Source organism: Bacillus sp. FJAT-50079, assembly GCF_018343515.1.
In the GTDB taxonomy this organism is placed as follows: domain Bacteria; phylum Bacillota; class Bacilli; order Bacillales; family Bacillaceae_C; genus Lederbergia.
The window spans coordinates 1-57671 of the sequence record NZ_JAGYPD010000011.1 but is presented as its reverse complement, the minus strand read 5'-3'; the positions used below and the strand labels follow the sequence as shown (position 1 = coordinate 57671).

The 57671-nt window shown below is 40.2% G+C and carries 56 protein-coding genes, 1 tRNA gene, 2 rRNA genes, 1 other RNA gene and 1 other annotated feature (1 of these 61 running past the window's edge); of the genes, 4 read left to right on the top strand and 56 right to left on the bottom strand.

Going from position 1 to position 57671, the window contains the following annotated elements:
* The 28 genes from KHA95_RS22440 to metG all read right to left on the bottom strand — a co-directional run.
* Window positions 1-566, bottom strand: partial view of a VWA domain-containing protein gene (locus KHA95_RS22440; protein WP_213139800.1) — the 5' portion only. The gene continues 172 nt to the left of window position 1, outside the view; the window shows 566 of its 738 coding nt (coding positions 1-566); it begins with the start codon at window positions 564-566; the stop codon falls past the left edge of the window.
* 107 nt (window positions 567-673) lie between these two features.
* Window positions 674-3154 (bottom strand): stage II sporulation protein E, encoded by a 2481-nt coding sequence (gene spoIIE / locus KHA95_RS22435; protein WP_213139799.1) that lies wholly within the window; start codon window positions 3152-3154, stop codon window positions 674-676.
* Window positions 3155-3479: 325 nt separating this feature from the next.
* Window positions 3480-3902 carry a S1 domain-containing RNA-binding protein gene (locus tag KHA95_RS22430; protein WP_213139798.1) on the bottom strand — a complete coding sequence of 141 codons (423 nt, stop codon included), beginning with the start codon at window positions 3900-3902 and terminating at the stop codon, window positions 3480-3482.
* A 72-nt stretch (window positions 3903-3974) separates the two neighbouring features.
* The gene (locus KHA95_RS22425; protein WP_213139797.1) at window positions 3975-4379 is read right to left on the bottom strand and encodes an FtsB family cell division protein; all 405 of its coding nucleotides are present in this window, start codon (window positions 4377-4379) and stop codon (window positions 3975-3977) included.
* Window positions 4380-4397: 18 nt separating this feature from the next.
* Window positions 4398-5033 carry a spore cortex biosynthesis protein YabQ gene (gene yabQ / locus KHA95_RS22420; protein WP_213139796.1) on the bottom strand — a complete coding sequence of 212 codons (636 nt, stop codon included), beginning with the start codon at window positions 5031-5033 and terminating at the stop codon, window positions 4398-4400.
* The gene (yabP, locus tag KHA95_RS22415) at window positions 5030-5335 is read right to left on the bottom strand and encodes a sporulation protein YabP (protein WP_213139795.1); all 306 of its coding nucleotides are present in this window, start codon (window positions 5333-5335) and stop codon (window positions 5030-5032) included. The genes yabQ and yabP overlap by 4 nt, the downstream gene beginning before the upstream one ends.
* Window positions 5336-5450: 115 nt before the next feature.
* Window positions 5451-5720, bottom strand: coding sequence for an RNA-binding S4 domain-containing protein (locus KHA95_RS22410; protein WP_213139818.1), 270 nt, complete (start codon window positions 5718-5720; stop codon window positions 5451-5453).
* Entirely contained in the window at window positions 5707-7206 is a 1500-nt protein-coding gene (gene yabN, locus KHA95_RS22405) for a bifunctional methyltransferase/pyrophosphohydrolase YabN (RefSeq protein ID WP_213139794.1), read from the bottom strand. The genes KHA95_RS22410 and yabN overlap by 14 nt, the downstream gene beginning before the upstream one ends.
* On the bottom strand, window positions 7199-8794 hold the full coding sequence (locus tag KHA95_RS22400) for a putative polysaccharide biosynthesis protein (protein ID WP_213139793.1): 1596 nt from the start codon (window positions 8792-8794) through the stop codon (window positions 7199-7201). The genes yabN and KHA95_RS22400 overlap by 8 nt, the downstream gene beginning before the upstream one ends.
* A 731-nt stretch (window positions 8795-9525) precedes the next feature.
* Window positions 9526-10062 (bottom strand): stage V sporulation protein T, encoded by a 537-nt coding sequence (gene spoVT, locus KHA95_RS22395; protein WP_213139792.1) that lies wholly within the window; start codon window positions 10060-10062, stop codon window positions 9526-9528.
* 197 nt (window positions 10063-10259) lie between these two features.
* Window positions 10260-13772: a transcription-repair coupling factor gene (gene mfd, locus KHA95_RS22390; RefSeq protein WP_213139791.1), complete on the bottom strand. Its 3513-nt coding sequence runs from the start codon at window positions 13770-13772 to the stop codon at window positions 10260-10262.
* Window positions 13773-14046: 274 nt separating this feature from the next.
* Window positions 14047-14274 (bottom strand): anti-sigma-F factor Fin, encoded by a 228-nt coding sequence (gene fin, locus KHA95_RS22385; RefSeq protein WP_213139790.1) that lies wholly within the window; start codon window positions 14272-14274, stop codon window positions 14047-14049.
* Window positions 14275-14338: 64 nt separating this feature from the next.
* Window positions 14339-14902 (bottom strand): aminoacyl-tRNA hydrolase, encoded by a 564-nt coding sequence (gene pth, locus KHA95_RS22380; protein WP_213139789.1) that lies wholly within the window; start codon window positions 14900-14902, stop codon window positions 14339-14341.
* Between the two features lie 164 nt (window positions 14903-15066).
* Window positions 15067-15666, bottom strand: a complete 600-nt coding sequence (locus tag KHA95_RS22375) for a 50S ribosomal protein L25/general stress protein Ctc (protein ID WP_213139788.1) — start codon at window positions 15664-15666, stop codon at window positions 15067-15069.
* Window positions 15667-15771: 105 nt separating this feature from the next.
* On the bottom strand, window positions 15772-16731 hold the full coding sequence (locus tag KHA95_RS22370) for a ribose-phosphate diphosphokinase (RefSeq protein WP_213139787.1): 960 nt from the start codon (window positions 16729-16731) through the stop codon (window positions 15772-15774).
* Between the two features lie 13 nt (window positions 16732-16744).
* Window positions 16745-18118, bottom strand: a complete 1374-nt coding sequence (gene glmU, locus KHA95_RS22365) for a bifunctional UDP-N-acetylglucosamine diphosphorylase/glucosamine-1-phosphate N-acetyltransferase GlmU (RefSeq protein WP_213139786.1) — start codon at window positions 18116-18118, stop codon at window positions 16745-16747.
* A 176-nt stretch (window positions 18119-18294) separates the two neighbouring features.
* Window positions 18295-18588 carry a septation regulator SpoVG gene (spoVG, locus tag KHA95_RS22360; RefSeq protein ID WP_213139785.1) on the bottom strand — a complete coding sequence of 98 codons (294 nt, stop codon included), beginning with the start codon at window positions 18586-18588 and terminating at the stop codon, window positions 18295-18297.
* 340 nt (window positions 18589-18928) lie between these two features.
* On the bottom strand, window positions 18929-19303 hold the full coding sequence (locus KHA95_RS22355; protein ID WP_213139784.1) for a RidA family protein: 375 nt from the start codon (window positions 19301-19303) through the stop codon (window positions 18929-18931).
* A 26-nt stretch (window positions 19304-19329) separates the two neighbouring features.
* Entirely contained in the window at window positions 19330-20166 is an 837-nt protein-coding gene (gene purR / locus KHA95_RS22350) for a pur operon repressor (RefSeq protein ID WP_213139783.1), read from the bottom strand.
* A gap of 87 nt (window positions 20167-20253) precedes the next feature.
* The gene (gene ispE / locus KHA95_RS22345) at window positions 20254-21117 is read right to left on the bottom strand and encodes a 4-(cytidine 5'-diphospho)-2-C-methyl-D-erythritol kinase (RefSeq protein WP_213139782.1); all 864 of its coding nucleotides are present in this window, start codon (window positions 21115-21117) and stop codon (window positions 20254-20256) included.
* Window positions 21118-21304: 187 nt separating this feature from the next.
* Window positions 21305-21493, bottom strand: coding sequence for a small, acid-soluble spore protein, alpha/beta type (locus KHA95_RS22340; protein WP_213139781.1), 189 nt, complete (start codon window positions 21491-21493; stop codon window positions 21305-21307).
* 197 nt (window positions 21494-21690) lie between these two features.
* Window positions 21691-21960: a biofilm formation stimulator Veg gene (gene veg, locus KHA95_RS22335; RefSeq protein WP_213139780.1), complete on the bottom strand. Its 270-nt coding sequence runs from the start codon at window positions 21958-21960 to the stop codon at window positions 21691-21693.
* A 225-nt stretch (window positions 21961-22185) separates the two neighbouring features.
* Complete coding sequence (gene yabG / locus KHA95_RS22330) at window positions 22186-23061, bottom strand: sporulation peptidase YabG (protein WP_213139779.1); 876 nt, start codon at window positions 23059-23061, stop codon at window positions 22186-22188.
* Between the two features lie 148 nt (window positions 23062-23209).
* Complete coding sequence (gene rsmA, locus KHA95_RS22325) at window positions 23210-24106, bottom strand: 16S rRNA (adenine(1518)-N(6)/adenine(1519)-N(6))-dimethyltransferase RsmA (RefSeq protein WP_213139817.1); 897 nt, start codon at window positions 24104-24106, stop codon at window positions 23210-23212.
* The gene (rnmV, locus tag KHA95_RS22320; protein ID WP_213139778.1) at window positions 24103-24663 is read right to left on the bottom strand and encodes a ribonuclease M5; all 561 of its coding nucleotides are present in this window, start codon (window positions 24661-24663) and stop codon (window positions 24103-24105) included. Before rnmV ends, rsmA begins: the two co-directional genes overlap by 4 nt.
* Window positions 24664-24819: 156 nt before the next feature.
* Window positions 24820-26055: a ubiquitin-like domain-containing protein gene (locus KHA95_RS22315; RefSeq protein ID WP_349305516.1), complete on the bottom strand. Its 1236-nt coding sequence runs from the start codon at window positions 26053-26055 to the stop codon at window positions 24820-24822.
* Window positions 26056-26279: 224 nt separating this feature from the next.
* Window positions 26280-27047 (bottom strand): TatD family hydrolase, encoded by a 768-nt coding sequence (locus tag KHA95_RS22310; RefSeq protein ID WP_213139777.1) that lies wholly within the window; start codon window positions 27045-27047, stop codon window positions 26280-26282.
* 175 nt (window positions 27048-27222) lie between these two features.
* Window positions 27223-29229 carry a methionine--tRNA ligase gene (metG, locus tag KHA95_RS22305; protein WP_213139776.1) on the bottom strand — a complete coding sequence of 669 codons (2007 nt, stop codon included), beginning with the start codon at window positions 29227-29229 and terminating at the stop codon, window positions 27223-27225.
* Window positions 29230-29463: 234 nt separating this feature from the next.
* Between metG and KHA95_RS22300 the strand changes: the two genes are divergently transcribed.
* Both KHA95_RS22300 and KHA95_RS22295 read left to right on the top strand, forming a co-directional pair.
* On the top strand, window positions 29464-29748 hold the full coding sequence (locus KHA95_RS22300; protein WP_213139775.1) for an AbrB/MazE/SpoVT family DNA-binding domain-containing protein: 285 nt from the start codon (window positions 29464-29466) through the stop codon (window positions 29746-29748).
* 127 nt (window positions 29749-29875) lie between these two features.
* Complete coding sequence (locus KHA95_RS22295) at window positions 29876-30322, top strand: GNAT family N-acetyltransferase (protein ID WP_249317219.1); 447 nt, start codon at window positions 29876-29878, stop codon at window positions 30320-30322.
* A gap of 88 nt (window positions 30323-30410) precedes the next feature.
* Here the strand turns inward: KHA95_RS22295 and KHA95_RS22290 are convergent, their stop codons facing one another.
* The 20 genes from KHA95_RS22290 to tadA form a co-directional block, all read right to left on the bottom strand.
* Window positions 30411-31541: a bifunctional cystathionine gamma-lyase/homocysteine desulfhydrase gene (locus KHA95_RS22290; protein ID WP_213139774.1), complete on the bottom strand. Its 1131-nt coding sequence runs from the start codon at window positions 31539-31541 to the stop codon at window positions 30411-30413.
* The gene (locus tag KHA95_RS22285) at window positions 31541-32467 is read right to left on the bottom strand and encodes a PLP-dependent cysteine synthase family protein (RefSeq protein ID WP_213139773.1); all 927 of its coding nucleotides are present in this window, start codon (window positions 32465-32467) and stop codon (window positions 31541-31543) included. Before KHA95_RS22285 ends, KHA95_RS22290 begins: the two co-directional genes overlap by 1 nt.
* A 36-nt stretch (window positions 32468-32503) precedes the next feature.
* Window positions 32504-33142 carry a class I SAM-dependent DNA methyltransferase gene (locus KHA95_RS22280; RefSeq protein ID WP_213139772.1) on the bottom strand — a complete coding sequence of 213 codons (639 nt, stop codon included), beginning with the start codon at window positions 33140-33142 and terminating at the stop codon, window positions 32504-32506.
* A 334-nt stretch (window positions 33143-33476) separates the two neighbouring features.
* Entirely contained in the window at window positions 33477-34361 is an 885-nt protein-coding gene (gene rsmI / locus KHA95_RS22275) for a 16S rRNA (cytidine(1402)-2'-O)-methyltransferase (RefSeq protein WP_213139771.1), read from the bottom strand.
* A complete protein-coding gene (locus tag KHA95_RS22270) occupies window positions 34339-34626 on the bottom strand; it encodes a GIY-YIG nuclease family protein (RefSeq protein WP_213139770.1) in 288 nt (95 codons plus the stop codon). Before KHA95_RS22270 ends, rsmI begins: the two co-directional genes overlap by 23 nt.
* Window positions 34610-35359 carry a tRNA1(Val) (adenine(37)-N6)-methyltransferase gene (locus KHA95_RS22265; protein WP_213139769.1) on the bottom strand — a complete coding sequence of 250 codons (750 nt, stop codon included), beginning with the start codon at window positions 35357-35359 and terminating at the stop codon, window positions 34610-34612. Before KHA95_RS22265 ends, KHA95_RS22270 begins: the two co-directional genes overlap by 17 nt.
* Window positions 35360-35507: 148 nt before the next feature.
* The gene (gene yabA, locus KHA95_RS22260) at window positions 35508-35876 is read right to left on the bottom strand and encodes a DNA replication initiation control protein YabA (protein ID WP_213139768.1); all 369 of its coding nucleotides are present in this window, start codon (window positions 35874-35876) and stop codon (window positions 35508-35510) included.
* 15 nt (window positions 35877-35891) lie between these two features.
* Complete coding sequence (locus tag KHA95_RS22255) at window positions 35892-36713, bottom strand: PSP1 domain-containing protein (protein WP_213139767.1); 822 nt, start codon at window positions 36711-36713, stop codon at window positions 35892-35894.
* Window positions 36706-37704, bottom strand: coding sequence for a DNA polymerase III subunit delta' (gene holB / locus KHA95_RS22250; RefSeq protein ID WP_349305519.1), 999 nt, complete (start codon window positions 37702-37704; stop codon window positions 36706-36708). Before holB ends, KHA95_RS22255 begins: the two co-directional genes overlap by 8 nt.
* Window positions 37705-37795: 91 nt before the next feature.
* Window positions 37796-38125 (bottom strand): cyclic-di-AMP receptor, encoded by a 330-nt coding sequence (locus KHA95_RS22245; RefSeq protein ID WP_213139765.1) that lies wholly within the window; start codon window positions 38123-38125, stop codon window positions 37796-37798.
* Between the two features lie 120 nt (window positions 38126-38245).
* Window positions 38246-38881, bottom strand: coding sequence for a dTMP kinase (gene tmk, locus KHA95_RS22240; RefSeq protein ID WP_481748472.1), 636 nt, complete (start codon window positions 38879-38881; stop codon window positions 38246-38248).
* Window positions 38882-38921: 40 nt separating this feature from the next.
* Entirely contained in the window at window positions 38922-40370 is a 1449-nt protein-coding gene (locus KHA95_RS22235; protein WP_249317216.1) for an aminotransferase class I/II-fold pyridoxal phosphate-dependent enzyme, read from the bottom strand.
* Between the two features lie 90 nt (window positions 40371-40460).
* Window positions 40461-40634, bottom strand: coding sequence for a sigma factor G inhibitor Gin (locus KHA95_RS22230; RefSeq protein WP_213139763.1), 174 nt, complete (start codon window positions 40632-40634; stop codon window positions 40461-40463).
* A gap of 165 nt (window positions 40635-40799) precedes the next feature.
* A complete protein-coding gene (locus KHA95_RS22225; RefSeq protein WP_249317214.1) occupies window positions 40800-41066 on the bottom strand; it encodes a pro-sigmaK processing inhibitor BofA family protein in 267 nt (88 codons plus the stop codon).
* Between the two features lie 78 nt (window positions 41067-41144).
* The gene (locus KHA95_RS22220) at window positions 41145-41369 is read right to left on the bottom strand and encodes a YaaL family protein (RefSeq protein WP_213139762.1); all 225 of its coding nucleotides are present in this window, start codon (window positions 41367-41369) and stop codon (window positions 41145-41147) included.
* On the bottom strand, window positions 41369-41965 hold the full coding sequence (gene recR / locus KHA95_RS22215; protein WP_213139761.1) for a recombination mediator RecR: 597 nt from the start codon (window positions 41963-41965) through the stop codon (window positions 41369-41371). Before recR ends, KHA95_RS22220 begins: the two co-directional genes overlap by 1 nt.
* 9 nt (window positions 41966-41974) lie before the next feature.
* Window positions 41975-42292, bottom strand: a complete 318-nt coding sequence (locus KHA95_RS22210) for a YbaB/EbfC family nucleoid-associated protein (RefSeq protein WP_213139812.1) — start codon at window positions 42290-42292, stop codon at window positions 41975-41977.
* Between the two features lie 22 nt (window positions 42293-42314).
* Complete coding sequence (dnaX, locus tag KHA95_RS22205; RefSeq protein WP_213139760.1) at window positions 42315-44003, bottom strand: DNA polymerase III subunit gamma/tau; 1689 nt, start codon at window positions 44001-44003, stop codon at window positions 42315-42317.
* A gap of 161 nt (window positions 44004-44164) precedes the next feature.
* Window positions 44165-44431, bottom strand: an RNA gene (ffs, locus tag KHA95_RS22200) — signal recognition particle sRNA large type.
* Between the two features lie 60 nt (window positions 44432-44491).
* Window positions 44492-44989: a tRNA adenosine(34) deaminase TadA gene (tadA, locus tag KHA95_RS22195; protein ID WP_213139759.1), complete on the bottom strand. Its 498-nt coding sequence runs from the start codon at window positions 44987-44989 to the stop codon at window positions 44492-44494.
* Window positions 44990-45090: 101 nt separating this feature from the next.
* Between tadA and KHA95_RS22190 the strand changes: the two genes are divergently transcribed.
* A complete protein-coding gene (locus KHA95_RS22190; RefSeq protein ID WP_213139758.1) occupies window positions 45091-46374 on the top strand; it encodes a glycoside hydrolase family 18 protein in 1284 nt (427 codons plus the stop codon).
* Window positions 46375-46618: 244 nt separating this feature from the next.
* On the opposite strand, the gene KHA95_RS22185 is transcribed toward KHA95_RS22190, so the two are convergent.
* From KHA95_RS22185 to guaB, 6 genes are all read right to left on the bottom strand, one after another.
* Window positions 46619-46711, bottom strand: a tRNA-Ser gene (locus KHA95_RS22185).
* 195 nt (window positions 46712-46906) lie between these two features.
* Window positions 46907-48181, bottom strand: a complete 1275-nt coding sequence (gene serS, locus KHA95_RS22180) for a serine--tRNA ligase (RefSeq protein ID WP_213139757.1) — start codon at window positions 48179-48181, stop codon at window positions 46907-46909.
* A 59-nt stretch (window positions 48182-48240) separates the two neighbouring features.
* Window positions 48241-48453, bottom strand: a binding site (T-box leader).
* Between the two features lie 53 nt (window positions 48454-48506).
* A complete protein-coding gene (gene pdxT, locus KHA95_RS22175) occupies window positions 48507-49076 on the bottom strand; it encodes a pyridoxal 5'-phosphate synthase glutaminase subunit PdxT (RefSeq protein WP_213139811.1) in 570 nt (189 codons plus the stop codon).
* Between the two features lie 21 nt (window positions 49077-49097).
* Complete coding sequence (pdxS, locus tag KHA95_RS22170) at window positions 49098-49979, bottom strand: pyridoxal 5'-phosphate synthase lyase subunit PdxS (RefSeq protein WP_213139756.1); 882 nt, start codon at window positions 49977-49979, stop codon at window positions 49098-49100.
* 118 nt (window positions 49980-50097) lie between these two features.
* Window positions 50098-51438, bottom strand: a complete 1341-nt coding sequence (locus KHA95_RS22165) for a D-alanyl-D-alanine carboxypeptidase family protein (RefSeq protein WP_349305518.1) — start codon at window positions 51436-51438, stop codon at window positions 50098-50100.
* A 220-nt stretch (window positions 51439-51658) separates the two neighbouring features.
* Window positions 51659-53125, bottom strand: coding sequence for an IMP dehydrogenase (gene guaB, locus KHA95_RS22160; protein WP_213139754.1), 1467 nt, complete (start codon window positions 53123-53125; stop codon window positions 51659-51661).
* Between the two features lie 74 nt (window positions 53126-53199).
* Here guaB and KHA95_RS22155 point away from each other — a divergent pair, with 74 nt between their 5' ends.
* A complete protein-coding gene (locus tag KHA95_RS22155) occupies window positions 53200-54180 on the top strand; it encodes a YaaC family protein (protein WP_213139753.1) in 981 nt (326 codons plus the stop codon).
* A 312-nt stretch (window positions 54181-54492) separates the two neighbouring features.
* On the opposite strand, the gene rrf is transcribed toward KHA95_RS22155, so the two are convergent.
* A 5S ribosomal RNA gene (rrf, locus tag KHA95_RS22150) occupies window positions 54493-54608 on the bottom strand.
* 131 nt (window positions 54609-54739) lie between these two features.
* Window positions 54740-57671, bottom strand: a 23S ribosomal RNA gene (locus KHA95_RS22145).

Here is a 57671-nt window from a genome sequence, read left to right as displayed (position 1 = left end):
TCCATCAGCTTTTCTACTTCTTTTCTTTTCCCGGGAAATACTAATACAGCAAATTCATTATTTCCCGTTCTAGCGTTCAAACTCAATGATAAATCAAGCAATGCCTCTTTTACCGTTGGCAATTTATGTTTCATACTAGCACTTGTATCAATCATGATAAGCACACGTAAATCGGCCGTCTCCCCAAGTTCATCGACCACCTCCATTACTTCTCCTCGCGTTTCAGGTGGTAACTCTTCTAATTTTTTCTCATTTCCCAAAATTTGTCTTAGCTCTTTATTAACGACCCCTTGTAACGTTTGCGTCATTGCTTTTCTCGTAACCATTTGAACGGTTTGCGAAAGTTGCTCCGCATATACGATTTGGCTAATACCACCTCCAGCACTGGCAATTTCCTCTATTTCCTGTACTCCTTTTTCCTCGATCACATCGTCTTCGATCACCCCAATCACGTTAACAGTTAACCCGCTTTCTCTCGCAAGCGCTGCCATTGCTACCGGATCCTCACCTTGATTAGAACAACCGTCAGTAATTAGCAAAATTTGCTTCAAGCATCCTTTTTTCATACTTTGCCCTCCAATATTGCAATAAGTATCGTTATTGCATAATGGTAACAGCCTCGCCTAATCACAGGTTTTTTATACGATTCAGATAGTTTTGACAGCCAGCTTCCTTACGATATTTTTGCTTTACGGCGATGGGCTGGAATTGCCGCCCATTTCGGTGTATTATGATTGATTTGTAATACCGCAATCGTCATATCATCAGCAATGACACCCGAACGCGTTCGAATTACTTCCTCCATAATTAAGTCCGCAACAGCCTGCGGGTCCTCTGTTTCCATTTCTCGCAACTTTCTTCTCATCCACACATCATAATTTTCCACATGCTTCGGCCCTTCAAAAATCCCATCGCTCATCATAATTAATAAATCCCCTGCCCTTAACTGTTCGGAAACCACATCGACATCAAACTCCTGCAAAATTCCCATTGGTAAATTTCCTGCTTCGACCTTCATAATCTTCGATCCTCTTTTAATAAAACTCGGAGTTGAACCAATTTTCAAAAACTTTACTTCGGCACTATGCAAATCAATAATAGCTAAATCCAATGTGGAGAAAATTTCATCTGTCGAGCGCAGCGATAACACTGAATTCACAGATTTAATTGCCACTTTTTCTTCTATGCCGGATTGGAGTATTTTTTGCAAAAGCTTTAATGTCTCACTGCTTTCATGATGGGCTCTCTCCCCATTTCCCATCCCGTCACTAATCGCAACCGCATACTTTCCCGGCCCGAGCTCCATAATTGAATAGCTATCCCCAGAAAGAAAGCCTCCATCTTTTGCCGCATGGGCTACTCCCGTCTCAACGACGTATGCCTTTGCTGATCGGAACGTTACATAGCAGTTTCCAGATGTTGATTGGGTAAAATCTTTATGATGAACAACAATCGTTTCTCTAACGATATCCGATAAAAGCGGGGCGATGATTTTTTCACATTCTCCGTATCCTTTATCATTCGGAATCGTAATATCAATATCAACATTTCCCACTTCTAAACTATATATTTCAACCTGATCCACCTCCACTCCAAATTCTTGCAAAGCATCGAGAATCACTTCTTCTTGACGATGATGGTTTTCTCTCTCTTTCTTCATCTCCTTTGCAAAATCACCCATGACTTCGGAAACACCGAGCAGTTGTTCAGCTACAAGTTTTCTACTTTCCTGAACTTGCTTTTTCAAATGCTGATTCGCCTGGAGCATTGCTAACTCTTGATGGATCGTATCCCGTACTTTATTTGCTCGATTGCAATGCTTGTCCAGCTCTCTATATAAAGGTGACGGAATCGTACCAGTATTTTCATCCATTCCATGCATAACCCTGTCCATTAAATCATACGTTTTATCAAAGCGATTTCCCCAGCATTGATTTTTTTTGAAACAAGTTTGACATGTTTTTTCAGTCACATTACTAAGGAATAGATCAAACTCTTGTTGTTCATTTTCGGCTTCTTGCCATTGTTCTGGCTGCGAAAAGCTATTTGACAGCGCTTGAAAAACAGAGGAAAATTGTTCAACTCTGCGAACGGTAATGTCACGAATTTTCTTCGCATAGAGCTGTTGATCTTGGGCGTGTTCGGGTGTACCCGGTATATGACGAGCGAGCTTTTCTGTAAAACTTAAGGGCGTAATGAGCAATAAGAAGATTGCAGCAAAAGACTCATACAATGTCGTCATAAGTGAAGCGTTTGTTTCTCCATACAAACCAATTAATAGCGTTGCAACCAGGAGACCTAAAGCCGTACCAATACGCCTCCCCTCCTTTAATAAACCGCCAAGCAAGCCTGCAAATGCAAGCAAACTCATTTGAAACAGACTTGAGATACTAGCAAGGCTAAAGATTAAACCTGTGACGACACCAACTGTTGATCCAACGGCTGCTCCTGCGGTAAAAGCAAATAAAATGACGAGATAGCGTGAAAGAATATGCTCAATCGACAATCCGTAAACGGCCCAGCCAATCGTACCTGTCATAATTGACGCCAGCATAATAATTAAGCTAATGACTTCTTCTGTTTTAAGCGCTTTTCTCTTGGTGAAGGATGCGAAGAAAGGAATGCTTTGTACGAAGATAAATACAAGTACATATGACAATCCCGCCTCTACACCGGCCATTAGCCCATCGTAACGAGTAAGCTGTTGTCCATTTTGAATATACGAAAAGCCGCATGTAGTGAAGAATGTTAAGCATAAAACGAAATATGGCAAGGCCTTTAGCGGATTTTTTAATAATCCTTTAAGGAGTTGAAAGGTTAAAAGGAAGCCGATGCATAGAAGAAGTGAATAGGCTGCTTTTCCAACGGACAAAGTTAGTGCACCACACAGTAAGCCGATTAAAACGAGTGGAGCTTTGTCCCTCCGTAACATATACACTGCTGCAAAAAATGGTAAGGAAAAGGGGGTTAAATGGGATAAGATCAAGGCTCGTCCCAGCAAGATCGCAACGATGAATAAGGCGATGCCTTTTTGAAACAATACATATTCAATTTTTTGTTGCATCTTCCTCAGTCCTTCTGCCATATCCCATCCTGTCTTCTCCAAGTCCATACTGACCGTTGACTCAACCAGACTGCGATCTCCGCGTTCCATCTTTACCACTCCCTATTTATGTATATTGCTCTCATTATAAAGTGGACCCCCTTAAAATTTTGTCACTTTGATGCAGGGAAAGAAAAAAACGTTCGACTTATTTGGGCATTTTCCACTTTCCTCCTCTGTTTTGTCCTTCAATGGCTTGATGATGGACAAATCCTCTCAGTATTTTCTGTCAACTTTCTTCTTAACGACTTATCTTAATAAGATAAGGTCAAATACATTTCGTTTCGAATATTTTTGTGACCATGTCTTTCAAATAAAAAAAAGGCAAATCCATTAATTGGATTTGCCTAATGTATAAAAAAAAACAGACAGCAAGTTAACCTCGCCTTGCGCCACGCCCACCACGCTTGGATTCTGTGTTGCGCTTTAATGAAGAAAGACGATCTTCACTATCCTTTAAAAACTTATTCATTTTTTGTTCAAAGCTTTCTTTTGGACGGAAATCGTTATTTCTATTTTGACGCGGTCGCTGGCTCGATTGAGATTGGGATTGAGCTGGCGGCTGATCCTTTGCTTTGCGGATCGATAAACCGATTTTTCCATCACTTTCAACATTTAACACCTTAACGAGAACTTCTTCACCAACTTTTAAATGCTCGTTAATATCCTTTACATAATTGTCGGCTACTTCACTAATGTGAACAAGTCCTGTTGAACCGCCGGGTAATTCCACAAACGCACCAAAATGAGTAATGCCTGTTATTTTTCCTTGTACCTTGCTGCCTACTTCGATCGACATAAAAAAATTTATCCTCCTTAAAGTTTAAAAACTACACTTATACTATATTATATAGGATTTAGAAAAAAGGTGTCAATAAGGCACCTTTTCTTCCTCCTCTTCTTCCTTTGGATCTGGAATATTAAAAATAACTTCACCTTTTTCGGAGAGGAAATACTCGCTTCTTGCCAATTTAGCAATATAGTCATCGTCATTCAATTTGACAATTTCATTTTCCAACGTAAGTTGCTTTTTCTCCAGTTTGGCAAGCGTCTCTTCCAACAGTTGCTTTTCTTCCTTCTTAGCTTCAAGAACTTTATTGCTTGAAATAAAGGCGGACAAAATTAAATAAGATAAAGTAAGCACTAGGATGAGAAATGCGGATAAGCGACGAATTAGAAGCTTTTTCCTTTTAGCCGCTCTCCTCATCGAAACTTCCTGCTGCTTCATATAATTTGTCTCTAGTGAAGCAATCGGTCTTCTCTTTTCCACACCCATCCTAACGCCTCCTTCTATTTATTTACGGAATAGCTTGTTCATCATTCCAATCCCTTTACGTATCACACGCTTTACGATCGTGTAATAGCGAGTTAACCAATGATAAATAAATTCAATATAACGCTTCGCTCGTTTAGGAACGAGTTTCCATATTCCTTTGCCTATTAGGAATATAGGGTAAAAGATAATCTTTACCAACCATAATAACACTTTCCCTATTACTTTTACAACCCCTAAAAGAAGCCGGTATATGAATAGGACTATACTAATAAGAAGAATAATAAGCCCTTTTATCGGTTTGTAGATGATGAGTAAAAACAATCGATAGATAAACCTAGCCGATGCTTGAACAAAGGAAATCATCCATTCAAGCAAGCGAAGATACGTGCTTTTTATTAGAGCGTTATATGCCGCAAAGCCACATAATAAAGCGACAGCTAAATAAAAGCGGAGTTCCCCATAATTAACAAGAAAAAGAACATAGAAAACGATCAACCCTTGGACAAGCCAAAATAAAATATCGTTGATAAAGACAATGATCTTTTTCCGCTCTCCTCGCTTTAAAAATCGTTGATACGTGTCTAGTGTGGCACCAAAAAAGCTTCCCATGGCAATCATGGCAAGCATCGTATAAAATTGAACGGATAGACTCATCGAAATAACTTGCCAAAAAAGCCTTTGGCCTTCTCCCCGTCATGATTATCGAGATAGACGAGATCATACACTCTACCTTTGATTGAAACAACTCCCTTATCAACGTCTAAGTTTTTCATTTGTAAATTTTGTCCGCGAATCGCTAAAAAACCCATCGTTGTTTCAAGCAAGAACTCTTCATTATCAAAGCTTTCTACTTGTTTAACGCCCGTTATATCAATCACCCTCCGCCCTCGCATTACAATATCATGCTCGGGTGCCGGGCCTTTTCCTCCGGAAGTTTGCTCATAAAATTGGCTCATTCCTATCCCTCATTTCCGAACTCATTTTAATATATTCCTATGAATAATGAGGGATAAATAGAACAAGCCCTGATTAGAAAAATAGAAATGGAAAAGGGGATGATCATCTTACATTTTAATGATTCCCTTCATCAAGCCGTTCTTCTTTCACAATCGTATAAAGGCTAGCTGCATCTTCTTTTCGCGTTGATTCTTGTAATTCATTTACTTTGACCGTCACAAGCTTTTGACCGAATTGAATCGTTAGCTCATCACCAATCTTTACGTTCGAACTTGCCTTTGCGACCTGGCCATTTACCGTGATTCGGCCTTTATCCGCAACCTCTTTTGCCAGTGTCCGCCTTTTAATTAGCCGAGATACTTTTAAATATTTATCTAATCTCATTGTCGCCATCTGACACACTCCTAACTTCCCTTGTTTTCGCCTCATTCCAAAACTGATCCAATTGCACTAAATCAAATTCCTCGAAAGGCTTTCCGCTCTCTAGGACTTTCATCTCTACATATGAAAATCGTTTTGAAAATTTATCATTTGCTGTTTGCAATGCCTCTTCGGGATGAATACCTGCCAAGCGCGATACATTAATCACAGCAAAAAGAAGATCACCTAACTCGTTCAACTGCTCCTGTTGATTGTCATTCGCTAACTCCAATTCAAATTCCTGCAATTCTTCACGAACTTTTTCAATAGCAGGACCCGGTTGGTCCCAATCAAACCCGACCTTTCCCGCTTCCTTTTGATATTCGTACGCCTTTAATAAGGCTGGCAATCCTTTTCCAACAGTCGCAAGCAACGTTACCTTTTCTTTATTTGCTCCTTTTTCAGCAGCCTTAATCTTTTCCCAATTTTCCTTTACTTCCGCTGGTGAATCAGCCTTGGCATTTCCAAAAACATGAGGATGACGTCGAATCATTTTTTCACTAATCGACTCAATTACATCCTCGATTGAAAACATTCCATCATCTTCACCAATTTGAGCATGGAGCAGAACTTGAAGCAAGACATCACCGAGTTCCTCTGTCATATCATCAATATCATCGTGATCAATCGCCTCAAGCAATTCATACGATTCCTCAATTAAATATTTTTTCAATGACTGATGTGTCTGTTTTTTATCCCAGGGACAGCCTTTCGGTCCTCTTAGTTCAGCTATGATTTCTCGCAATGTAGAAAATTCTTTGTATGCATATTCCCGAGATGGAATCGGAGGAACATACAAGCTAGTTAAGTTTGATAGCTCGACTTGACGATCCAATTCAAAAAGCGGGATTTCTTTTACTTCTTCCCACTCACTTCCAGCCGCTGTTACAATCGTCACCGGATAATCATCAGGGTATTTATCCATTAATGTTAATTTCACATCAGATGCGATAAAAGCATCAAACACTTGTGAAATAATAATATGCTGGTGAATCATAATGTCTTCCTTGCGGAGCATTGTACCGTCCAATAGCTGAAATCCGTCAACTGGATCAACTTTTACTGCTGTAAACAAACTATCCAAGAAGCTTTGGCCGCCGCCAATTTTCACGTCAATTCCACGAGCGGCACCCCTTTCCATTAATAATTGGACCGTTCTTTCCGCGACTAGCGGGTGGCCTGGAACTGCATAGATGAGATCAGATTCCGCCGCTCTCTCCAAAAGCGTTTCAGCTATTTCTTCATAAACTGCCGCAAATTGATCATGCTTTTCGTATATTTCATCAAACGAAGAAAAAGCAATCTGTTCATCAATAAGCTCTTCTACTACTGGATGTTCCTTCGTTCTCAAAAATAGTGGCCGCCCTGTATTTTTTAATTGCTTATAAACGCCGAGTGGCATTTGATCAAGCTGCCCGGCACCAAGACCAATAATTAATAATTCATTCATCCGTATCACCTTTTTCTTTTTGATTGCGCACGAACCGATTTGCGAATGGCAACAGACCCAACTCTTCATCATTCAATAACTTCATCCGCCAAATAAAGTAAATATATACGCATCCACCGAGCGCGACTCCAAATATGGCAACGAATGTACTTACCATTCTACTGTTTTCAAACGTTGAAAACAGTAATTGCCATAATTGAAGACAAGTGCTCATCACGATGACTCCCACGACGACTCGAGGCATAATAAAAGTGAAGGTTGACATTAGCTTCACTTTTTTATGTACACTTCTTACTAATAAAATAGCGATGACCGCAAGTCCGAGAACCGTGGATATCGCTGCACCGATAAGGCCAATTGCCGGAATGAGTAACCAATTGCCAAGTAACTTTAAGGCGAGTCCGAAAAAAATATACTTAAGTGGAGTAAATACTTGATCAAGTCCTTGCAAAATTGCTGCACAAACGAGAATAAAGGAATTAAAAAAGATACTGATCGATAAAACTGCTAAAACAAAAGAACCTGCCGTATCCTCAAATAACATCATATTTGTCGGTTTTACAATATTAACAAGCCCTACGGTTGCTCCCGTTCCAATGATGGCACTTATTTTGATCGCGCTAACCGCGTTTTTCTTCCACATCTCCTCTTTTCCTTGTTTCCATGCAAGCGTCACAAGCGGTACGAGTACAAGTGAAAAGGATGCGGCCGCAACCGTCCCTAACTGAATGAGCGGCTGCCCTCTATCGAATACACCCTTTAATGCTTTCGCTTCCTCCATTGCCATTCCTGCTTTCACTAAGAAGGAATATAAGCTAAACGAATCAACGAGTTGAAAGAGGATCAGAACGATGCTGCTCACACAAATGGCTGCGCCTTGAATAAGAAGAAGCCGTGCTGTTTGTATGAAAGTGGAAAACGATAGACCACTAATAAAAAAAACTTTCATGCCATCATGTTTATTTGCAAAATAAAACAATAAAAGAATAGCAACTCCGCTTCCAAACAACGAACCAATATAAGCCCCTTGTCCAACTTCATATAATGAGTAACCACTCGATACAGCAAAAAAGGAGAAGAGTAAAATAGCAATGACTCTAATAGCTTGCTCCGTCATTTGGCTGAACGCCGAAGGCTTCATAAAACCATTCCCTTGAAAATATCCCCGCCATATCGACAAAAATGGCAATAATAAATAAATAAAAGCAACCGTTTTGATTAATGGTCCAAGCTGAACATCTCCCATCCAGCCTGCAATCATATTGGCTCCGAAAAAGAAAAAGCAAAATAAACAGACCCCAATAGTCATTAAGGTGAGAAATGCCGCCTGCCATGTATAAACAAGTTGGCGACGATCAGCAATTTTGTCAGTCGTCATTTTAGAAATCATAATGGGAAAGCCAGAAACACTTAGCACTGCTGCAATTCCATAGATTGGATAAATTTGTTGGTAAATATAAAATCCAATATCACCAACGATATTTTGAAAGGGCACACGATAGGCCGCGCTTAATATTTTTACGACAAAGCCAGCTAACGTAAGTATAAATGCCCCCTTCATAAAAGTATGTGATGGATTGTGAGGCAACCTTCCCCTCACCTTTCTATATAAGTTGATATCGGGTGTATTATAGCACAGAAAAAGGCCCAAAGCTTTAGCTGAGAGCACTAAAAAGGTCCTTATAATGTAAAGTTGTGTTACTGTTATTTCCGCTTCAGGCGGACGCTTTCCGCGGGGCGGTCCGTGAGCTTCCTCAGGCCAGCAGTATGTTGGTCATGAAGCCGTTTCCACACGATGTAGCGACTTTAGGCTTCATTCCCTAAAAAATCTCCTGCGGGATCTCACGTGACACGCTAATCCCGCAGGAGTCGCCGGCTTACGCTACAATCAACGGAATCTGCTAAAAATCTATAACCAATGTTTTTTAATAACATTTTTAGGGGGTAAAAGGAGGTAAATAGACAAGAAGACGACTTAAAATTCACTTTTTGAATTTCGAGTCGTCTTTTGTGCACGTTAGATCGGTATGCTAAAAGGCAAAACAACATATTTTTTTAACATTGTTAAATAAAAAGTTTTGTTTATACTTCTAGCTAAATTTCACTGTGTTGATTGAAGTGAAAGGTGCGAAACTTCTCGAAAATACTTCGCATTTCCTTCGTGCGGTGCAGGTTCAGGTAAGCTTATTCATTGTCCTGCGGGATGAACGGATAACGTGAGACCCCGCAGGCGCGTTCAGCGCCGAGGAGGCTCCCGATCCGCCCGCGAAAAGCGAGTACCTGCAACGAAAATCAACACTCGTAGCAGAGAATCATTTGTTAAGATTCCATTTGTCTCGCAAGGAAGCTAGCGGCTGTTTCTGCTGATTTCTGTTCAATTTCACCAATCGTACGATCTTTTGAAAAGATAACAACCGCACCAATCGCATCACCGCTTGCAATAATTGGTGCAACAGTGTAAGACGAGACCTCTTCTTCATTACTATCTAATAAAGAGACTTTTCCCGCCTTTCCTTCCAAATATGAAGTGCGCTCCATCATTGATTTTTCAATAATTTCACCATTATGTTTATTTAAATAGTCCTTTTTGGAGCCTCCAGCAACTGCAATTACTTCATCTCGATCGCAAATTAAAACAGAGCTTCCTAAACTTTCGAACAGCGCCTCAGCATATTCCTTTGAGAAGTCCCCCAGTTCATTAATCGGTGAATACTTTTTGAGAATGACTTCCCCATCTCGATCGACAAATATTTCTAGTGGGTCTCCCTCTCGAATTCGAAGGGTTCTACGAATTTCTTTCGGGATTACAACTCTTCCTAAATCATCAATACGACGGACAATACCTGTTGCCTTCATCTTATGTTGCCTCTCTTTCATCAGATGATTTTCTCGGAAGTCTTCATGTAGAAAAATTACTTACAATCGCTTCCGAATTGATCAGTTTATTCCATCAGTGATTGAATTTAGTATCTTTCAGTTATTGAGTTCTATACATCATCAAGTAAATTTTTAGATGACATAGGTAATTTTACCTGAAAAAAAGAGGTCCTCACTTATTTTTTTGCCTTTTCGAGATCTTTAATAATCTCTGTCGCGATCGCTAGCCATTCATCCGTGCGTAATCGATTCGTTTGAATACTAATCTTTAACTTATTGCCATCCATTCCAAGTCCAATCCCTCTACCATGTTTGGAACAAACATCAAACACTTTCTTCCCATCAATTTCACTTGTCCCCTCTTCAGATAAAAACATAGCAATGATTGATTTGGATTGTTTGACCGATTCCAATTTCACTTTTCGAGCATCAAGCTTCATCTCTGCAACAGTGAATAAATAGCCTACTTGTGGTGGATAATCCCCAAAGCGATCAACCATTTCTTCACGTAATTCCTCAAGTTCTTCCATTGAATCAATATTTCTGAAACGCTTATACATCTCAATTTTTTGATGTCCATCACGAATGTAAGTATCCGGAATATAGGCATCGAGCTCAAGGTCAACATCAAGAGAAAGTACCTGCTTCACGTCCATGCTACCTTTTCGTTCATCAATCGCTTCTTTTAACATTTGTGAATATAAATCAAACCCGACGGAATCAATAAATCCGTGTTGCTGTGCTCCTAATAAGTTCCCAGCTCCCCTAATTGAAAGGTCACGCATCGCAATTTTAAATCCAGAACCAAGCTCGGTAAATTCTTTAATGGCTTGAAGACGTTTTTCGGCAACCTCTGTCAACACTTTATCGCGTCGATGCGTAAAATATGCATAGGCAATCCGATTGGACCGTCCGACTCGTCCTCTTAGCTGATAAAGCTGTGAAAGCCCCATCCGATCAGCATCATGAACGATAAGTGTATTGACATTCGGTATATCAACACCAGTTTCAATGATCGTCGTCGTTACCAATACATCAAATTCACCATCAAGGAAGCTTAAAATAATCGATTCTAGTTCCGATTCAGTCATTTGCCCATGTGCATAGGCAACTCTCGCATCTGGAACTAGCATTGAAATTTCCTCTGTTTTGCGCTCAATATCTTCTACACGATTATAAAGAAAATATACTTGTCCATCTCTTGCCAATTCTCGCTCAATCGCTTCCTTTACAAGCAAACCATTATACTCCATGACAAATGTTTGCACAGGAAAGCGATTTTCGGGCGGCGTTTCAATGACCGATAAGTCCCGTACTCCGAGCATAGACATATGCAAAGTTCGCGGAATCGGTGTCGCCGTTAATGTGAGAACATCAATATTCGTTTTTAATTTCTTTATTCTCTCTTTATGTGTAACCCCAAACCGCTGCTCTTCATCGACAATCAGCAAACCTAGGTCAGCAAAGTGAATATCCTTTGAAAGTAAGCGATGTGTACCAATGACAATATCGACCGTGCCGTTTTTTAAACCTTTCATCGTTTCCGTCTGTTGCTTTTTCGTACGGAAGCGGCTTAATAAGCCGATATTAATCGGATGATCTTGAAAACGCTCTTTGATTGTTTCGTAATGCTGCTGCGCCAATATGGTTGTCGGAACAAGAATGGCTACTTGCTTACCATCAACAATCGATTTAAATGCAGCACGAATGGCCACTTCTGTTTTTCCGTAGCCGACATCTCCACATAAAAGACGATCCATTGGCCGCTCTCTTTCCATATCACGTTTTATTTCTACAACTGAGCGTAATTGATCTTCTGTTTCTTGATATGGGAAGGATGCCTCAAACTCGCGTTGCATCTCACTGTCTGGGGAGAACGCATATCCTTTCGCCGCTTCCCTTTCGGCATATAACTTAATCAAATCATCCGCAATATCCTTTACAGACGATTCTACTTTTTTCTTTACTCGTTTCCAATCGCTGCCACCAAGCTTATATATTTTCGGATCTTTCCCTTCAGATCCTACATATTTTTGCACAAGATCGATTTGTTCAATCGGTACATATAATTTATCGTCTGCTTGGTATTTTATATGGAGGTAATCTTTATGGACTCCATTTATCAACAATGTTTCAATCCCTAAATATTTACCAATCCCATGATTCACGTGAACGACATGATCTCCTACTTGGAGCTCCGAATAGCTTTTGATTCTTTCCGCATTTGAAAGCTTTTGACGGCGCTTTGATTTTCGTGTCGTTTTATTAAAAATTTCCTGCTCCGTGATAACCGCTACTTTTGCCATTGGCAATTCGAATCCCGTTTGCAATGTTCCGATCATGATCTGAGCACCAGAAATCACTTTTGATGGATCTTTCACAATCGCCGCTTCAATTTCATAATCAAGTAAAACTGCATTCATTTTCTTTGCCCGTTGTTCATCTGGCGCAGAGAAGACAATTGAAAACTTATTTTTCTTCCAGCGATCTACTTCTGCTTTTAGTACATGCATTTGACCATGAAAGTTTTGCATTGGCTTGCACGGGATATTAGCAATGTTTTGCGGATTCGTGTTTGGAATATGTCTCATAAATAATGATAAATATACTCGTGGTGATTGATTCGCGCTTAAAAGCTGTACAAGCGAGTGTGATACGGATAAATCATGAATGATTGTTCCTTGTTCCAACAACGCCGTAAACCATTCCGCTTCCTCTTTCTCCAGCCTTTCATTCATTTCTTGAATTCGACTCATCTCATCAAAAACGATAACATCATCATTAGATATATAGTCTAGTAAACTTGCAGAGTTTTCATAGGCAAGTGATAAATATTTAAAGAGGTTATCCGGCTTTTGACCATTTCGCAATTTTTCTAAATCAAAACCGATATTTTCAATCAACCGCTCTTTCGCCTGATTGTTGGAGACCCGCTTTAAAGATTTTGCTAACCCGACATCAAGTTCTGCTGCTATTTTTAATAGTTGATTTTTCTTAATTGGAGATTCTACCGCTGGCCCAATGATCACATCATCTTTTTTCTCCTTCGATCGCTGATCGTCGATTGAAAAACTACGAATTGAATCTATTTCTGTATCAAAAAGCTCCATTCGGATTGGGTCCGCTTCGGTTAAAGGGTAAATATCAATAATGCCTCCGCGTACACTAAACTCACCTGGAGCACTTACCATATCCACACGGCTATATCCCATTTCAATAAGGATTGATACATCCTCATTTAAGTCAATCTCCATTCCTACCTTCCGATACAACTGATACTGTTTCCACTCAGAAGGTGGTGGTAAAACCTTCCTTAAACCCGCCATTGGAACGACAAAAACACCGCGTTTCCCCGATGCTAAGTAATTTAATGCTTCAATTCTTTGGGCACGTAACTCCGGGCTTGCAATGCTAAGTTCAGCCGCAATCAATTCATTTGCCGGATAAAGAAATAATCTCCCTTCGTCAATAAATTGCGTTAGATCTTCATGTAGTTTTTGGGCTTGTAAAAGATTATGAGTAACAAGAACGACTGACTTTCCTGTTTTTACAGCCAGCGCGCCTATAAATGCTGCTCTTGCCGACCCTGTTAAACCAGCAATGAGTTGTTCCTTTAAATTTTCCTCAACCCCAGAAACGATGGATTGAATCTCCCCTTGCTGTAAAATTAACTGTTGTAAACCTTGCATATCTATCTCCTCTTCCCTTTCATGCAAATGAACAAAAGCGTAAGCGCCTGTTTAGCGACGTACAAACTGAAGGTTCTCCTGACGAAATAAAGGAAACACAGTAAACCGCTATTTAGCGAACTGATGTTGACTTATCGTAGGAAGATCGAAGTTTGCTAAGCGCTAGGCGCTGAAGCTGGACAAAAATTGAACAAGAATAAATTTATCCACAAGCTGAAAATTTTTATACTTTCTTAAAACGGGAAAAACGCTTTGGACTTCTTTCCAAAGCTTTTTAATGAATTAAGTAATCATATTGATGTAAATCGGGATTTTTTGTATAAGCATCATGGCAATCCTCGCAAATTGCTTGTATATAGGTATCTCCATTCGAGTCGTAAGAAATCATTTCTTCTCTTTCTTGGGCCGTTAAAGCTTGTATACCTAGTTGTTCCTCTTTTAATGATGCTTGTTCAAGCGTACCCATCTTAGCCATGCAATGACGGCAATAATAATGAATCATGAAGACCCTCCTCGCAATCCAATCAGTCTTTATTAGTATGATCGCTTTTGCAAGGAGTTATTCATCATTTAACGTTAAAACGATTCATAACGTCAAGAAACGGTTTATCAACCCATTCTTTGCAGGCATCTGCACATGTTTGTATGACTTCTTGCATTGTTTTCCATTCTTCATGACGAAATTTACTTAATACATAATCAGAAACTTTCATACCAACCGGTGGACGGTCGATGCCAATTCGAATGCGATTGAACTGCGGTGTACCTAAATGGGCAATTGTAGATTTCATTCCATTATGGCCGCCGGCACTTCCTTTTTGACGAAGTCTAATTTTCCCAACAGGTAAATCAAGGTCATCATAAATAACTAATAGATCTTCTATATCTATATCGTAATAATCCATCATCGGACGAATGCTTTCCCCAGATAAGTTCATATACGTAAGCGGCTTTAATAAGAGTAGCTTTTCCCCATTTAAATGAATGATTGAATAAACACTATTAAATTTTGTTTGAGTAAGCGGCATTCCAAATTGACGAGCCAATTCGTCAATTACTTCAAATCCAATATTATGTCTTGTTTTATCGTAATTTGATCCAGGATTTCCCAATCCGGCAATTAGTTTCATCTTTATAAACACTCCAGTTTCTTATTCCTTGATAGCCGGTTTCTTTTATTATACCCAAAAATACGTTCCAAACAAAGGAAAAAAGCGCTTGCTTATGATCAATTCATGTCTATTTATTAAAACAACAGAGCGCAGCCACTGTTTAGGCTGCGCTCATATATCAATTATTCTTCAGTTGTTTCTTGTTCCTCTTCTGCTGCTTCAGCGTCTGCATTTTCTCTTGGTGGTGCAATTGAAGCAATCGGTTCGTCATCTTCATGATTGAATACAATCGAGTAATTCCCTTTTACTTCACCAATCGTAATTGAATCCCCAATTTCCAAATTAGAAGTTTCCACTTGAATAACTTCAGGAATTTCATCTGGTTTAGCTGTAATGGAAATTTCATGAAGAATATGTTGCATCAATCCTCCATTTTTAACTCCAGCAGCTTCTCCCAATAATTCCACTCGAACATTTGCCTCGATTTCCTGTGTTAGGTCTACAACGAGGAAGTCGGTATGAAGAATTTCTTTCCGCAAAGGATCCTCCTGGTATTCATGAAGAATCACATTTAGCTTTTTTCCTTCCAGTTCCAGAGAAATAACACCATTTCTCCCAACTTCACGCATTACTTTACCGAAATCCTTACCATTTACTGAAATAGGTGTGTCTTCTACCTTGTAACCGTAAACCACCCCAGGGATATGGCCCTGCGCCCTTAGTTCACTTAGTTGCGAGTGACGATCATTCGAACGAGTTGTAGCTTCTAACAATGTACTCATGAGTATTATCCACTCTCCTATTTATGTATTGTTTTATAGTCCCTATAAATACCCTACCATAATAAGAGATAAACACCTAATGATATGAGGTTCCCAAGATTTGATTTAATCAAACAACTTACTTACAGACTGATTCTCGTGTACACGGATAATCGCTTCTCCAAGTAATGGTGCGACAGAAAGTTCCTTTATTTTACCAATTTTCTTCTCTTCTGGAAGAACGATTGAGTTTGTAACAACAAGCTCTTTAATATTAGAATTTTCAATCCGTTCGATAGCTGGACCTGATAAAACAGGGTGAGTACAGCATGCATATACTTCTTTTGCACCACTTTCCGTAAGTGCATTTGCAGCTAGTGTAATGGTCCCCGCTGTATCAATGATATCGTCAATTAAAATCGCTGTTTTTCCTTCTACATGTCCAATAATATTCATCACTTCTGCTACATTTGGACGTGGACGACGTTTATCAATAATCGCTAAAGGTGCCTTTAAGCGATCAGCAAGCCTTCTTGCGCGCGTAACACCACCATGATCAGGTGAAACAATTACAATTTCATCGCGGCTGAAATTCTTCGCTTTAAAATAATCACCCAAAATTGGGACACCCATAAGGTGATCATTAGGAATGTCAAAAAACCCTTGTATTTGTGGAGCGTGGAGGTCGAGGTTAATCATTCTAGTTGCTCCAGCTGTTTCAATCAAATTAGCAACAAGCTTCGCTGTAATTGGTTCACGCGCTCTTGCTTTACGATCTTGGCGAGCATATCCATAATATGGGACAACAAGATTGATTGTTTTTGCCGATGCACGTTTTAATGCATCGATCATAATAAGAAGCTCCATTAAATGATGGTTGACTGGATCACTCGTCGATTGGACAACGTAGACATCACAACCACGGATGCTTTCTTCTATATTAATTTGAATTTCTCCATCACTAAACTGATTTACAGAACATTTACCTAGTTCCAACCCGACTACTTTCGCAATTTCTTGCGCCAAAGCACGATTTGAACTCAATGAAAATATTTTTAAATTTGGGTCAAGATATTGATTTGACATGTTGAACCTCCAATTAATTATTCAAACTTAGTTTCTTGACATAGTTTTCTTTATTTACTTGCTTTGCGCGTGCGATCGAAAGGGATTCTCCTGGAACATCCTTTGTAATCGTTGACCCTGCCGCAATAAAGGCATTTTTACCTATGGTTACTGGGGCCACAAGATTAGCATTGCAACCAACAAAAGCATGATCTTCGATGACTGTTTTGTATTTGTTTTTGCCATCGTAGTTAACCGTAATCGAGCCACAGCCAAGATTTACATTTGCACCGATTTCAGCATCACCAATATAGCTAAGATGGGAAGCCTTGCTTCCTTTTCCAACTACTGATTTTTTCACTTCTACGAAATTCCCAATTTTCACTTCATCGTGAATAACGGCTTCAGGACGAATATGTGCAAACGGACCGATTTCAACCTTCAAACCAATCGAACTATCATGAACAACTGATTGTCGGACATTCGTATAATCCCCCACTGTTGAATCACTTATTTCGCTATTCGGTCCAATAAGACAATTTTCTCCGATAATCGTTTTCCCTTGCAACATTGTTCCTGGAAGGATGGTTGTATCGCTCCCAATCACGACATCCGCCCCAATATACGTATTGTTAGGATCTTTGATTGTAACCCCATTACGCATATGTTCTTCATTAATTCTCTTTGTCATAATACGTTCCGCTTCAGCTAAAGCGATGCGGTCATTGATTCCTAACGTTTCTTCAAATCTCGGAGCTTGGTATGCGGACACAATGTCATTTCGCTGCTTTAATATTTCAATGACATCAGGAAGATAAAACTCACCTTGTGCATTGTCATTTGAGACTTGTTCAAGCGCATCAAATAAAGCTACATTATCAAAGCAGTATGTGCCTGTATTTATTTCTTTCACACTTCGTTCTGCTTCATTCGCATCTTTATGTTCAACAATTTTTTCAACCATTCCCTCTTGATTGCGGATAATGCGTCCATATCCATCCGGGTCATTCGTATACGCCGTTAAAATGGTTGCTTTTGCGCCTTGTTCGTTATGCAATGCAAGTAGAGCTTCCATCGTTTCTGCCTTAATAAGTGGTGTGTCACCGCAAATAACAAGAGTCGTTCCTTTTTGTCCGTTCAATAATTCCTTCGCTTGTTTAACTGCATGTGCAGTCCCTAGCTGTTCCTCTTGGAGAACGAAGTCACTTCTTCCTTCCATATGACTTTTCACAAGCTCTGCTCCGTGCCCAACAACTGTGACAGTTTGATCAAAACGAAGCTTTGAAATATTATCTATAACATGCTCGACCATTGGCTTTCCGCAAACCGGGTGGAGCACTTTATATAACTTTGACTTCATTCTTGTCCCTTGTCCTGCAGCCAGTATTACAGCGAATCTTTTTGACATAAACGGTCCTCCAATATCCTATTTTCCTTTATGAATATATCGTAAATGTCCATTCTTTTCAAGAAATCGACAATTTCTTTGAAAATTAGACATAACCTTATTGAATTGCTTATTTAAAGGTATTGCTTATCACACAAAAAAGAGCCTTACAATAGGCTCTTGGTACAGTTTTATATTCAGGAAGCCCCGGCCCCTTCCAGCTCCGGCTCTCCAATTTCCCCTAAACGATGGTATTCTGCCAATACTACGTCCTGAATCTTACCGCGTGTATTGGAGTTAATCGGATGGGCGATATCTCGGAACTCTCCATCTGGAGTCCGCTTACTCGGCATTGCAACAAATAAACCATTGTTTCCATCAATCACCCGAATATCGTGAACAACAAATTCATTATCCAAGGTTATCGATGCAATCGCTCTCATTCTTCCCTCTGTATTGACTCGGCGTAGTCTCACGTCTGTTACTTCCATTGTGTTCACCACCTTTTTGATTGAATCATAGACTATGTATTCAACATAGATTACTTTTCTCCTTCTTTTATTTGTAAATATTTCAAAAATACACAATAAAAGAGGATGGTGGTTGATTATCAATGAAACTTTGTATGTTAACTTAAAAAAAGGGATCTATGAAACCATTTTAAGTTTATCGTTTTTCCGCTAAAATGTTATATACTTTTTGAAAAAATGTTAAAGAGGTAAAACGAAGGTGTTGATCTCCGTTCTGGCTGAAGCCCAAAACCAACGGTATTCTATGTAGATCTTTATATTAAGAGGACTTTTTTAGAGCCCTCCTTCTTAACAGCTACTTTTAACGTACAAGTGCGATTACTTCTATTTCTAATAAAGCATCTTTTGGAAGACGTGCTACTTCTACACATGAACGCGCAGGTTTATGTGTCGTAAAATATTGGCCGTATACATCGTTAATCGTAGCAAAGTCATCCATATTTTTAATAAACACAGTCGCTTTCACAACTGTATCAAATGATGCGCCTGCCTCATGTAAAACAGCTTGAAGATTATGGAAAACTTGATGCGCCTGTTCTGTTACATCACCTGTAACCATCTCACCTTCAGGTGTTAATGGTATTTGTCCTGAGCTAAAAAACAAATTATTCACAATGACTCCTTGTGAGTATGGTCCAATTGCTGCTGGAGCTTGATTTGTAGAAACGGTTCTCATCTTTTCTCCTCCATCTTTCCTCATTTTTATAATAGAAATTCAAGATTGCTCGAAAAATAATTGCCCTTCACAACGCTAATTTTCTTTTCTTTCACATTTACGTCTGTCAATTTGACGAGTGATATATAATCATCAATTAAGCGTTCCTCTTGATATTCTGATTCAACCAGTACAGCAATCCCAGCAACTGTCGCATTGAATTCAGCAAGAAGGTCAATCATGCCATTAATTGTTCCGCCAGCCTTCATAAAGTCGTCGACGACAAGAACCTTTGCCCCTTCTTTCAAGCTACGTTTAGAAAGGGACATCGTTTGTAATCGTTTAGATGAGCCCGAAACATAATTAATACTTACCGTGGAACCTTCTGTTACAATGCTATCCCGCCTTACGATCACAAAAGGAACATTTAAATGTTTAGCAACCGCTTGGGCAATCGGAATCCCCTTCGTAGCAACAGTCATAATTACATCGATATCACGCTCTGATACAGCAGAGGCTAAATATTTCCCAACTTCATTTAATATTTGGGAATCACCAAGCAAATCGGTTGTATATAAATAACCGCCTGGCAATAGCCGATCTGGGTCTTCCATCAAATGACAAAGACGAGTAATAAATTGCTCTGCTTGATCTTGCTTTACTTTCGGAATAAATTTAACGCCTCCAGCAGCTCCAGGGAAGGTTTGTAGCGTTCCAATTCCTTGGTGTTCAAATGTATCTTTAAGAATGACCAAATCCTCACTAATCGATGATTTGGCTGATTTATATCTTTCTGAGAAAAAAGTTAATGAAACAAGTTTTCTCGGATGATTCAATATATAATGAGTCATATCAATAAGACGCTCACTACGGCGAAATTTCATCCTTCAACCTCCTGTACAATCCCAAATGCGAATATTATTAGTGTAATAATACACGATTGTACGGATATTAGCAAGCTTCGTCCATCATTATCTTCCCTCATCACCGAGCATCCGTACAGCATATACCTGTTCACAAAAGCCTCTTAGAGCATTATAAATCCTTTGCAGCCTCGAGTCATACTGCACTAATCCAAATACAGTCGGGCCGCTGCCACTCATCATGACCGCGTCTGCACCAAATCTCTCCATCTGTTCTTTAATATGAAGGACCTGGGGATGCATTTTCAATGTGACATCTTCTAGCACATTGCCCATATTCCGACAAACATTCTCATATTGCTGATTCTCTATCGCTTTTACCATCGCCATCGTATCTGGGTGCTTGATCCTTTTTAAGTCAAGGTTTCTATACACATCAGCAGTCGATACTCCAATGGATGGTTTAGCTAAAATAACCCAACAATTGGGTGGTGCAGGAAGAGGTGTAATTTGTTCTCCTCGCCCTTTAGCTAGTGCTGTTCCCCCATGAACACAAAAAGCTACATCAGATCCAATTTCCGCTCCAAGCGCAGCTAATTCTTCTTGTGGCAATCTTAAACCCCATAATACGTTTAATCCCCTTAATGTCGCAGCTGCATCACTACTGCCTCCAGCAAGTCCAGCAGCGACTGGGATCATTTTATCGATTGAGATTGTTACGCCTTCATTTATTCCGTATCTTTCCTTTAAAAGTTTAGCGGCTTGATAAGCAAGATTGCGTTGGTCGTCAGGAACAAAGCGACTTTGAGAAATAATTTCAATTCGATCTTCCTTCGTTTCCTCCAATTCAATCCGATCTGCCAAATCAATTGTTGTCATTACCATCTCAACTTCATGATACCCATCTTCACGCTTCCTGAGTACATCAAGAGATAAGTTGATTTTCGCCGGGGCCTTCATTAAAAGTTTCATTTTTATCACCTGCTCGTCTTCCGACTCTTTTATTTTTTTCATTTTACCACGAAAAGAGTTAACTCCAAAACTCTTGGTAAAAGAGACGTCGGTATAGACCTAATTTTTCAGGTAATGACGAAAAAAACCGAAGCCTTTGCTTCGGTTTTTGCGGATCGTCTATTCGGTTTTCAGGCTATTTAAGAAGTTATTTGTCATTGTCGTTATTATCGGCAAGCTGACGTTCAGCAATTTCGATTGCTCGTTTTACCATATTCCCTGCATCTCTTGCCTTGATTCCGCCCCAACCTTCTTCTTGGACGACATCATAAAAGCCAAGCTCTTTTGCCAATTCAACCTTCAATCGATCTGACATTACACCTCTTCTTCGACCCAAAGTAAATCCCCCTTTGTTATCCGCTTTTATATTATTGACAAGAAGTTAATAATTATCATAGGACTCTTTATAAGTGGGATATTCTAGCACAGTTTACACTGCCCAAAGACACTTCTATAATACCGATAGGTCTTCACTGCCTAAATGTAATCATTTCCTTAAGAAATAAAAAAAGAACAGCAGTAAACACTGAATGTTTACTGCTGCCCTAATGCTAATGATCCAGCCGTATCTTCATAGAAAGTAAGTTCAACCGTTTCGGTTAGTACATCTGCATAGCTATAGGAAACACGCTCAAAAGCATTTTCCTCTTGATCTAATTCGATGACAAAAACTGAAGGATAAGTTTCTGCCAAAACCCCAGAACGTTCAATTGTTTTCCTGCGGCCACCATTGGCTTTTAACATTAATCTCTTACCCAAATTTGAATCAAGGGACTTTTTAATGCTTGCTAATGTTTTTGGCAATTCGCTCCACCTCACTGTAAATAATTATAGCACAGGTTGAATATCAAGTCAAATAAATATTTAATTTTACCAATATACCCGTTCTGTTGTCAATCATTTTTTTACAACAAAATCACCCAATTTCCAACATTAGTATGTGCCAATTTTTTATCTTTATGTATAAATGAAGGAAATTCACTCGAAGAAAAGGCACTGAGCAATCGCTCAATGCTTTCAACTACTTTGTTATTCATCAATCTCTGCTGGTTTAAATGGCATCCCCATACGTAAAACACCTTTCGTATCGATTCCTCCAAGTCCACGTTCTCCCGTTAATGTGTTCCTTAATACATCCCATACATTGATCCTTTCCATAAATGGAGTAAAGCTAATTTTCGATACAATATAAACAGGATCAAGTGCGTGAATATTCACACGATGCGGAGAGCTTGCGAAATTTGCTCCAGCATAGATAAGCGATTCAAAATGGGATTGACATGCTCCAGCGAAAATAACGAGTTGATCAAGTTGAGGGACTTTTTTACGCGCTTCTTTTACCGTTTCAACAAAATATTTAGAATGACGGTATGCGTGTAAATCCATCTTTTTCCCCTTCGCTTTTGAATATGCATCATGTCCAGTAATAACGAGAATATCGGGGCGATAATGTTCAATCAATGAGCCAACATGTAGATACATTTCTTTTTCATTACAATGAATCCCATATACCGTGACACCAAGCGTTTTATATAAATCAAGGCATTTCTCTAAGTATGAAGGATCCCCATCTAGATGAAGCACTCGACCCGGGATTTGAAAATAATTTGGCTCTCGCTTATAGCTGGATGTTGCTTTATATTCTTGAGTAAGGCGAAGAAGATCTACGTCCTGACGGAAAAGTTTTAGAGATTGCTCCTCTAACGAGCGAACTTCGGACATTTTTTTTGTTCGTTCTTCCTCCGATATGACAATTAAGTCTTCAATTGGCGCATCTGCAACAAGCCGAAAATCCTCACCAAATAATGTAGCTATTTGTTGACCATTCACTTGGTTCATTGCAATTACCCGAAATAAAAGATCGCATTGATAAGATTTTCGTCCAACAAGTGTATTGATTTCCATTAAGGCCATCAACTCCAATGAACAGCAGAATTATTACATCCTCTGTCATAGGCTATGCCATAGCAGGAACGAATGTGTCTTTTGGGAAGTTGGAATTAGGAAGGGAAGATAAAAAAATCGGCAATAAAGCCGATTTCAAGAGGATAATTTATTCATCAGTTGTTTGTTCAGAAAAGGATGCTTCTAGACAATCACTTAAAAGCCCAAACTCTTGGATTGAGAGTGTTTCTCCACGTCTGTTAGGGGCAATATCCGCTGCTTCTAGCGCCCTCATAATTTCCTCCTTTTTTTCCTTTCCTTTATTTAAACCATTTGTTAAATTATTTAAAATCGTTTTTCGCCGTTGAGCAAACGATGTTTTTACAACTTGAAAGAAAAATGCTTCGTTTTTCACAGCAACCGCTGGAGCCTCTCGTTTCGTTAAACGGATAACTGCTGATTCTACATTCGGCTGAGGCATAAAAACCGTTTTAGGGACGATCATGACCGTTTCAGCTATTGTGTAATATTGAATCGCAATCGATAGTGACCCATACTCCTTAGTACCTGGCTTCGCAGCAATTCGATCAGCAACCTCCTTCTGAAGCATAACAACCAGTCCACGAATCGGAAGATGTGCTTCCAATAATTTTAAAATGATTGGCGTTGTTACGTAATAAGGTAAATTCGCCACTACCATCACATCTTGAACATCATGAAAATCAGTTGCGATGATCTGTTTTATATCAGCCTTTAATACGTCTTGATGAATGATTTTAACATTATCATAGGCGGAAAGTGTGTCATCTAAAATTGGAAATAAGCGTTGATCAATTTCAAATGCGACTACTTTCTTGCTCGTCCGAGCCAGATGTTCTGTTAAAGCACCAATTCCCGGTCCAATCTCAATTGCTCCAGTTTCTTTCGTCAATTCTGCAAAGCTCGTAATATTCCGTAAAATATTTGGGTCAATTAAAAAGTTTTGTCCTAAGCTTTTTTTAAATGAAAATCCATATTTACTTAAAATTTCCTTCGTTCTTATTGGTGTAGCAATATCCTTCTTCATTTCCTTTGCTCCTCCTGTAACACGCACTGTAAGGCCTCCACAAAGCTTGCTTGACTAATTTGAAACATCATTAAGCGTTTATGAAGCTGCTTGCCATTTGTATAGCCAATTTTCAACAGCTCACCTAATCGTTCCCTTCTAGATTTTGCTAGAGGACCACCAATTAAACCAGCAGCCATGAGGTCGTCCTTCGTAATCTGCTCTTCTACATCTTCTTCTATTTGCTGGGCATCTCGTAAGGCCTCAATAATTGCTTGGGGTGGTGCATGCTCCACTCCGATTCCACGTCCATGCTTAGGCAGTGCATACTTTTTCTCAATAAAAGCATGTTTACATTCTGGGACATGTTCCGCAATAAGCTTGCGAATTTTTTCCCCTGGATAATCAGGATCGGTAAACACGATTACCCCTCTGACTGCTTGTGCCAGCCTAATCTTTTCAATTGTCTCTTTTGAAACTGCTGAGCCATTTGTTTCAATCGTATCAGCATTGATGGCTCTTTGAATGGCTCTCGTATCATCTTTTCCTTCTACAACAATAATTTCTTTAATTTTCATCTTTTCCTCCGAAAACATTGAAACCTTTTTAATTAAATGAACGTCTATCTATATGAATACATTCCTGCACGTTATATTTCATTTTTTTATTATAACCCGCTTTTACGAAAAAAGAAAAAGCAGGGGATGAATCCTCCTGCTTAGACAGTCTATTATTTAGTTTAATATACGGATCTTTACCTTTTTCGTACCGAAACGATAAGCTTGCTCTTTTGTTGGAACAAACACATCAATTCGATTTCCTTTAATTGCACCACCGGTGTCGCCAGCAATCGCATTTCCATAGCCTTCTACCCACACTTTGGAACCAAGCGGAATGACATTTGGGTCAACGGCGATCACTTTTGCATTCGGATTCGACCGCAGATTGATACCTGTTGCCGTAACTCCTGAACAACCGTTACAATAGGCGGTAAAAGCTGTTGCATCAACATACAATTCTTTCCCGCTACTTGGGGCAGCTTCACTTGCCGTGCTCGCTGCAGACGCTTGACCGCGAGATACTTGTGCAACCAATTCTTTCGTACCGACTGCAACAATTTTATCTGCGCTATCTTTCAATTTGCTTTCAGCAATAAGTGTGCGGCTAACTTCCACACCATTTTCTTTCGTTACTTCAAACTCTTTCTTCAGAAGGCCCTTTTCGCCTTCCTGTACGACCTTTTCTGTACCTTTTGCTAAGCTTTCATCTTTTTTAGTCACAACTGCGAAATCAATTGGTTCTTCCACCACATCGGTGACTTTTTCAACGCGGATGACGTTTACGACGCCGTTTGGCTCCACGTTCTCATCTAGCATTGGCTCCACTCGATCCAAATTGCCAAGAGTAACTCCTTGTTGCACTAAAAAGTCAGCGACGGTAGCCGAAGTTGTCCAGGCTTCCTCTTCTTCTCCATTGCCATCTTTTAAAACAAGTGGAAAGGCTCGCTCGATCGTAAGATTCATATTGTCTATGAGTTTATCTTCGAGTGAAAAATTGATTTTGTCATGTTCGCTGACTGTAATATTTTCACTAGCAAAAAATTCCTCGACTGTTTTTGCTGTCGTCCAGACGAATTGCTTTTCCTCATTTCCATCTACTAAAGCAATTTGTCTAGCCGGTTCCCAGATTACATGCAGTTTATTTTTCACTTCTGTTTCTCTAGGGTGGGATAAAAAATCGACATCTTTAATCTCTATGTTAAGTTCCTTTAAAACATCGTCAATCGTCTTTGCATGTGTTTTCACGACTACTTGCTCGCCATCGATCACAAGCGCAACGGTTTTCTTTGTCCCTTCGTAAGCTAAAATACTCAAAGTTGCTACAAACACTAGGAAACTAGCAATAATAAGCCCTAGTTTCTTTCGACTTACCGCTGATAACAGCGGTTTATCTGATGGTTCTGTGTTCACAAAACACGCCTCCTTCTTCTCCGAGAGATTATAAAGACATTGTTTGTCATTTGTCAACCCCTTACCATTTTGGAATGTACGCCCTATTATGCACATCGTTTTCCAATTTGCAAAGGAAGATTTAACGACAAAATCAATCAACGGAGAAGCAAAGTTTGTAGAAAAAATGACATTTACGCTGCTGAAGGCAGGACTTTTCAAAGGATCGATGGACTCAAATTTTGTCAATCAATGCCGAAGAGTTTTTTTGCATTTGCCGTTGTTGCAGCTGCCACTTCCTCAAAAGAAATTTCTTTTAATTCCGCGATTTGTTCTGCAACTAATTTGACGTAAGCTGGCTCATTTCTTTTCCCGCGATATGGATGTGGGGCTAAATAAGGACAATCGGTTTCAATGAGCAATCGGTCTAACGGAATTTGGACGGCGACTTCTTTTGGTACTCTTGCATTTTTGAATGTAACTGGGCCACCTAAGGAAATATAAAAGTTTAGATCTAAGCATTGCTTGGCGATCTCAGGGCTGCCAGTAAAACAATGCATAATGCCTCCTACTTCCTCCGCATGCTCTTCTTTTAGAATGTCTACTACGTCTTGAGTTGCATCACGATTATGTATGATGATGGGTAATTGAACCTTTTTAGCTAACCTAATTTGCTTCCGAAACACTTCTTTTTGAATGTCCTTCGGTGATTTATCCCAATGATAATCAAGTCCCATCTCACCTAAGGCTACGACCTTAGGATGTGCGGAAACTTCTTCTAACCAACGTAAATCTTCGTCGGTCATATCAAGTGCATCAACAGGATGCCAACCGACACTAGCGTATAAAAAATCGTAAGTTTCAATTAGTTCTAATGCACGATCAATTGTTTTCCGGTCAAAACCAACAACAACCATATTGGCTACTCCGGATGCCTTTGCTCTTGCCATTACTTCTTCAAGATCTTCAGCAAATTGATCATCGTTTACATGTACATGAGTATCAAAAAGCATCTTTTTGTCTCCTTCATTGAGTATAATCCATAATTTCGTAACATTTATCACAGTAAACTAACATTTATATTACAAAAAATAACATAGAGAGAAGTAATCGTCATACATAATTACTGTTTATTCTCTCTATGTCGCTACTTTTCAATATCTTTTCGAATATTACGTTTTATTACATTTACTTTACAAATGCACCATTTTCTAATGTTTGGTCAACTTCTGCAACCGAGAGGACGCCATTTTTTTCACCAGCTAAAATCATTCCTTCGGATAATTCTCCACGAAGTTTCACTGGTTTTAAATTGGCTACGACAATGACCTTTTTACCGATTAATTCTTCCGGCTTATAGAATTCAGCAATCCCTGAAACAACTTGACGTTTTTCATAGCCAAGATCAAGTTGCAGCTTTAAGAGCTTGTTCGTTTTCTTAACCGGTTCACAAGCAGTTACTTGTCCGACTCTTAACTCAATTTTCATAAAGTCATCAATAGAGATTTCCGGCAATTGATCGTTATTTTCACTCTCTTCTTCCACTTTCGGAGCAGTTCCTTGCATTTGCTCTTTAATATAAGCAACTTCCTCTTCCATCTCTAGTCTTGGGAAGATTGGCTCACCTTTAGAAACGACAGAAACTCCCTCGGGAAGATTCGCAAATATTTTCAAGCTTTCCCACGATGTGAGCGCCTCGTTGTCGATATTTAACTGAGTAAAGATATTAGATGGTGTCTTCGTTAAAAATGGTTTGAGTAAAATCGCAATTCTTCTCAATGATTCGACAAGATGCACCATTACGCTGCCAAGTTCTTGTTTCTTATCTTCGTCTTTTGCCAAAGCCCATGGCTCTGTTTCATCGATATATTTATTTGTACGGCTCACAAGCTGCCAGATCGATGTAAGTGCAACAGAAAACTCCATATTGTCCATTGCTTTTTCAACATGCTCAACAATTTCTTCATTCATTGTGCGCAGATCTTTGTCGAACGGCGTCACATCACCTTCGTATGCCGGAATATCGCCGGAAAAATATTTATTGATCATAGCGATCGTACGATTTAATAAGTTACCAAGATCATTTGCTAAATCAAAGTTAATTCTTTCGACAAATCCTTCAGGAGTAAAAATTCCGTCAGAACCAAATGGTACTTCACGCAATAAATAATAGCGCAGGGCATCTAATCCATAACGATCGATTAACGTGACAGGATCTACTACATTTCCTTTAGATTTCGACATTTTTCCATCTTTCATCAACAGCCAACCGTGGGCAAATACTTTTTTTGGAAGCGGCAAATCAAGTGCCATTAGCATAATCGGCCAATAAATTGTGTGGAATCGAACAATCTCCTTGCCGACGATATGCACATCAGCAGGCCAATATTTTACAAAATTTCCATCATTGTCTGTACCATAGCCTAATGCAGTAATATAGTTTGACAACGCATCAATCCAAACATAAATCACATGCTTTGGATTTCCAGGCACTTTAATCCCCCAGTCAAATGTCGTTCTTGAAACAGCTAAGTCTTCAAGACCAGGCTTCAAGAAATTATTAATCATCTCATTTTTCCGTGATTCAGGCTGAATAAAGTCTGGATTTTCCTCGTAATATTTCAGTAATCGATCAGCATACTTACTCATTTTAAAGAAATACGATTCTTCTTTTACTTTTTCTACGGGACGGTGACAATCCGGACATTTCCCCTCATCAAGCTGACGCTCTGTGAAAAAGGACTCACAAGGTGTACAATACCAGCCTTCATATACATCAAGATAAATATCACCTTGATCTAGTAAACGCTGGAAAATTTTTTCGACAATTTCCTTATGACGCTGCTCCGTCGTTCTAATAAAATCATTATAGGAAATATCAAGTTTTTTCCATAATTCTTGGATTCCACTTACGATTTCATCGACATATTCTTGTGGTGTAACATTATTCTCCTTGGCAACCTTTTGGATCTTCTGTCCATGTTCATCCGTTCCTGTTAAATACATGACATCATATCCACGCAGTCGCTTATATCGAGCCATCGCATCACCAGCAACGGTTGTATAAGCGTGCCCTATATGTAAATTTCCACTGGGATAATAAATCGGAGTCGTTAAATAAAATGTTTTCAATTTTTCCTTCATGATTTTCCCTCCATCAAAATAGTACAAAGCACGAAAATAGATTATTGCCATCATTTCCTCTTATATCATCAAAATATACGTGAAAATGCCTATTTTCGCAACTTGTGAACATTGGTATGCTTCCGTATGAATGCGTTTACTCATGCATCCCATCGGTTATGAAGATTTAAAAATTTAAGTAATTGACGTTTTTGGGGAAAATTGGTATGATAGAAACATAGAAAAAATTGTCGAATAATGGCGATTAATGAAGGAAACATTTTTTACATTTTGGGAGGAAAAGAGATGAAATCTACAGGTATTGTCCGTAAAGTCGATGAGTTAGGCCGGGTTGTTATCCCAATTGAACTTCGCCGCACATTGGGGATTGAAGAAAAGGATTCTCTTGAAATTTATGTAGACGATGATAGAATCATTTTAAAAAAATATAAACCAAGTATGACTTGTCATATTACTGGTGATGTTTCCGATGACAACGCATTCCTAGCTGGCGGAAAGTTAGTGCTAAGCAGAGAAGGCGCAAATCAATTAATTAAAGAAATTCAAAATGCTTTTAATCTCGAAAAATAAATAATGAATGAAAAGAAGAAGCAGTTCATTAAGCTGCTTCTTCTTTTCTTTTAGTAAACAAGGTTTATTCGATTGTGATGAGGAATAAATACTATATAGCTATAATTTAGAAGGGTGAAAGATCAATTTGGATATTAAATATCTCCATTTTATTACTATTCCTGAAAAGAAAATAATGGATGGTATCATACGATTGCACGAAAAGATTTTTGGCGATGCTCAATCTATTCAACAAATGGAAGATAAGTCCGAGTTGCTCATTCATGTTGCAATAGATGGCACAAAAGTAGTCGGTTACAAAATTGGCTATAAACTCAGTAACGTTAAATTTTATAGTTGGCTGGGCGGGGTAGATGAGTTTTATAGAAATCATGGTGTTGCCTCTAAACTAATGGAAAAGCAACATCAATATGTAAAAGAAAAAGGGTATAAGATTATTCAAACAAAAACAAAGAATAAATGGCGTAATATGCTCGTATTAAATATAAAAAATGGATTCGATGTGATCGGTACATATACGGATGAAAATGGAGAGCCAAAAATTATTCTTGAAAAAAGATTATATCGCAAATAATAACGAAGCCAATATCGAAAGATGACAAAAAACCATTTTGAAAAATTGCTCAAAATGGTTTTTTTAACGTAGTATGTGGCGTACATTTTTAATTTAGGGCTTGTTTAAGATCTGCTACTAAATCTTCAACATCCTCAAGACCGACGGAAATACGCACGAGTCCATCTTCAATTCCAAGCTCCAATCTTCTTTCCCTTGGAATCGATGCATGAGTCATTAATGCAGGTACTGAAATTAAACTTTCTACCGCTCCTAGACTTTCAGCCAATGTAAAATATTGAACATTTTTGACAAGGGCCAACGCTTTTTCTTCACTTTCGACTGTGAAAGAAATCATCCCGCCAAATCCATCCGCTTGCTTTCTATGCGTCGCATGGCCAGGATGATTTTCAAGCCCAGGATAATAGACTTTTCCAACCGCGGGATGTTCAACTAAAAATTTAACAATTTCCTTCGTGTTCGCTTCGATTTCTTCCATTCTAATGCCCAATGTTTTAATTCCTCTTATTAATAACCAGCTATCTTGCGGCCCTAGCACACCGCCTGTTGAGTTTTGAATGAAATGAATGTCATTACCAAGATCTTCGTTTGCTGCGACGACAAGACCTGATACGACATCACTATGTCCGCCTAAATATTTTGTCGCACTGTGTAAAACAATATCGGCTCCTAGAGAAATTGGATTTTGCCAATACGGTGTACTAAACGTATTATCAACGACCAACATTAGTTCATGCTCTTTAGCAATTGCGCTTATCTTCTCAAGATCGGTAATTTTCAACAATGGGTTCGTCGGTGTTTCGACATAAATTGCCTTCGTGTTTTCACGGATGGCAGCTTTTACTTGATCTATATCCGTTGTGTCGACAAAAGTCACATCAATGCCGAATTTATTAAGCACTTTCGTCATAAGACGAAATGTTCCGCCATATACATCATCTGTAAAGATAAAATGATCTCCCTTAGAAAATAATTGCACAACAGCGGTGATCGCGGCCATCCCAGATGCAAAAGCAAAGCCGCGTACCCCGCCTTCAATATCCGCGATTAGTTTTTCAAGTGCCTCTCTTGTTGGGTTTCCGGTTCGACCATATTCATATTCAAAATTTCCCACACCATTTTGTTTAAATGTACTCGCATGGTGAATGGGAATCGAAACAGCTCCCGTATATGGGTCACGACTAATTCCTCCATGAATCAATCTTGTCTTTTTTTTCATTATTTGTTCACCTCATCGTAAATATTACTGCTAATATAACGTTCACTACTATCAGGGAAAATTGTAACGATATTCGTACCTGGTGTTGCCTTTTCTGCTTCTTTTAGCGAAGCCGCCATGGCTGCGCCCGAGGAACTGCCGACTAATAATCCTTCCTTTTTAGCCAAATCCTTTACATAATAGAAGGCTTCTGAATCAGAAATCGTGTGAATGGCGTCAAAATAAGAGCGATCGACAAATGGCGGCAAAAATTCCATGCCAATCCCTTCCGTTCGATGGGGTCCTGGCTCACCGCCATTTAAAATCGATCCTTCTGGTTCAACAATGACACTTTTGACATTCTTTAATCGCTCTTTTAAATATTGAGAGGTCCCCATAAACGTTCCACCAGAACCAGCTCCTGCTACAAATATATCAATCTTTCCATCTAGCGCCTCAAACAACTCCGGGCCTAAGCTTTTATAGTATGTCGCCGGATTATCAGCATTTTGAAATTGCCCCGGGTAATAGGCACCAGGAATACTTGAGAGCAATTCCTTTGCTTTCTGAATGGCTCCTTCCATTCCCAGCTCTGTTGGTGTATTGACTACTTTTGCTCCAAGTGCGCGCATTAATGTTTGTTTTTCCAAGCTAAACTTCTCAGGAGTAACGAAAATAGCCTTTACCTCGTATTTCAGTGCGGCGAGCGCAAGACCAATCCCTGTATTGCCTGCGGTTGGTTCAATAATCGTGCCGCCCTTTTGCAGACAGCCACTCTTCATTGCCTGTTCAAGCAAATATAAACCAAGTCGGTCTTTTACACTTCCACCTGGATTAAAATATTCCAACTTTGCAAACAATCGTACACCGACCGGTAATGGGAAAGAAGTAATCTCCAATAACGGTGTTTGCCCAATTAATTCATGCACATTCTTTGTATAGTTCATTTTTCATTCCTCATTTATAGAAATACATGGCTCCACTTATTGTTTTGTTGCTTCAATCAACCAGACAAAATCATTCATTTGTGTAAAAGCACTTGTAAATCCGAGTGATCGAAACAACTCTTGAAAGAAAGGGATCGTCGTATAAAATTCCGTACTTAAATCATTTGCTAAGCGATGAAAGCCTTTATTTTTTGCATCTTGAATCATTGCTACTTTTGCCTGTTCATCGACAAATACGGTATCCGCAAAAATAATTTTTCCACCATCTGCTAGCAGCTCATTATATTTTTTTATTGCTATCGTCTTTTCTTCATCTGTTAAGTGATGAAAAGCATATGTGCTTACGATCGAATCGACAGATTGAAAGGGTGGCTGAAATTGAAGGAAGTCTCCTTTTTCCAGGTTGACATATGGCAATTTCTCTTTTGCAATTTTTCGCATCCCATCGGAAGGCTCAAATCCATACACATTCTTTTCGTAACTAACTAATTTTTCAGTTAAATTACCTGTGCCGACACCGAATTCAATAACGTTCCCGAAAGCTTTTAACGCCACTTCATTCAATATTTGATCGTACCCCCGAAAAACCTCATTATATTCCGGATCATTACCAGCAACTGTCTCATCATACGTGCTAGACCATTCATCAAATAATTGATTAAAATCAGTACCCATTTTCATTCCACCTTTTTCGCATAAAAATACTCGGAATTAGTATATGGTTTAATTTATCATGTGCTACATAATAAAGCAACAACAATTTATTTACATGCGGATGATTTCCGTGGGCACGGCTTCAGCCCCGGGTCATCACGAAGCCTTTGCCACACGATCTGGCGACTTTAGACTTCGTTTCTTCGTAAGGTGAAAGTTCAAGTGGCGAGTCCCAGCCTAGAAGACTTGCTACTCGCCCGTTGGAACGAAAAATGCTTCGGGGTGAAATCAATAGTGTTAATAGCTCCTTATATACAGAGTACTTTTTCAGTGCTCTTTTCACTTTTCGACAGTATTACTCATTATCAATATGATAGGCCTGATATACTTCACGTTTTGACAGCTTCCGATCAACCGCAGTTTGCTTTATCGCTTCTTTCGATGAAAGTCCTTGCTCATCCATATAATGAAGAACATGTTCTTTTACTTCCATCGATATCCACCACTCTTGTCCGGTTTCTTCGGCTTGGGATTGCACACTTCCTTCGACAATAAGGCAAAATTCCCCACGAATCTCTGATTGTTCTGCCCAATTCATTGCTTCGGCAATTGTCCCGCGCAAAAACTCCTCAAATTTCTTTGTTAACTCACGTGATAAAACGATGTTGCGATCATTTCCGAAAGTTTCAGCCATCAGCTTTAACGTTTCTTTTAGACGATGAGGAGATTCATACAAAACGATGGCTCCTTGTTGACGTGCAAGCTTTTCCAATTCTCCCCTTTTATCTTTGCGATTACGTGGTAAGAAGCCGTAAAAGTAAAAGGGCTGTGGATCAAGGCCTGAAGCAATGAGTGCAGTTAAAGCTGCATTCGCTCCCGGAAGCGGCACAACAGCAATTCCTAAGTGAATCGCTTCTTTGACAAGCTCGTAGCCTGGATCGGATATGCAGGGCAAGCCTGCATCACTGACGAGCGCCACATCTTCGCCCTGTTCAAGTCTTCTTAACAATTGAGCACCGCTCACCTTTCGGTTATGTTCGTGATAGCTAACGAGCGGTGTTTGAATATCGAAATGGTTGCAAAGCTTTTTTGTATTTCTCGTATCTTCCGCAGCAATCACATTCGCTTCCCTCATGATTCGAATCGCCCGGAATGTCATATCTTCTAGATTTCCAATCGGCGTAGGAACCAAATAGAGGTTTCCACTATTTTTTTGTTCAAAACTCTTCTGCATCCTCATTCCATTCACTCGCCTTTTTTAAAAATTCTTCCTTTTTCCTACGCGGCATTTGCTTAAATGAATACTCCGCTTGCATCGCTTCACGCTTATCCGCAAATTCCTCTGAATAAATCATTTTAACGGGCCGCTTCATTCTCGTATATTTTGCACCTTTTCCACGATTATGTTGTAATAAACGCCGCTCTAAATCGACCGTATATCCCCCATAAAAAGAACCATCATTACATTCAAGGACGTAGAAAAAATGTTTAGTTTTCATTGCCATATAATATTTCTCTCACTTCAGACGTGTATTCATTATCTGCATTATAAACAAATAACGGCGGAAGGCTTTTTAAGCCGGCACGTCCATTTTTCGTACCTTCAACTAAAATTGTGTTTGCTTCTTTCCCCATTTTCGGATAAACAAAACGAAGACGTTTCGGTTCTAGCCGATATTGTCTCATAAGTGTGAGAATATCCATCAATCGATCTGGGCGGTGAACAAAGGCCGCTTTCCCGCCTTGGCAAAGAAGCTGACTGCTAACACGCACGACGTCTTCAAGCGTACATAAAATTTCATGGCGGGCAATCGCTAAATGTTCATTTTCATTGATTACATCTTCCGAAGGCGATAAAAAATATGGGGGATTGCATGTAACAACATCATATTTTCCATGCCCTAGTACCTCAGGCATCTCTTTTATATCGCCATGAATCATCTTAAGCCGATCCGCTAATCCATTATAATCGATGCTTCTAACGGCCATATCGTATAAACGGGATTGAATTTCAACACCCGTTATTTTGCCCTTTGTTTGATTACTTAATAGCAATGGAATGACACCGTTTCCGCTGCACAAATCGACAATATTGCCTTTTTGAATTGGCAAATATGCAAAGCGGGCAAGCAATACGGCATCTAAGGAAAAGGCAAAAACAGAAGGACTTTGAATAATTCGTAAATCCTCTGCAAGTAAATAATCAAGTCGTTCATCACCAACAAGCGTTACCAACATTTATTCACTCCAATCTAGGAACATATAACATCATGATCCCAAACAAAACACATTTAAGCGGGAGCTGACCATAAATGAAACATGAAAGAAAGGATGTCCATCATTTATCATGGACATCCTCTTATAGCCAACTTCACCCTATTTCTGCTCACTTTTTATTTAAAAAGGAGAGACAGAATAGACAATCTTCATCCCCGCGGGGACTGCCAAAATGGACATTGCAAATATGGAAGCCTTCTTGATACAGCCGGGCAAGGTTATCATAGCCTTCACCAATTTCAGTCATTTTATCATAAACAGATTTCTCTTTTGTCTTTTTCTCATGATTAGAAGAAGTATTTGTCTGCTCGGGCTCCTGCTCCATATGCCTTCGCAAATGGTCATTTTCCAGTTTCAAGGCATGGTTTTCCTCTATTAACTCAGCAAGATATTGCTTGATTTCTCCAAGCTGCTGATACAAATGGCCAATCTGCATCTCCATACTGCTTACTGAATCGAAGAACTCCTTTTTATCCATACTTTTTACACCTCGTTATTCTGTCGCCGAAACCGTACTTTCATTCATGATCTCTTCCAGTGTATATTCCAAAACACGTTCTTGTCCCGTTAAGTTTACTTGAATGATTCGTTCTAAGATGTTTAATCCGATCACTTTTCCAGGACCATCCGGTGTTTTAATGAATTCTCCTACATCTGGTAGTTCCGCCTTCGCTGCCTCATACTCATCATTTTCATATTTTAAACAGCACATTAATCTCCCACATAGCCCTGAAATTTTTGTGGGGTTTAAAGAAAGATTTTGATCTTTTGCCATTTTGATTGAAACAGGTTCAAAATCTCCAAGAAAGGTAGAACAGCATAGCATGCGACCACACGGGCCAATACCACCAAGCATTTTCGCTTCATCTCTTACCCCGATTTGTCGCAGCTCGATTCTCGTTCGAAAAATTGATGCTAAATCTTTCACAAGATCGCGGAAATCAACACGGCCATCCGCAGTAAAATAAAAAATAACTTTATTACGATCAAACGTATATTCTACATCAACCAGTTTCATATCAAGCTGATGTTCGCTTATTTTTTCATTGCACACAACATGAGCTTGCATCGCAGCTTGCTTATTTTCCTCGACATTTAGTTGATCTTTTTGGTCAGCAAGCCGAACTACCTTTTTAAGTGGAAGAACAACATCGTGTTCACTTACTTGTTTAATATCTGTGACTGCTTTTCCATACTCGATCCCCCTAGCGGTTTCCACAATCACGTAATCATTAATAACGATTGGGAATTCACCTGGGTCAAAATAATATATTTTACCGGCTTTTTTAAACCGGACACCTATCACATTATACAAAAGAAGGTCCCCCCTGCAAATTTAGCACAAGCTGTTCCATTAACAGCTGAGGATTCATATTTGCGTTTAATTTCCGTTTGGCTTCCAAAATTGCAGTCATTTGTTCCGACAATCGTCCAGAGGAGATGTGAAGAGCATCTGTTTCGAGCATACTTCGCTGATCTGAAAAGACGAGCCGCTGATCCTTCCCCATTTGTATATAAAGTACATCTTTATATATGAGCAATAAAAGATTGAGCCCCATGTCTAACTGGGCCTTCTCTTTAAAATGACCATTCCATTCATCCTGAAGAATCGTCATTGCATAAAGTGGATTTTGCTTCAGGACTTCATATAATTTTAACACTATTTTTCGTGCTTGTGCAAACCAATCATCACCGTCAAGCTCCAATGCCTCATGAATATGATTCGTTACTGCGGCAAGAAGAGGTGCTTTTACAGGATGAACGCCAGCTTCTTCAAGTTTTTCACACAAAATGGCAGCTGGAATCGATTGAAAGGAAATCACTTGGCAACGCGATAAAATCGTTGGCAAGATTCGCTGTGGTTGCTCCGTAACTAAAATAGCCATCGTCTCTGAATGCGGTTCTTCTAAAAATTTCAATAAACTATTTGCCGCTGAAACCGTCATTTTCTCGGCCTCAATAATGATATATAGTTTTTGCTTTGATTCCATTCCTGATTTACTAAATTCCGTTCGTAATGAACGAATTTGTTCTATTTTAATCGATAGTCCATCTGGTTCTACGAGATGAACATCGGGATGATTGCCATGCTTGATCCGTTTACAATTTACACAGTCTCCACATGGAATAAAATCGACACGATTTTCACAGAAAAGCGCCTCTGCCATTAATAAACTAGCTGCTCGTTTCCCTGTCCCGCGCTCCCCTTCAAATAAATAAGCGTGAGCAATTCGATTCTTTTCCATACTGCGCTTCAGCATCCTCGCAGCAAGCGGCTGTTCTTTTTCGAATTCTACCCATGATATAGACACATCACTCAACTCGCTAACTATCATAAAATAATGAGCAGCCGTTAATTTCTATGATCTTGCGAAATTAATGACTGCTTGTATCATTCTAAAATTGGTGAAACTCTTCAATTGGAAGGACAAAAACAGTCGCCCCGCCTACCGAAACTTCTACTGGATAAGGAATATATGAATCAGCATTACCACCCATGGGCGAAACCGGTGCCATGAGTTGCTCACGAGTTTTACAGTTTTCTTTAATTACTTGAAGAGCTTTAGCAACTCTCACATCTTCCGTTCCAATCATGAACGTCGTATTGCCAGACTTTAAAAATCCGCCTGTTGTTGCTAGCTTCGTTGCTCTAAAGTTATTTTCAACTAATGCAGTCATTAATCGATTGCTATCTTGATCCTGCACAACTGCCATAATCATCTTCATCTATAATTCCCCCCTTGAGAATACTTTTTACATATTGTCTTATATTTATTATATCAGCTATCGCTTTATGATACATGTCTTATCATAAAAGATTTTCTTTATATTCAAAATTGATAGATACTAATTATTTTTACACAAAAATGCCTCCACTGCTTCTTTTGCCGCTTCATAAACAAGATCGACCGAAGCACTTGCATCAATACTTACAATTCTTTCAGGAAATTTTCTTAATAGAAGGTGATAGCCTTCCCTTACTTTGTGATGAAAATCGATCGCTTCTAAGTCCAAGCGATTAATTTCTCGTCCTTGATGTTGATTAATTCGTTTTAACCCCATTTCAGGAGGAATATCTAAATATAAGGTTAAATCCGGCATTAATTCTTGAATCGCAAATGCATTAATTGCCAACACTTCATCGATTCCCAAGCCCCTTGCATATCCTTGGTAAGCGAGTGAACTATCGATAAATCTGTCACATATGACGATTGCTCCTCGCTTAAGAGCTGGCACGACCTTTTCAACCAAATGTTGTCGTCTTGCCGCAGCGTACAATAACGCTTCTGTGCGTCGGTCCATCATCGTATGATCAGGATTTAAAATAATCTGGCGAATTTGCTCGGATATGTCAATTCCTCCAGGTTCTCTCGTGATCACTACTTCCCTATCCATTTGCTGTAATTCCATTACCAGTTTATGTATAATCGTTGTTTTTCCTGCACCTTCAGGACCTTCAAACGTAATAAATATTCCTTGCATCATGTCACCCCATCTTTTGTTGCTCATGCCTTTTAGTATATCATTGAGGTTTCCCTGATGAAAATACTTCAATTTTCCCCTTTAAAAATGTCTCTTCTCCACCTTGAAAACGTGCATTTGCTTGTATCAATAAATTGAGTTGATCCAATTGTTCAACCTTTATTTCTTCTCCTGGCATGATTAATGGTATCCCTGGAGGATATGGAATGATCATTTGTGCCGCAATCCTTCCGATCGCTTCATCAAGTTCAACTTGCTCCGTAGACAGATGACGCATTTCTTTATATGAATAAGTTAATTTACTTAATTTCTCCGTTTCATATTCTCCAAGCTTTACCATGACCGGCTGATTTTGCTTGCCACCGTCGATGCGGATATTGCTTATTTTCTCAATTGCCTGATCATATGGAAAGATCATGCCTTGCTTTAGCAATGGCAATGTGAACAGCACTTGTGAAGGATCGGCTAATTCTGGATAGATGGATAATCTCTCCAATTCCCTTTGGAGCTCAAAACCTGTCATATATGGATGATAAATCGTCATTTTTAATGGATCTTGTCCACGTTCTAGCGGGTGAATGTGAAGATCAGTATGACGGGAAAGCTGTGTAGAAAATTGCTCACGTTTTTCCATTGTATACGCGATATCTTCATCTGAAAAAGACGCCAAATAATGGCGAGCGATATCTAATGAAGCCATAATTGGATAGGATGGACTGCTTGATTGCAAAATAGATAAATACGATTCAATATCAAGCCTACTTACCCTGTCACTATTTAGATGTAAGTAGGAACCCATTGTCATAGCAGGTAACATTTTATGCGCAGAATGAACAACAACATCAGCATTCATAGTAAGAGATGAAGGAGGAAATGGATCACCTAATTGAAAATGGGGAGCATGGGCCTCGTCGATTAAAACAACTGCTCCATGCTGATGAGCAATTTCAATGATTTGTTCCAGTTCATATGTTTTTCCATAATAATCAGGGTATGTAAAAATACAAACCTTTATATTAGAATAACGTTCGAATGCCTCCTTTACTCGGTTGTGATTCATGCTTGCTGGCAACCCCGAATGCTTGTCTATTTCCGGGGAAATGAAAACAGGGCGAACATTTGCCAGCATGAGGCCGTTTAGAATCGATTTATGGCAATTGCGCTGGACAAGCACGTGCTCTCCCTCACAACAACTCGCCAATATCATCGCAATATTTCCTACTGTACTCCCATTTACAAGGAAGTAACTCTTCTTTGTTCCATAAAATTGTGCAAGAAGCTGCTCCGCCTCGGCAATTGCTCCCTGTGGATCATGCAAATCATCCAATCCTGTAATCTCAGTAAGATCATACGTTAAAAACTGTGAAAATAGCTGATTTGTTTGTTCCATTAGCAATCCATTTTTATGTCCCGGAACATGGAAGGAGATGCTATTTTTCTCCCGATGCTCACGTAATATATCAAAAATCGGCATACTTTCTTGTTTCATTACAACTTCCCTCTCGTTCATTATCGCTTGTATATACGATCATATCATAGAAAGAAACACAAAAAAATATAGCCAGCTTCTTTCTTCTGGCTATGATATCGTTCTTTCTTCTGTTATCGCTTTTAATTTATGAATAAAATACTTATAGGTCGGATCAACTGGATCACTATTAATCATAGCAGTCTCACAATCTGTACAAATATATGATGTATAAAGATGATATCCTTGCTTATTTCCCCCATTGCAAATAATACACTTACTCATACCTCCACCTCCATACAATCTAGGTTACCCATTTTCATCTGTTGTATACACAATTTATAAGATTAAATCAATTACATCATTATCTTATGCTTATCATGTTGAGACGTTGTTTGTCTTATAAAGAAAAGAACAAGTTAAAACCACCTACAAAGAAAGTGTAGGTGGTTAAACGAGGATATATAGTTGAATAATTGTCAATGCAGCTACACCTGGTAATCCTAAAAAACCGGAGATCGATGAAGTTACGAAGTTGATCGGAACAAATACACCAAATTGATTGCCAACTGCATTAAGAAAAAATAAAAATAATGCTCCAATCAGTATTTTCATGACGGCTTGTCCCGTCCATTTCAAAAGCTTCCCTGGCAAGCTAATGAAGAGCAATATGAGAATGATTCCACCTATGATTGCGATCATTGCAAATGAGTTCAAATTCTGTCCCTCCCGCCTCTCGTCTACAATCCTATTTATATGACGAGTTTTAAAAAAAAGAACAGATTTGGATTCATTTCATCGTTCGATCCGGGTTTTCAATGAAACAGGTCTTAATTTTGCTTCTCGGAACAAGAAAAAATATTTTGCTTTAGCAAGCTTTGTTTCATATCGTAATTGGTCGGTATGTTCATAGCTTAATTTTTCTATTTGCTTTTGCTTCATCCAGTCTTCCTTCGTACTTTCCATTAAATCTAATAGCCGTTGATCGTACTCTTTACGAAGCCTTTTTCTCCGAAACATTATAGTTCTCTTCTTCCTTCCATCGCTTTAGAAAGCGTCACTTCATCTGCATATTCAAGATCTCCACCAACCGGAAGACCGTGAGCAATTCTCGTAACTGTAATACCGGATGGCTTTAACAGTCTGGAAATATACATTGCTGTTGCTTCCCCTTCGATGTTTGGATTAGTCGCTAAAATGACTTCTTGAACGGTGTCATCTTGTAATCTTTTTAATAGATCAGGTATATTAATATCTTCTGGACCGATGCCTTCCATTGGAGAAATTGAACCGTGAAGAACATGATAAAGCCCATTATATTCACGCATTTTCTCCATCGCAATGACATCCTTCGGCTCCTGAACGACACAGACGACACTGCGATCACGACGCTCATCTTTACAAATATAACAAGGATCCTGATCCGTTATATGTCCGCACACGGTACAAAATCCTAAATCACGCTTAGCATTAACGAGTGCTTTGGCAAAATCAAGCACTGTATCTTCCTTCATATTAAGAACGAAAAAAGCCAGGCGGGCAGCGGTTTTCGGCCCAATTCCCGGCAATTTCATAAAGCTATCAATTAGCTTTGAGATTGGTTCTGGATAATGCATGATCTAGCCTCACATTCCAGGAAGGTTAATCCCTTTAGTGAACTGCCCCATCGTCGCATTCGTTAAATCGTCCGCTTGCTTTAATGCGTCATTTGTTGCGGCCACAACGAGATCTTGAAGCATTTCAATATCTTCTGGATCAACTACTTCCTCATTAATGTTTACTTCGAGCACTTCTTTATGTCCTGAAACGATGACAGTTACCATTCCGCCACCTGCTGTTCCTTCAAGTCTTTTCTCACCGAGTGCTTCTTGTGCCTCAGCCATTTTCTTTTGCATTTTTTGCATTTGTTTCATCATGCCTTGCATATTTCCCATTCCTCGCATCATTACCATTCCCTCCACTAGATTAATTTTTTATTTCAAGCAAATCCGCACCTACTAATTTCATCGCTTCTGCAATAAGCGGATCTTCACTCATTTCTTCATTTTTCTCGCCATGCTGACTTTGATTTTGTAAAAATTGTTGCCTAATTTCAGCCCATTGATCTTCTGGAACCCCAACAAACTGATATTGCTTTCCTGTCAATTCTTCTAGAAATTGTGTCAGTGTTTGAATAAATTTATGATTTTCCACTGCCATTTGACAATGGATTTCATACTTAAATTTCAGCACAAACGCATTGGTCGAAGCAGCTGCTGGCTCAGCATCATTTAAAAGAGCAGATTGAGAACGCATTTGCCTGCTATTTAACATCTCAAGCAAATCTCCCCAGCGACTTTTAATCGCATTTAAATCTTCTCTCGTTGCCTGCTTTAATATTTCTCCAATCATTCTTGCATTTGCCCGATAGCCCTTTGTAGAACGTGTTACCTTTTTCGTCGCTGGCTGATCTCGGCGAACCTCTTCTTGGGCTGGTGGATTTTTCTTCAATGCTTCAATTTCTTTTTCAAGCTCATTGATTTTTGCTAATAATTGTTGGCCACCCGCTGAATCGATCACATTGTTTTTCACTTCTGTCTGACAAAGCTTTACGAGGCCAACTTCTAAATAAATGCGGGCATGATTCGTAAAGCGCATTTCTTGTTGGGTTTTATTTAGTATATCAATGTATTCGTAAATATGCTCCGGCTGAATTTGTGCTGATAATGTTGTAAATTCTTCGTCAAGCATCGCCCGTTCTAGCGACTCTTCTAGCGTTGGCGCCGTTTTATAAAGCAGCATATCACGAAAATATAAAATCATATCTTCTGCAAACCGCGCAGGATCTTTCCCTTCGAGCATTAATTCTTCCAATGCTTCAAGCGCCATTGGTGTATCCTTTTCATATACCGCTTTCCCTAAGCGATTTAAATAGCTTTGTGCAACAGAACCTGTCACCGCTAAAGCGTCCTCTACGGTCACCCTCTCATCACTAAACGAAACCGCTTGGTCAAGAAGGCTAAGTGCGTCCCGCATGCCTCCCTCAGCTGCTCGAGCAATGACATGAAGCGCCTTTTCATCGAATTGAAGACCTGATTCAGTCGCAATATGCTCCATCCTACCAACGATATCTTGAGAAGTAATTCGTTTAAAGTCAAAACGTTGACAACGGGAAATAATCGTTAAAGGAATTTTATGTGGCTCAGTCGTTGCTAGAATAAATATAACATGCCTTGGTGGCTCTTCCAATGTTTTTAACAGCGCATTAAAGGCACTGATCGAGAGCATATGTACCTCGTCAATAATATAAACTTTATATGGAACCGAATTAGGGGCAAAATTTACTTTATCAAGTACATCTCGCATTTCCTCTACCCGGCTGTTGGATGCCGCATCAAACTCGATCACATCTTGATTTGACCCATCTGTAATTCCAATACAGGCCGCACATTCATTACATGGCTCAGAGACTGGCATTTTCTCACAATTCACTGCTTTGGCTAAAATTTTAGCTGCACTTGTTTTTCCTGTACCGCGTGGACCTGAAAATAAATAAGCGTGGGATATTTTTTGGTGGAGGAGAGCATTTTGCAATGTTCTTGTGACATGCTCCTGACCAACGACGTCTGCAAATGATTGTGGTCTCCATACCCGATATAATGCTTGATAGCCCATTTTCTCCTCCTCCTTTTCCCATAAAAATTTCTTCTCTTTTATTATACCGTTAGAAACATGAATTTCAAAATGAATTCTTCTCACTTATTGAAAAGGAGTTAGGTAATACAATAAGAAAAAACCCACTCAAATTTGAATGGGCTTTGCATGTTATGTAAGTACCGTGCACCTTCCTTCGACTGTGTGCCATAAGCGTTACTTAAGCAGTTAGCTCGACCCAGGCAACCCTGCGGCACATGAGAGCTTCCACTTAATGCTGCTTCCTTCCGGACCTGACATGGTTCATGGATTCCCATTGCGCAGGACCCGGGTGTCAACACCACTTACTTAAGGCAGACCTTACAGCACGACAGCCTCAGGAAAGGAATTCAACCCCGCTGGAGCGGATTGCGGGTTACAAGGCTCCGCTATTTCCCCGTCTAGCACGGTAAGACTTAGTATACTATCTTTTTTAAAATTAATCAATGGTTGCCATTTCCAATCGTCAATTATTGCTCTAGACGTTGCTGTTGCTTTTCGATCTTTTTTCTTTCACGAATGCCACGGAAAAAATCGCTTAACATTGTTCCGCATTCTTCTTCAAGCACTCCCTTTATTACTTCAGATTGATGATTAAAGCGCTCATCATCAAGTAGATTCATCAATGTACCAGCACAGCCGCCTTTTGGATCTGAAGCTCCATACACTACTTTTTTAATCCGTGATAATAGAATCGCTCCGCTGCACATCGGACATGGTTCCAGTGTGACATAAAGCTCCGCCCCTTCAAGTCGCCACGTTCCTAACTTTTTACATGCTTGATCGATCGCTAAAAGCTCTGCATGGGCGATTGCATTTTGTTCTGTCTCCCGTAAATTAGATGCAGCAGCTATGACCTCTCCATCTAAAACAATGACGGCTCCAATTGGTACTTCATTGGCCATCTCCGCCTTTTTTCCCTCAGTGATCGCAAGCCGCATATAATCCTCTTCTGTTCGCTGTACCATCGTTCGCTGCTCCTTATCGCTTCTTTTTTATATTTTAACATAAACATACTTCTTCACTCATACAATGGTGTCAGCCATTCATTTGGTTAAGGGGGATTGTTATGCAAATTCATGTTGTTCAACCTAATGAAACAGTGACTTCCATCGCTTCCCGATATAGTGTGACCGCTTCGTTAATTACAGAAGCAAATGAGCTGCCTAATCCCAATCAACTCGTCGTTGGTCAAGCACTTGTCATTCCAATCGTAGGGAGCTTTTATTGGGTAAAAAGCGGAGATAGTCTTTGGTCGATAAGTAGACAATTTGGCATTTCCTATGTAGAGCTCGCCCGCATCAATGGCATTCCAGCGAATCAGCCACTTCAAATTGGCATGCGACTTTACATTCCACAACGAGTTAAAACGGATAGGGAATTTAATGCGTATGTTGAGCCGCTTGGAGGAAGCGTTTCACAAGCGCTTGAAACGAGCGCACGCGATGCGGCACCTTATTTAACTTATTTGTCTCCATTTGCCTATTTAGCTAAACGAGACGGTTCATTAACGCCGCCTCCACTCAATCAATTTCCAGCAATTGCCCGGGCAAATAACAACGTCCTAGTGATGGTTATTGCCAATCAAGAAGGTGGTCAATTTAACTCAGATCTTGGGCATGTTCTATTAACGAACATGGATGTTCAAAATACGTTTTTAACGAATATCATTAATGAAGCCAAACGTGTTGGATTTGGTGATGTTCATTTTGATTTAGAGCGGCTTCTTCCCGCTGATCGTGAGGCATATAATCGATTTTTACGGACGGCTCGTGACCGGCTTCATGCAGAAGGATTAATGATTTCTACCGCGCTAGCTCCAAAAACAAGTGCTACCCAGCAAGGAGAATGGTATGAAGCACATGATTATAAAGCACACGGTGAAATCGTCGACTACACGGTCATTATGACGTATGAATGGGGGTATAGCGGCGGTCCACCGATGGCCGTTTCACCAATCGGGCCTGTCCGCCAAGTGCTTGAATATGCACTAACAGAAATTCCAGCAAATAAAATTTTAATGGGTCAAAACTTATATGGCTATGATTGGACTTTGCCGTTTGTTCAAGGCACAACAGCAAGAGCAGTAAGCCCACAACGCGCAATTCAAATTGCTGCAGAAAATAATGTAGCGATTAGGTATAGCGAAACATCCCAAGCACCATTTTTCAACTATACAGCCAGTGATGGAAAACAGCATGAAGTATGGTTTGAAGATGCTCGCTCGATTCAAGCTAAATTTGATTTAGTAAAAGAATTAAAATTACGTGGGGTCAGCTATTGGAAACTCGGACTTTCCTTCCCACAAAATTGGTTGCTTATTACGGATAATTTTAATGTTGTCAAAAAATAAGTTAGAAGTCCTTTAGCGCCTACAAACTACACTAACGAGATGTTATGCGTCGACGATCCTAAAGGAAATAGAGCGAAGATTGCTAGGTAAGCTGATGTTGACTTATCATAGAAGAAGAGTGAAGATTGTCAGCCGCTGGACGCCGGAGCTAGACTTAATATCCTTTATCTTTTTTCAAAATAAAGAAAACCCACTGTTTTTTTTCAGTGGGTTTCATATATGTCCAATCTTTATATACTATGTATGGAGGAGGTAGAGGGATTCGAACCCCCGCGCGGTTTGACCCGCCTGTCGGTTTTCAAGACCGATCCCTTCAGCCAGACTTGGGTATACCTCCGTAATAACAAAAATAATAATAACAAGATCTTTTTCACTTGTCAACAGAATAAGAACAAAAAATTGAAACCCATTTGAAATAGACTCAGAATAAGTCGTTTTTCGAGGAGTCGTGCAATTCCTAAGCCTTAGAAAGGGGGGCTATCACAGAAAGTTAGTTTTCACCTACTTTCTGGACAGCCCCTTCGGACATTGTTTATTTAATCACTTCTTTATTTCTCATATAAGGCTGAAGTACTTTTGGAATCTCGACCGTACCATCTTCTCTTTGGAAGTTTTCCAAAATAGCGGCTACCGTTCTGCCAATTGCTAAACCTGAGCCATTTAACGTATGAACATGCTCTGGCTTCGCATTTTTCTCCCGGCGGAAACGAATATTGGCACGTCTTGCTTGGAATGCTTCAAAATTTGAACAAGAAGAAATTTCTCTGTACGTTTCTTGACTTGGAATCCACACTTCTAAGTCATATTTCTTCGCTGCTGTAAATCCTAAATCACCCGTACACATACTCATGACGCGGTATGGCAAATCCAACAGCTGGAGAACTTTTTCAGCATGACCTGTTAATATTTCTAATTCAGCATAAGATTCTTCCGGCTTCACAAATCGTACTAATTCTACTTTATTAAATTGATGCTGACGGATTAAGCCTCGCGTGTCTCTGCCAGCAGAACCGGCTTCTGAACGGAAATTAGTGCTATATGCTGTATAGCTAATCGGTAATTGATCCGCAGATAAAATTTCATCACGATGATAATTCGTTACTGGTACTTCTGATGTTGGAATGAGGAAATAATCCTCTTCTTCAATTAAAAAAGCATCCTCTTCAAACTTTGGCAGTTGACCTGTACCAACCATGCTTGCCCGGTTGACCATATATGGCGGCAACATTTCTACATATCCGTGTTCCTCCGCATGAAGATCAAGCATAAAGCTAATAAGTGCCCGCTCCAAACGTGCTCCTAACCCTTTATAAAAGACAAAGCGGCTTCCTGTTACTTTACCCGCTCGTTCAAAATCCAAAATGTCTAAATTTGTTGCAATATCCCAATGAGGTTTCACTTCAAAATCAAACTGACGAACTTCACCCCATTTTCGCACTTCAATATTATCTTCCTCATCTTCTCCGACAGGTACACTTTCATGCGGGATATTAGGGATTGATAATAATAATTGTTCAAGCTGTGCTTCCACTTCACGAAGTCTCGTATCAATCTCCTTGATTTCATCCCCAACCGTACGCATTTCTACAATTAGATCATCCGCATTTTGTTTTTCTCTCTTTAGCTGAGCGATCTGTTGTGACACTTCGTTGCGTCGGCTTTTTAATTGTTCCGCCTTTACAATCGCATCACGTCGTTCGCGATCTAGCTCACCAAACGCATCCAAATCAGTTAAATCTTCCCCACGGTGCTTCAATTTCTCTTTGATTTCTTCAAAATTTCCTCGTAAATATTTCATATCAAGCATTGTAATTCCTCCTATTTTTGAATTTTTATGAAAAAAAGACAAAAAACTCCCGTCCCTACAAAAGGGACGAGAGTTACCCGCGTTGCCACCCAAATTGAAAGCAATTGCTTTCCTCTTCTTAAGATAACGGTTTTAACCGAAAATGCTTACAGGCATCATGCTTTCGGCATTTTACTCAAGGATGGATTCACAGAATGACCCCACCGATTTGCACCAACCATCGGCTCTCTTTAGAATTCATGTCTGTTACTATTTCCTCTCAACATACTAGCTCTTATAAATTTGCTCATACTATACTACATACAAGTATAGATTGCAACTTTTTTTACGAACGGGCTTCCTTCACCATTTGAAGAAAATAATTCATCAGGCTGACATCATCTGATAATTCTGGATGGAATGAGCAACCTAGAAATTGTCCTTCTCGCACTGCAACAATACGCCCATCATATTTTGCTAAAATCTCCACATTCTCGCCTGCTTCAAGAATATGTGGAGCTCTAATAAATACAGCCGTCATCGACTTCGCTACACCAGCAACAGCAATATCAGCCTCAAAACTATCACGCTGACGCCCAAATGAATTGCGTTCAACAACGATATCCATCAACCCTAAGTGTGCCTCATTTGAACCTGCAATTTGTTTTGCCAGCAAGATTAAGCCGGCACATGTTCCGAACATCGGCTTCCCAGCATCAGCAAATTCCTGAAGTGGTTCAATCAAACCGTTTTGATCCATCAGTCTCCGCATCGCTGTGCTTTCGCCGCCTGGAAGAATGATTCCGTCCAATTCGGCAAGCTGTGCTGCATCCTTTACAATGACCGCCTGCGCTCCGCATTGTTCGATGGCTCGTACATGTTCTTTTACTGCACCTTGAAGGCCTAAAACCCCAATAACCGTCCCTTCACTCACGATTTACCACCCACGCTCTTGCATGCGTTGTTCTGGTGAAAGAGAAGAGATTTCAATTCCTTTCATTGCTGCTCCTAACCCTTTTGATAGCTCAGCAATTCTTCCATAATCTTGATAATGCGCTGTCGCTTCTACAATTGCACGAGCAAATTTCTCAGGATTTTCCGCTTTAAAAATTCCCGATCCAACGAACACACCATCAGCACCAAGCTGCATCATTAAAGCTGCATCTGCTGGTGTTGCAACTCCGCCAGCTGCAAAGTTTACAACCGGTAAGCGGCCTGCTCGTTTGATTTCTAGTAATAATTCATATGGTGCACCAAGTAGTTTAGCTTCCGTCATTAATTCATCTTCGTTCATATAGGCAACCTTACGTACTTGAGCATTAACTTCTCGTAAATGGCGAACAGCCTCAACAATATTCCCTGTTCCCGGCTCCCCTTTTGTTCTTAACATCGAAGCACCTTCTCCGATTCTACGAAGTGCTTCGCCTAAATTGCGGCATCCACAAACAAATGGTACCGTGTATTCCTTTTTATTTAAATGGAACTCTTCATCAGCAGGAGTTAGTACTTCACTTTCATCGATATAATCGACTCCCATTGCTTCCAATACTCGTGCTTCCACAATATGTCCAATTCGCGCTTTCGCCATCACTGGAATCGAAACAGCAGACATGACCTCTTCTACGATTGTTGGATCAGCCATTCTCGCTACACCGCCAGCTGCACGAATATCAGAAGGTACGCGCTCAAGGGCCATTACAGCTACTGCCCCAGCTGCTTCTGCTAATTTCGCTTGCTCCGCGTTAATGACATCCATAATGACGCCGCCTTTTTGCATTTCTGCCATTCCACGTTTTACTCGATCTGTTCCAGTTTTCATATCCAGTCGCTCCTTATGATTAAAACATATTTTTCCTATTAAAACTATCAGAATAATTCAATATACTTTAGTAAACTATAAAAACATCTCCTTGTCAATACAAGGAGATGTAAACTTACTAAAACCAACCTTTAACTGTTTCTGTGACACTTCCCCATATATCTGAGAAAAACCCACCAACGCCACGCATCATTAATACGAACCAATTTGCTTTCTCGACTTTATCGACTGTTACAACTTTTACGGATGGTGTATATTCTTTTTCTACATAACCATAATCTTCTTGATCCTCTTGAACAACTGTTAGCACACCTACTTGTTCATCTTTCTTAATAGGGGCTTTAATCTCGCCATCCTTGCTAACTTTCTTTTCATCTACCGTAAAAGCAGGTGTAAATGATTCTTCTTGCCCATTTTTTACGATTACATGTAAAGGATCTTTTGTACGAATTTGAACAGATTTCTCTTTCCCTTTTGTTACCTTTAATGATTTATGCCCTTCAATCGCGTAATCCTTCGGAATAATTTCTTTCATTGAAAAATTAGAAAACGCATAATCGAGCATTTTTTTCGTTTCACCAAATCTGCCTCTGTCACTGCTATTTCCATTTTCGTCTTTTGCATTCATAACAACTGTGATAACTCTAAAATCCCCACGTTTTGCTGTTCCTGTAAAGCAGCGCCCAGCAAAGTTTGTCGTTCCCGTTTTTAGTCCATCTACTCCTGGATATTCATACTCCAAGGACGGGAGCATTAAATTCCAGTTTTTCATTTGGCCTTCTAAATTACGGAAATCTTTTTTTGGTACACTTGTTGTTTCTAAAACTTCAGGGAAATCTTCCATAATTCGCATCGCTAGTTTTGCCGTTGAACGTGCAGACATAACGTTTTCTTCGTCTGCGCCTGTCCCTTCTGGATGCTTCCCTTGTAAATCACTATTATTCAACCCTGTTGAATTAACAAAATGATAATTGTCTAACCCGAGTTCTTTCGCTTTATCATTCATCATTTTTACAAATGCTGATTCTGAACCTGCAATCGCTTCAGCAATGGCAATCGTTGCACCGTTTGCTGAGAATATTGCCATAGCTTCATATAATTCTCTAATTGTGTAATTTTGACCAACCTCTAATGGTACATTGGAAAGTCTCGTATCTACAGAAACATCATGAACAAATTCACTAATTGTATGTTCTTGATCCCAACTAATTTTCTTATCATGAATAGCTTCAAACATCAGATATTCCGTCATCATCTTCGTCATTGAAGCGATGCCAAGAGCTGTATCCTCATTTTTCGCATATAAAATTTTCCCTGTGCTTGCTTCCACCAAAATAGCTGCATCTGCATTAATATTTAATGGATCAGCCGCTAAAGCGCGATTCGGAAGTTGAAATAGACTGACCAACATTAATACAGATAAACAAATAGCAATATACATCTTGCTTGATTTTTTTATCACATGAAAACCCTCCAACATAATATGTACACGTTTGTCATTTTATCATAGTTACGTGTCATTTAGAAAGTGACAATTTTCTTTTATAGGCGACAAAAAATGGCAGAACCATGAACATTTCTTCTATGGCCCTGCCATCTTATTTATGAATACCTACAAATTATACGATCAGTTAAATATTGACTTGTGATCCGTTTGACTCAATTCATCGCACAGTTTCTTACGATAACGAATAGTTTGGCGCTTCTTTCGTAATTTGGACTTGATGTGGATGGCTTTCGCGCAAGCCTGCCCCAGTCATTTTAATAAATTGAGCTTTCTCACGGAAATCCGCCAATGTAGGGGCACCACAGTAGCCCATTCCTGCACGTAATCCGCCTGTTAGCTGATAAAGAGTATCCGCCAAAGGTCCTTTATATGGCAAACGTCCCTCAATGCCCTCAGGAACAAATTTCTTTGCGTCCTCCTGGAAATAGCGGTCTTTAGAACCTTTTTCCATCGCAGCTTCTGATCCCATTCCACGGTACACTTTAAAGCGGCGTCCTTGGAAGATTTCTGTTTCTCCAGGGCTTTCGGAAGTACCTGCAAGCAAGCTACCTAACATTACAGCATGTCCACCAGCAGCAAGTGCTTTCGCGATATCCCCTGAATATTTAATTCCGCCATCGGCAATAATGACCTTTCCATGCTTTCGTGCTTCTGTTGCACAATCATAAATCGCTGTGATTTGTGGTACCCCAACACCAGCAACAACACGAGTTGTACAAATGGAACCTGGACCAATTCCGACTTTTACAATATCTGCCCCTGCATCAATCAATGCTTTCGTCGCTTCAGCAGTTGCTACGTTTCCTGCAATAATATTCAAATTTGGATAAAGTTCGCGAATGTTTCTTACTGTATTTAATACACCAGCAGAATGTCCATGCGCCGTATCAACGACAATTACATCGACTTGTGACTGGACAAGCATATCGACTCGTTTCATCGTATCGCCGCCGACACCAACAGCTGCACCTACAAGTAAGCGTCCTTTCGAATCTTTGGCTGAATGAGGGAATTCAATTACCTTTTCAATATCCTTAATTGTAATTAGCCCTTTTAATACTCCATTGTCATCAATTAACGGTAGTTTTTCAATTCGATGCTGTTGTAAAATGCTTTCCGCTTCATCAAGGGTCGTACCAACAGGTGCTGTCACTAAGTTTTCCTTTGTCATAACATCGGTAATTAATAAAGAATAATCTTGAATGAAACGCATATCACGATTCGTAATAATTCCTACAAGAATTTTTTCTTCTTCATTATTAACGATTGGAACTCCAGAAATGCGGTATTTCCCCATTAAATGTTCAGCATCGTACACTTTATGCTGTGGGGTTAAGAAAAATGGATCCGTAATAACTCCACTTTCAGAGCGTTTTACTTTATCCACATTTTCAGCTTGCTGTTCAATGCTCATATTTTTGTGAATAATTCCGATACCACCTTGACGAGCCATTGAGATCGCCATTCTTGATTCAGTCACTGTATCCATTCCTGCACTAATAATAGGAATATTTAACTTTAACGTCTCCGTCAACGCAACCTTAAGATTAACATCTTTTGGCACAACTTCAGATTTAGCCGGAATTAACAGCACATCATCAAACGTTAAACCCTCTTTTGCAAACTTTGATTCCCACATTTTTTCGTCCCCCTGCTCCGAAATATTATTAGTAGGTTATCAATTGGACAAAATACTGTCAAGGATAAGCTACAATGTTCCATTTTTCAAATAATTTAGAGGTGAAAACATTGAACCATATCAAGCAAGTATGGAAGCGTATAAACTTCTTTCAATCAGCAGAAATGACCGAGCATTACCTGAAAAACACTTACAAAAATTTGCCTAATGCTCATACAAAAAACTACGATAACTGCTACCCCTTTATGTATTATTTAGAACAAGGTGAAATTTTTTATAAGCAAGCAAATGACTCCCCACTATCGATTAAACCAATGTTGCTCTTTTATGGGCTTGTTCATTTAATTAAAGCATGTTTATTAACTGTCGATCCATTTTATCCTAATTCGACTTCCGTACTTGCTCATGGTGTATCAGCCCGAAAAAGAAAGAAGCGCGATTACCTCTTCTTTGATGATGAGATTAAAATTCAAAGAAATGGTATATGCACATATTTTTCTGAAAAAATGTTTCATGTGAAACATTTAGAAGGTGAAAAGTTCAAAATGGGGGAACTTTTATCACTTGTAGCAGAGTTAGACGATGTTTTTTCATTTGTAAAAGGGGAGTCGACTATGGTCCCTTTTGATGATGGAATTGATGCATGGATTATTCCAAAGGAAGTGGCGCAATCTTATTTTATAGATGAAAAAAGATTGAAGGAATTACTAAATAATAAATATCCAGGCAATATTGATTGGAAAAAAAATCATTCTAACACCTTGCTAATAAATAAGAGAGAGATGTATCATCCACCTTTTCGTTATCATTTTGATAAACAACAGCTATGTCTACCTAATAAGTTTCACCAACATGATACATTGCCTGATATGCTCATTCATTATTTACTTTTATACAATTTAAGTATGATTTCACGATATGAAACGGAATGGTGGTTTGAGCAGCTAAAAACAACGCCAAATTCCGATATGATTTTCATCCAATCTTTTCTTGATGTCACTGAAAGAAAAGGACCTTATTTAATTTATCAATTTTTAATGGAAAGAATGAAATAAAAAACACGACTCAGTTTATCACTATGTCGTGTTTGCATTTTCCTGGCAACGTCCTGCTCTTACTGGGGGAGTTCCCCAACTACCATTGGCGCTCGGAGCTTAACCTGCCGTGTTCGTGCTGCGGATCAAGATAACCGGCGAATCTCTTCGTCACCTGCGCTCACTCGATTCTCACGGGCATCGCCCATTCCGAGTCTCGCTCCCTTGGTTCCTCGTCCTGATCCTCACTTCTGTCGTGTTTTTTTATGTCTTCGACATAGATAAAGGAAAGAACCAAAAAAGACACCCTCTTTTGAGAATGTCTTTTTGCTTGCCTGGCAACGTCCTACTCTTGCAGGGGGAAACCCCCAACTACCATCGGCGCTGAAGAGCTTAACTGCCGTGTTCGAGATGGGAACGGGTGTGACCTCTTCGCTATCGCCACCAGACTTGTACAGGATGTACTGGCTTCTGTGTTGCTCACAGGACGTGAGCGATCTTAACAGAAGATCCTTTTCTGCTTGAGAAAATGTTCGTTCTCTCAAAACTAGATAAATGAGAAGGTAAACCATGTAATAAATTGATTAAGTCCTCGATCGATTAGTATCCGTCAGCTCCATGTGTCACCACACTTCCACACCGGACCTATCAACCTGATCATCTTTCAGGGATCTTACTAGCTTGCGCTATGGGAAATCTCATCTTGAGGGGGGCTTCATGCTTAGATGCTTTCAGCACTTATCCCGTCCGCACATAGCTACCCAGCGATGCTCCTGGCGGAACAACTGGTACACCAGCGGTGCGTCCATCCCGGTCCTCTCGTACTAAGGACAGCTCCTCTCAAATTTCCTGCGCCCACGACGGATAGGGACCGAACTGTCTCACGACGTTCTGAACCCAGCTCGCGTACCGCTTTAATGGGCGAACAGCCCAACCCTTGGGACCGACTACAGCCCCAGGATGCGATGAGCCGACATCGAGGTGCCAAACCTCCCCGTCGATGTGAACTCTTGGGGGAGATAAGCCTGTTATCCCCGGGGTAGCTTTTATCCGTTGAGCGATGGCCCTTCCATGCGGAACCACCGGATCACTAAGCCCGACTTTCGTCCCTGCTCGACTTGTAGGTCTCGCAGTCAAGCTCCCTTGTGCCTTTACACTCTGCGAATGATTTCCAACCATTCTGAGGGAACCTTTGGGCGCCTCCGTTACATTTTAGGAGGCGACCGCCCCAGTCAAACTGCCTGCCAGACACTGTCTCCCAGCCGGATCACGGCTGCGGGTTAGAATGTCAATACAGCAAGGGTAGTATCCCACCAATGCCTCCACCGAAGCTGGCGCTCCGGTTTCCAAGGCTCCTACCTATCCTGTACAAGCTGCACCAACATTCAATATCAGGCTGCAGTAAAGCTCCACGGGGTCTTTCCGTCCTGTCGCGGGTAACCTGCATCTTCACAGGTACTATAATTTCACCGAGTCTCTCGTTGAGACAGTGCCCAGATCGTTGCGCCTTTCGTGCGGGTCGGAACTTACCCGACAAGGAATTTCGCTACCTTAGGACCGTTATAGTTACGGCCGCCGTTTACTGGGGCTTCAATTCGCACCTTCGACCGAAGTCTAAGCGCTCCTCTTAACCTTCCAGCACCGGGCAGGCGTCAGCCCCTATACTTCGCCTTACGGCTTCGCAGAGACCTGTGTTTTTGCTAAACAGTCGCCTGGGCCTATTCACTGCGGCTTCCGCAAGCTTTCACTCGCGGGAGCACCCCTTCTCCCGAAGTTACGGGGTCATTTTGCCGAGTTCCTTAACGAGAGTTCTCTCGATCACCTTAGGATTCTCTCCTCGCCTACCTGTGTCGGTTTGCGGTACGGGCACCCATTTCCTCGCTAGAGGCTTTTCTTGGCAGTGTGGAATCAGGAACTTCGGTACTATATTTCCCTCGCCATCACAGTTCAGCCTTAGGAGTAAGGATTTGCCTCACTCCCAGCCTACCTGCTTGGACGCGCTAATCCAGCAGCGCGCTTACCCTATCCTCCTGCGTCCCCCCATTACTCAAACGGAAATTAGGTGGTACAGGAATATCAACCTGTTGTCCATCGCCTACGCCTTTCGGCCTCGGCTTAGGCCCCGACTAACCCTGAGCGGACGAGCCTTCCTCAGGAAACCTTAGGCATTCGGTGGAAGGGATTCTCACCCTTCTTTCGCTACTCATACCGGCATTCTCACTTCTAAGCGCTCCACCAGTCCTTACGATCTGGCTTCACAGCCCTTAGAACGCTCTCCTACCATTGACACCAGAAGGTGTCAATCCGCAGCTTCGGTGATACGTTTAGCCCCGGTACATTTTCGGCGCAGAGTCACTCGACCAGTGAGCTATTACGCACTCTTTAAATGGTGGCTGCTTCTAAGCCAACATCCTGGTTGTCTAAGCAACTCCACATCCTTTTCCACTTAACGTATACTTTGGGACCTTAGCTGGCGGTCTGGGTTGTTTCCCTCTCGACTACGGATCTTATCACTCGCAGTCTGACTCCCAAGGACAAGTAATTGGCATTCGGAGTTTGTCTGAATTCGGTAACCCGATGAGGGCCCCTAGTCCAAACAGTGCTCTACCTCCAACACTCTTACCTTGAGGCTAGCCCTAAAGCTATTTCGGAGAGAACCAGCTATCTCCAGGTTCGATTGGAATTTCACCGCTACCCACACCTCATCCCCGCACTTTTCAACGTACGTGGGTTCGGGCCTCCAGTAAGTGTTACCTTACCTTCACCCTGGACATGGGTAGATCACCTGGTTTCGGGTCTGCGACCTCATACTTATTCGCCCTATTCAGACTCGCTTTCGCTGCGGCTCCGTCTCTTCAACTTAACCTTGCATGAAATCGCAACTCGCCGGTTCATTCTACAAAAGGCACGCCATCACACATGAATGTGCTCTGACTACTTGTAGGCACACGGTTTCAGGATCTTTTTCACTCCCCTTCCGGGGTGCTTTTCACCTTTCCCTCACGGTACTGGTTCACTATCGGTCACTAGGGAGTATTTAGCCTTGGGAGATGGTCCTCCCTGCTTCCGACGGGATTTCACGTGTCCCGCCGTACTCAGGATCCACTCTGGAGGGAACGAAGTTTCGAATACAGGGCTGTTACCTTCTCTGGCGGGTCTTTCCAGACCGCTTCATCTACTTCGTTCCTTTGTAACTCCGTGTAGAGTGTCCTACAACCCCAAGAGGCAAGCCTCTTGGTTTGGGCTCTTCCCGTTTCGCTCGCCGCTACTTAGGGAATCGATGTTTCTTTCTCTTCCTCCGGGTACTTAGATGTTTCAGTTCCCCGGGTCTGCCTTCCATTTCCTATGTATTCAGAAATGGATACTACTCCATTACGAGCAGTGGGTTTCCCCATTCGGAAATCTCCGGATCAACGCTTGCTTACAGCTCCCCGAAGCATATCGGTGTTAGTCCCGTCCTTCATCGGCTCCTAGTGCCAAGGCATCCGCCGTGCGCCCTTATTAACTTAATC

Excerpts from the sequence above, each read along its gene's own strand:
- yabQ (WP_213139796.1), bottom strand. The coding sequence starts at position 5,033 with ATGAGTCTATCCGTTCAATTTTATACGATGCTTGCCATGATTGCCATG.
- yabN (WP_213139794.1), bottom strand. The coding sequence starts at position 7,206 with ATGAATGAATTATTAATTATTGGTCTTGGTGCCGGGCAGCTTGATCAA.
- recR (WP_213139761.1), bottom strand. The coding sequence starts at position 41,965 with ATGCATTATCCAGAACCAATCTCAAAGCTAATTGATAGCTTTATGAAA.
- tadA (WP_213139759.1), bottom strand. The coding sequence starts at position 44,989 with ATGGTACAGCGAACAGAAGAGGATTATATGCGGCTTGCGATCACTGAG.
- KHA95_RS22310 (WP_213139777.1), bottom strand. The coding sequence starts at position 27,047 with ATGCTTTTTGATACTCATGTACATGTAAACGATGATCAATTTGCTGAA.
- spoVG (WP_213139785.1), bottom strand. The coding sequence starts at position 18,588 with ATGGAAGTAACAGACGTGAGACTACGCCGAGTCAATACAGAGGGAAGA.
- rnmV (WP_213139778.1), bottom strand. The coding sequence starts at position 24,663 with ATGAAAATTAAAGAAATTATTGTTGTAGAAGGAAAAGATGATACGAGA.
- dnaX (WP_213139760.1), bottom strand. The coding sequence starts at position 44,003 with ATGGGCTATCAAGCATTATATCGGGTATGGAGACCACAATCATTTGCA.
- KHA95_RS22235 (WP_249317216.1), bottom strand. The coding sequence starts at position 40,370 with ATGAAACAAGAAAGTATGCCGATTTTTGATATATTACGTGAGCATCGG.
- pth (WP_213139789.1), bottom strand. The coding sequence starts at position 14,902 with ATGAAACTAATTGCCGGATTGGGAAATCCTGGATCAAATTACGATAAA.
- KHA95_RS22370 (WP_213139787.1), bottom strand. The coding sequence starts at position 16,731 with ATGTCAAATCAATATCTTGACCCAAATTTAAAAATATTTTCATTGAGT.
- ispE (WP_213139782.1), bottom strand. The coding sequence starts at position 21,117 with ATGAAACTTTTAATGAAGGCCCCGGCGAAAATCAACTTATCTCTTGAT.
- yabA (WP_213139768.1), bottom strand. The coding sequence starts at position 35,876 with ATGGATAAAAAGGAGTTCTTCGATTCAGTAAGCAGTATGGAGATGCAG.
- KHA95_RS22280 (WP_213139772.1), bottom strand. The coding sequence starts at position 33,142 with ATGGGTACTGATTTTAATCAATTATTTGATGAATGGTCTAGCACGTAT.
- spoIIE (WP_213139799.1), bottom strand. The coding sequence starts at position 3,154 with ATGGAACGCGGAGATCGCAGTCTGGTTGAGTCAACGGTCAGTATGGAC.
- mfd (WP_213139791.1), bottom strand. The coding sequence starts at position 13,772 with ATGCAAGGTTTACAACAGTTAATTTTACAGCAAGGGGAGATTCAATCC.
- pdxS (WP_213139756.1), bottom strand. The coding sequence starts at position 49,979 with ATGAAAACTGGAACAGATCGAGTAAAACGTGGAATGGCAGAAATGCAA.
- KHA95_RS22155 (WP_213139753.1), top strand. The coding sequence starts at position 53,200 with ATGTTCCATTTTTCAAATAATTTAGAGGTGAAAACATTGAACCATATC.
- guaB (WP_213139754.1), bottom strand. The coding sequence starts at position 53,125 with ATGTGGGAATCAAAGTTTGCAAAAGAGGGTTTAACGTTTGATGATGTG.
- metG (WP_213139776.1), bottom strand. The coding sequence starts at position 29,229 with ATGGCAATAATCTATTTTCGTGCTTTGTACTATTTTGATGGAGGGAAA.
- rsmI (WP_213139771.1), bottom strand. The coding sequence starts at position 34,361 with ATGAGGATGCAGAAGAGTTTTGAACAAAAAAATAGTGGAAACCTCTAT.
- KHA95_RS22230 (WP_213139763.1), bottom strand. The coding sequence starts at position 40,634 with ATGAGTAAGTGTATTATTTGCAATGGGGGAAATAAGCAAGGATATCAT.
- tmk (WP_481748472.1), bottom strand. The coding sequence starts at position 38,881 with ATGCAAGGAATATTTATTACGTTTGAAGGTCCTGAAGGTGCAGGAAAA.
- rsmA (WP_213139817.1), bottom strand. The coding sequence starts at position 24,106 with ATGAAGAAGGATATTGCTACACCAATAAGAACGAAGGAAATTTTAAGT.
- KHA95_RS22375 (WP_213139788.1), bottom strand. The coding sequence starts at position 15,666 with ATGAGTACATTGTTAGAAGCTACAACTCGTTCGAATGATCGTCACTCG.
- KHA95_RS22220 (WP_213139762.1), bottom strand. The coding sequence starts at position 41,369 with ATGTTTCGGAGAAAAAGGCTTCGTAAAGAGTACGATCAACGGCTATTA.
- fin (WP_213139790.1), bottom strand. The coding sequence starts at position 14,274 with ATGATTCATTATTATTGCCGTCATTGCATGGCTAAGATGGGTACGCTT.
- KHA95_RS22245 (WP_213139765.1), bottom strand. The coding sequence starts at position 38,125 with ATGAAGATGATTATGGCAGTTGTGCAGGATCAAGATAGCAATCGATTA.
- KHA95_RS22210 (WP_213139812.1), bottom strand. The coding sequence starts at position 42,292 with ATGCGAGGAATGGGAAATATGCAAGGCATGATGAAACAAATGCAAAAA.
- KHA95_RS22190 (WP_213139758.1), top strand. The coding sequence starts at position 45,091 with ATGCAAATTCATGTTGTTCAACCTAATGAAACAGTGACTTCCATCGCT.
- serS (WP_213139757.1), bottom strand. The coding sequence starts at position 48,181 with ATGCTTGATATGAAATATTTACGAGGAAATTTTGAAGAAATCAAAGAG.
- KHA95_RS22285 (WP_213139773.1), bottom strand. The coding sequence starts at position 32,467 with ATGAACTATACAAAGAATGTGCATGAATTAATTGGGCAAACACCGTTA.
- KHA95_RS22265 (WP_213139769.1), bottom strand. The coding sequence starts at position 35,359 with ATGTTGGTAACGCTTGTTGGTGATGAACGACTTGATTATTTACTTGCA.
- spoVT (WP_213139792.1), bottom strand. The coding sequence starts at position 10,062 with ATGAAGGCAACAGGTATTGTCCGTCGTATTGATGATTTAGGAAGAGTT.
- purR (WP_213139783.1), bottom strand. The coding sequence starts at position 20,166 with ATGAAATTTCGCCGTAGTGAGCGTCTTATTGATATGACTCATTATATA.
- KHA95_RS22430 (WP_213139798.1), bottom strand. The coding sequence starts at position 3,902 with ATGTCGATCGAAGTAGGCAGCAAGGTACAAGGAAAAATAACAGGCATT.
- yabP (WP_213139795.1), bottom strand. The coding sequence starts at position 5,335 with ATGAGCCAATTTTATGAGCAAACTTCCGGAGGAAAAGGCCCGGCACCC.
- KHA95_RS22355 (WP_213139784.1), bottom strand. The coding sequence starts at position 19,303 with ATGAGAACCGTTTCTACAAATCAAGCTCCAGCAGCAATTGGACCATAC.
- KHA95_RS22410 (WP_213139818.1), bottom strand. The coding sequence starts at position 5,720 with ATGAGATTAGATAAATATTTAAAAGTATCTCGGCTAATTAAAAGGCGG.
- KHA95_RS22290 (WP_213139774.1), bottom strand. The coding sequence starts at position 31,541 with ATGAAAAAAAAGACAAGATTGATTCATGGAGGAATTAGTCGTGACCCA.
- KHA95_RS22425 (WP_213139797.1), bottom strand. The coding sequence starts at position 4,379 with ATGGGTGTGGAAAAGAGAAGACCGATTGCTTCACTAGAGACAAATTAT.
- glmU (WP_213139786.1), bottom strand. The coding sequence starts at position 18,118 with ATGTCAAAAAGATTCGCTGTAATACTGGCTGCAGGACAAGGGACAAGA.
- yabG (WP_213139779.1), bottom strand. The coding sequence starts at position 23,061 with ATGGAAATCAATACACTTGTTGGACGAAAATCTTATCAATGCGATCTT.
- KHA95_RS22300 (WP_213139775.1), top strand. The coding sequence starts at position 29,464 with ATGAAATCTACAGGTATTGTCCGTAAAGTCGATGAGTTAGGCCGGGTT.
- KHA95_RS22270 (WP_213139770.1), bottom strand. The coding sequence starts at position 34,626 with ATGGCAATGAAAACTAAACATTTTTTCTACGTCCTTGAATGTAATGAT.